Here is a 56,530-nt window from a genome sequence, read left to right on the forward strand (position 1 = left end):
AGTTTGCCGTTCGGCGGGCCGTGTTCTCTCGCCACTCCCGGCCGATCGATCGCATCAGGGCCGGATACACCCCCAGGTACCGGAAGGGTTTGATGGCCAGCATGTACAGGGAACCGAAGCGGCCGTTGGGCTTGACCAGGACGGCCATCTGGCCGCGGTAGCCGCCGTTCCCGTCGGGAACCCAGCCGATGTGCAAGACACCGTGCATGGTGTTGTTGGCGTACTCGGCGGCCCACTCATTGTGTGTCTGGAAGAGGGATGTGAAGGGCGCCGCGCTGAGGTCGGGCCCCCGCGCTCCCTCGCGCAGGTCGTCCGGCAGCCGGTCACGCAGCGACGCCACTCGGCCGCCGACGCCCGAGTCCGGCTTGTCCCAGCCGAGCAGCGCGCCGAGCTTCCAGCGCACCGCGAAAAGGAATCGGCCCACGAGGTTACCGCCGTCCGGACCGCCCTTGCCGTTCGCCATCTGCTGGACCAGGTGGTGCAGGTCGTCCGGGCCGCCCGGTGTCGGCAGCGTCCACAGATCCTCAAGGCGGAAGTCGCCGGCGATCTCATGAATCCGCCAGGGGCGGGACGTGTGGTCGGTTGAGGGAAGGCGCAGATCACTCATGGCTGGCTCCTGTCTATACGGTGCCGTATAGATCGAGCATAGACCCATCTATACGCCTCCGTATACTGGCTGGGAGTTGTGAAGGGAGACACGGCATGGGCGCGATCCGTACGCCACGGGACAAGTGGATCGAGGAGGGACTGCGGGCGCTCGCCGCCGGCGGTCCCGAGGCTGTCCGGGTCGAGGTCCTCGCCCAGATGCTCGGCGTCAGCAAGGGCGGCTTCTACGGCTACTTCCGCAACCGCGCCGCATTGCTGGAGGAGATGCTCGACACCTGGGAGCGCGGCGTCACCGAGGATGTCATCCAACGGATCGAACGCGACGGAGGCGACGCCCGCGACCGCCTCGGGCGTCTCTTCGACTTCGTGGGCTCCGGCGAGTCGCCGGTGACCAGTGCCGGGGTCGAACTCGCGATCCGCGACTGGGCCCGGCGCGACGACGACGTCGCACGGTGCCTCCGCCGGGCCGACAACCGGCGCATGGACTATCTGCGCGCGCTCTACGGAGCCTTCTGCAGCGACGAGGGCGACGTCGAGGCCCGCTGCCTCATCACCTTCTCGCTGCGCATCGGCGATCACCTCATCGCGGCAGACAACGGACCGCGCAGCCGCACAGAAGTCCTCGCCGCAGTCAGGAACCGGTTGCTGGGCTGATCAGCCGTTGCGGTCGCGCAGGATGCCCCGCCGTCGACGACCCTCGCATCGGCGGCGGGAGCCATGCACCTGCTGAGCAACGGCTCACCCTTCTCGGTGGCCCCGGAAAGCCCGATGCGGGCCTCGCCCTTCTCCGGGACGAAGAAGCTCACGCCCACACGCGTGGGCGGGTCCAGGACGGTGAGCCAAGGGTGGCCGGGACTGGTGCGGACGAGGCGGCCGGTGACTGTGGCGGTGGGGCCACCCGACGAGCAGGCGGCGGCCTCCGTCTCAGGCGGCGCGGACGGGGCAGGCACGGCGACGGCGACAGGCGCGGCGACGGCGCCCACGACGGCCAGGAGGGCGGTGGCGCGCAGGATCCTGTTCAGCATGTGAGGACTCCCACTCATGGGCGTTCGGACACCCCTGATCCTCGCCAACGCCGGTGCCGCTCGACATCGTTCGCAGGCAGGGTCCGCCCCCGCCGCGCGGCGGAGACGGAGATCCATGACCTGAATCCGGTCGGGGCCACTTCGCTCGAAAACGGCGCGCATGCAACGCGACCACGCCCTTGAGGCCAGCGGTGAAGCGCGGGTCGCTCATCACCTTCGCCAAATACACCGCGGTGAGGTTGGTGGCGACCTTGCGGGCGTGGAAGAACGCTTCGGCGTCGCCGAACAGCTCCTCGCGGGCGGTGCGTGTGGCCGGGGCCGGCCACGGCAGCCGTCGCCACCACTGCGGCGACGCTGCTCACCGCTCGCGCCCAGGCCGCTCCCGACGGCGTCACCGGCGCCAACACCGGTACCTATTCCGGGGCGAGCTGTACGTCGACGACCTGCGGGACACACGCGGCGGCCGGAGCGGCACCCCGCCGGGAGGTCGAAGTCGCCGTAGCGGAGGCCGCGTGCGCCCGCAGAACGTAACTGCGCGGCACCTTGACCCGGTTCGACCGCGAGCACGGCGCCCCCATCCGAGAGCGCTACGCCGAGGAAATCGCTGTCGGCAACCGGAGGAAGCTGGCGGCCCTAAAACGGGCAGACCGCCTCGAAGACCGAGGCTGACGCTGAACCCCGTGACACCCATGGGCAATTGGACGGGGACCGTGCGGCCGGAACCCCCTGACCTGACCGCCCGGCACTGCCCGGCATGAACCAGGCCGGGCAGCGCCGAGCCGGCCAAGACGCCGCAGAGGCGGCCGAAGCGCGGGCTTCATCCACGACGGGCCGCATGAACAGAGGCGATGGCCGACGTAGGGGGAGTAGGAGGCGCTTCGCCGGGATCCAGGAATTCAGTGCGGTGGCGGGACCGGGTCCAGAGCGTTGCCGACGGTGCAGCCGCCCTCTCCGGGCATCCGCTGGATCTGGGACGGCACCCACACCGAGGTGTCGCCGGGGCTCACCCGGGCAAGAAGGCAGTCCTGCGCATCGTAGCCGTTGCCCTTGACCCACAGGAGTACGCCGACCCGGCCGCCGTCCGCCTTGACCTCGGTACGGATCGCCGGATCCAGGTCCAGGGCGGCGAGCGTCCGGCGCACCTCGGCCTCGTCCGCCCGGCCGCCCTTGGGCACTCGGGGAAGTTTCGCGTGGAGCTCCTCGTACGGCAGCCGGGGCGGCTCGGGTGGCGGGGCGAAGGCCAGCGCAGGCCCATCCGGGCAGTCCACGTCGCGGGGATCCTCGCGCCACTCCGACTTGGGCGAAACCCGCACCGCGAAACAGCGCTGTACGGCGACCTCCTCCGGGGCGAGCCAGCCGTCGGACGCCGAGCCGGACGTGCGCAGGACCAGGTCGACGCCGTCCCCCTCGTGTGTCGAGGTACCGGTCACCCGCAGCACCTCCACCCCGTCGAGGTCGGAAGCGGAGCGCCCGACCTCCTCCGCGGTGCGCGGCCGCTGGCCGTAGAGCCGCTCACCCGCCTTCCTGGCCACCTCCCGTGCGGCGTCCGTCGCCTCGTCCTCGGGGGACTGCACCACCCCGCAGCCGACGGTGAACAGCAACAGCGGGGCAAGCAGCAGTATTCGGCGCATGCACCCACCCTTCCGGCGCCACGCACGGCGGGAAACCGCTCGCGTACTCAGGGCGCCGTAGGTGATCGTACTCAGCCGGTACGGCGCTCAGACATTGGCGCATCCTGGATCGGCAACGATCAGCAGAACCTGGACGCCCACCTCTCCCGCTCCCTGGCGCCCTGCTCACACTGCCAGATGGAATGGCACGGGCATAAGCACACTCTCGGGACCATCGATGGTGCGGGCCTGTGTCACACCAGAGACTTACGTGGAAGGAGTCAGCAGTGACGGTCAGCCCTCGTGGAGACAGTTGAAATGGTGTCAGCAATATTCGGCTTCGTGGGAGTCCTCCTCGGTTCCCTGACTACGTCCGTCTTGACGATCTACAAGGATCGACTCGTGGCCAGGCACGAGACCATGATCCGAGACCAGCAATACGAGCGAGATCGACAAGCTACCAAGGATGATTTCCAACGGGAGAGCATCCAGGCCCTGCAGTCAGCTGTCTCAGACGTGATCAGGGCCGCCTACGAGGAGTTGGACCGTGTCCTTGCTGAGCTCCGCGAATCAGGGTCGTGGCCCGCACGTCAATGGGAGACTCCGACGGCGAAAGGATGGTCAGAAGCTGTGCTGCAACTTCAACTCATGGCCGCCCGCGTCCTTGACGAGGGGGTGCGTGAACTGGCTTATGAGATCCAGCGCGTTGCAGGTGAGGCTATTTGGGCGGCAGATCTTTCGACCGCAAAGCAGCACAGCCGACGCCTTGAGCCCTTGCATGTTCGGTTCAACGACACCGCTAACAGGATCTTCGCTTCGCTCTTCTGACCCGGGTATTAAGGGAAGTCCGCGCGAGGGGATGCCCCCCGGACTCGGCCCAGTTTCGGTCTTGGTGGGAGTTGAGAGGGCCTCCTGCTGTCGCTAGGGCTGTGTTCGGCAGGTGGCCCAAATGTTGTGGAGGAGGGCGGGGTAATTCTCGCCATAGGTGACCACTGCTGCGAACACGGCGTCGAGGGCCGCCTGGAGGGGGTTGCTTTCGGCGGCGGCCGGCAGCGCGGGTAGGGCCATGTGCGGCTGGGACATGGCGAGGGACTCGACCGGCGTGCCGATGGCGACCGCGAGACCGGGCGAGGTGACCCCGGCGGAGGGCTGTGGCGCTGGTGACTCCACTATGGCGACGCCACGGCCCACGGCCTTGGGCATGGTCGTGTGGGAACCGTCGCAGGCGGGTGGCTGGAACGGGGGCCGCTTGGGCGGGACGGCCCGCCCCACGGTTTTGTCGGGGACGCGCGGGTCGGATGCCAAGGCTTGCCACATGCGGTCCCAGTCGTCGAAGGGCGGCGGCAGCGGACGCCCTTCGGACAACGCGGCGAGTGCTGCGGCGATCCAGTCGAGGTCGGCGAGACCGGCCGCTTCGCACGCGTGGCGGGCTGCCAGCACGGCAACCGCGCGCTGGGTGTCGGGGCCGGCGGCATCGAGGGCGTGGACAAGAGCTGGATCGAAGGGAAGGAGCCCGCGCACATTGCCACCGACGTTGCGCAGGGCCTCACTCGGCAGTTGCCCGCCCCACTCCCATCGGTCGTAGGCGAGTTGACGCTCGATCTCTTGCTGCTCCTGCGCGAGTCGGGTCTGGCGCTCGGCTTCGGCGCGTTCGGCGGGGGAGGGAGGGGGTGGCTGCCGGCGGGCGTAGTCGTGCCAGTAGGCGGCGATCGTCGAAGTCTGCTTCACGATACGGTCCGGTGCCGACGCGGCGGGCCAGAACTGCAGGAGATAGCAGTCCTGTTGGGGCTCTTCGTCGAGCCGGGTGTCGAGCTCGTTCGCCGCGTCCATACCTTTGGCGCAGTACCGCACGCGGTAATCGATCTCTTCGAGGCCGAGCTCCCAGGAATCCTCGCCGGCCCACTGCACGAGCGAGCTGCTGTCCGAGACGGGGCGGAAAGACGCCTCCACGACGTCCTCCCAGTCCGGATCCACCGGCGGGGCCTGATCGTGGACTTCGACGGTGAAGCCGACGTTGCCCGTGTGCAGTCCGGTCATGAGGAACAGGGCACCGGGGACCGCGGCTCCGCACAGCCCGGCCTGCTGCCCGGCGAACGAGTCTGCGAGATCCACGCCGAAGTCGTCGGAATCACTCTCGACGTAGATCTGGCCGTAGTGAACATGTACTTCGCCATCGACAGGCCTGCGCACCCATACCCCCATTGCCTCTCCCGCCCCAGGAAGCGGGCCATGCACAGGAGACTACGACGCGGCACTGACAACGAGTTCCACTCGGTGTCCTGCGGCCCAACGATCGCCCCGTGACGAGCAACGACGCATGGCGGCAACATTGCAGCCTCCAGCGCCTGCTCAACTGTGCTGCATCTCCTAGCTGTTACCCGCAACATCCTCGCCGACCGCGGTCGGTCTGGGCCCGGCCGCGCCCGAGGCGGACACGCAGCCCAGGACGGAAAAGACCCGCCCTCGCCATGTCGCCGGAGCAGCGCCGCGGGTCTTCAACAGCACCAGATGGAGGCAGGCCCTGCTGGAGCGTCGCGCGGGAGGGGATGACCGTCGCACTGCTCACCACGATCGAGCAGATCGCCGCGATCCGCTCTCGCAGGGCACTGGCCGACGCTCTGATCGCCGAGATGGCCCCCTGACTACTCCGGGTTGCACTGGGCGAGGACCGTACCCGGGTAGCTGATGTCGGGCCGCCAGTCCTCGATGTTCCAGGTGTTGCCCGCGAAGGCGGAGAACTGGTGGTGGCAGAGGAACTGGTCGAACAGGCCACCGTGGTTGCGGTGGATGCCGAGAGGCTGCTGGAACTTCGCCAGCAACTCGTCCCAGCCGGCCCGGGCGATGAAGTAGTCGGAGACCTGCGCCCGCATCCAGTTGGTGGGCGTGATCTGCAGCGTCCACTTGGAGACAGCGTGCACCCAGACCCATTTGGCGTCCAGGATCAGATCCATGCCCATCCATGGGTCGGCGACCACGGGGTAGGCGGCACCCTGGTGCCGCACGGTCTGGATCAGCCTGTCGCCCTCGACGCGGTAGTCGGTGGGCACCGCCCGGCCGTCGGCGTCCCTGGCCCACGCCGCCTCGATCCCGCCCACCGGCGTGCCGCGGGCATCCAGTACGGCGATGCTGCCGTCCTCGCCCTGGACGAGCCGCCCGCCGTCCGGCACGTCCACCGGGAAAGCGAACTCCTCAGGCGCCCTGGCGCTCTTGAGTACCGTCTGCACCCGCGCACTGCGTTCCATCGGCTGCACGGCGAGGTCGGTGTGCGGCAGCGCGTCGGGGTAGGCGACGGTGCCGTCATCGGCGACCTCAGCGGGGCGCTGCACCGCCCCCTGGGGCATGCCGAGTGCGGGCGGCGCGTCGGCTGCCCCCGGCCGCGTGAGCGCGAGGGTGTCCTGGCTGCTGTCGGGCAGGTCGATGTTCAGGTCGTCGCCGCGCGCCGCCAGTCCCTGGCCCGCCTCCGTACGGGTCTTGAGGATGTCCTGGCCGACGTCGGGGGCGACCCGCTCGATCCGCTCGGCGATACGCTCCACCCCTTCCGCGTCGCCGTCGGCCTGGGCCGGGACCGCCAACCCCCAGCTCAGCAACACCACCGCGCTCGCAGTTGTGCCCAGGGCGCTCTTCACCACTGCCATGCGGATTCTCCCGTCGCTCTCGTCGACCACGGCACTCGCGATCACCATGGGAACAAGCGGACCTGCGGCGGACCATGGGGTGTTGCGCCACTTCGTTTGCGACCGCTTCGGGCGGGGCCGGTGTGCGCCGGGCGACCACCGCGTCACCGCGGCATGGAGGCACCAGCGCACAGCCGCGCGCCCCGCGGAGGCCGACACTGCGACCCACGGACACGCGTGGCGGAAAGCCACCGACCGCCCGACTGGAAAGCGACTACTCGACGACGCCGGTGTCCGGGCAGGGCGTCTGCGTGACGCTCGCCCAACTGCTCCTCGGTGTCCCGGACTGTGCCGCTCCTCTTCGGTCTCTGCCTTGATGTGAGGCAGGGGCCGGGCTCGCCTCTGCATACGACAGCACGATGCCTATCCGCAGCTGATCAGATACACGATGTGCCGACAGCCGCGTGCGGGCAGGCTCCGAGCGCGACTGCGGGAGACCTCGGCAAGGTCGATACCCCGCATCGGCTCGGGAGCGAACCCGGCGTGGTCGTCCAGGAGCTCGGAGCCGAGTGACCTCGCCGAGGCCGTGCGACAGCCGGACTTGCCCAGACGTCCAGCATCAGCGCCGGCGATGATGGGGCCGGCATCCAGCTTGTCGCGCTCCCAGCAGGGCGGAGGTGCAGAGGAACCCTCTCGGTTGCCGCTGCCGGAACCTGGCCGGCGCAGGCTCCTTGCGCTTCGGTACTGGACCGGACCATCAGGCACCCCTGCCGCCAGCCGATCGAGCAACTGAGCCTTGGCCAGTGTTCATCGCCGTGTCGCCGGGTCGCCGTGCGCCCGGATGATCACGCGGTGTGCAGGCGCAGGCCGTAGCGGTTCAGGATCTCGTTGACCGGCTGGTACCACGTCTGGCCGCCGCTGGAGCAGTTGCCCCACCCGCCGGAGGTGACTCCTTGCGCCTGGTCGCCGGAGATGAAGGAGCCGCCGGAGTCGCCGGGTTCGGCGCACACACTGGTCTTGGTGAGTTGGCGGACAGCGCCTTGGCTGTAGTTCACCGTCTCGTTCTTCGCGAGGACTGTCCCGCAGTGCCAGCGCGTGGTGGAACCGGAGCGGCAGATCGACGCACCGACGGGAGCCTCGTTCGAGCCGCGCACCAGTTGGTCGGGCACGGTACCCCAGCCGAGCACCACGGGTACAGTCCACCAGCCGTTGCCCACACTCACCCAGGCGTAGTCGTTGTCCGGGAACGACGAGCCCTGGAAGGTGCCGACGGCGGTGTGATCCCAGCCCCTGACCGCGGCGCCGCTCTGCCCACAGTGGCCGGCCGTGACGAAGCCGCCATGAACCGAGAAGCCGATGGAACAGCGGACGTTGCCCGTGTAGTAGGGGTCGCCGCCGACGGTTCCAGCGGCGAACGTCCGGGGAGCCGCGCTCACTTCACGGATCTGGATGGGGCCGGCTCTGAGCGCCTTGTCCACGAAGGACCTGACATCGTTATCGGAACGCTGCGATGCGACAACGTCCACCATCACGCGGTTGGCCTTGTGGTCCACTCGCCACGCGGTGACACCCTTGGGCGCTTCGGCCCTGTCGAGGTGCTCCTTCGCGGCGTCCAGCCGGGCTGCGGAGTACACGGCTCGGCGGACGTCGGCGCCCGCGGCGCGTAGTTCCCCGGCCAGGGACGGATCGGTCGTGGCGACCGTCAGCTTGCCGGTGTCCGCGTCGAACCAGCTGCCCGCATAGGAGCTGCCGGCCAGGCTCTTGACGCGGGGGTCCACGGTGATCGCCTGCCGCTCCGCCGTCAGGCGACGCTCGGCCTCGGACTTCGTCAGGTGCAGGTCGCGCTGCATCGCCTGCACAAGCCCCGGTGACATCTCCGGTACATCGGGTGTGGCCTGGGCGGTGGGCGCGAGGGATGCGACGGCGGCTCCGAGGGCGAGCAGCAGTGCAGCAGCGCGTGATCGCGTGTGACGCATAGGGTGCTTCCTTCCGTTCGCTGTGGGGGTACGCCGGCTTGTGGCAGCGGGCGCGCGGACGGTGAGAGCGCTCTCAACGCTAGCCGGGAGGTTACGCCGACATCTCCAACTGGTCCATACCTAGGTGCAGTTGAGATCGGAGACGTAAGGAGGCAGGAGAGAGAATCAGCCACGGGGGTTCACCCGCCCCCTGATCGCCACGTACCGGCACACAAACCTGACGCCGCGTCAACTCATGCAGCCGTTCGGGGTGTTGAATTCCGCTGCGGTGCGGCAGGGCGAGCGATACCCGAAGAAGCGCAACTGATTGCGAACCTTCTGACGATCCTCGTCCATCAGACGGCGATGTCGAGCGCGGTGTCAGGCCCTGCTGCGGCACGAGTGGACCGGTGCCGTCCAGTAACGGTCGCAGAAGGTCCCGGGCCGTGTGGTGGTCCGCCTGCTGCTGGCTGCCGGCTTCTTCGAGGAGGTCAGGAGGGGCGGGTTGCCAGGTGGTCGAGGCCCTGGACGAGTTTCGCGAGCGTGGGTCCGTGTTCGTAGCCGAGCGGCGCGAATTCTGGGGGCAGGACGTAGCCGTCGGGCAAGCGTGCGTAGGTCTGTTCCATGAGCTGTCGGTAGGCGGGGGTGAGCAGGCCGGGCCGGTCGCCGGTCAGCGGCGGGTGCGTGCGGGATTCGGTGGCGAGGGCTGCGTGTGTTCCCTCACTCGCCCGCTGACAGTCGTGCACCGCGTGCGGCACACCCGCCATGTCGACGCGGCTGGTGCCGCTTCCGGGATTCGGCCCGAGCGGCTACCGGCCGCCGCTCTCCGCCTCGAAAGCCCAAGACTCCTGTTCGCTGGCGCGGAGGGCGTCCGGCCGTGGCCTTCGGACAGGGGACCGATCAGCAAGGTCCCGACCGTGGCACGCAGACCGCGTCCAGCGTCGGACCGGGACGAGTGAGGGCGGTGCGCAGCCGGGAGACCTCCTCGTCGATGTCCCGGTCGTCGCATTCGACGAGACCGTCGGTGTACAGGGCGATCACTGTGCCTTCGGGCAGTTCCAGCTCGGCGGAAGAGCGGGAGCGTCCCGAGTCCTAGGGGAGGCCCCGGCGGCAACTCAGGCAGGGTGACGGTGCCGTGCGGCCACACGACGACCGGCGGGAGGTGATCTGCGCGAGCCAGCGTGCACCGGCGGCTTACCGGGTCGTGGACGGCGTACAGGCACCTGGCTCCCATGGCTGCGGCAGCCTCCGTCTCCTCCTCGTCCCGGCTGTCCCGTTCCACACCGCTGATGACCAGGTCGTCCAGATGGGCAAGGAGTTCGTCCGGCGGTAGGTCGAGGTCGGCCAGTGTGCGTACGGCTGTACGCAGCCGTCCCATGCCGGCGGCCGCGTGGATGCCATGACCGACTACGTCACCGACGGCCAGGGCGACCCGGGCGCCGGACAACGGGATGATGTCGAACCAGCCACCACCCGCACCGAGTGAGGCGCCCGCCGGAACGTAGCGGACCGCCAGTCCACTGCGGTTCCTCCGGTCAGCCCGTGGGGCAGCAGGCTGCGCTGGAACGCGAGGGAGACCGTGCGCTGTGCCGGCTCCATCGCGTGGCACCGTCCGGCTGCGCCCGGCAGTGGCCGCCGCTCACATCGACCACTGCCGGGGCTCGTGTACCGCGTCGTTCCCGTCCCCATGGTCCGGCGCGGTGTCCGGGGATGTGCGGCGCTCCGCTGCCGCCGACATCCCCGGGGTCTTTACGGACCAGAGAGCGTCAGACGCGGGCCGGCTCGCGCTCGGCGTCCGGGTCCTGAGCCTCGGCGTTGAGGTGGTTGGCAGGGCCTCGCCCTCCACATCGACGTTGGGCAGCGCCTTGTCGAGCCACTTCGGCAGCCACCAGGCACGCTTGCCGAGCAGCGCGAGGACGGCCGGGACGATCGTCATGCGGACGATGAAGGCATCGACGAAGACGGCGAACGCGAGGCCGAAGCCGATCATCCTGACCATGGCCTCGTTGGAGCCGATGAAGCCGGCGAAGACGCTGATCATGATGACCGCGGCGGCGGTGACAACCCGGGCCCCGTGCCGGAAGCCGGTGACGATCGCCTGACTGGGGCTCGCGCCGTGGACGCACACCTCGCGCATACGGGTGACCAGGAAGACCTTGTAGTCCATGGCCAGGCCGAAGACGACACCCACCATGAAAATCGGCATCATGCTCATGATCGGGCCGGTCTGCTCGACGCCGATCAGGTCGGCGGCCCAGCCCCATTGGAAGACCGCGACGACGGCGCCGGCGCACCGGGGAGTGCACCATGTCACGGGCACGTCGATCAGCAGGGCGCCGGGGAGTTCCTGAAGGTACGGGTGATCATGGCTGAGGCCGAAGGCTGCGCCTCAGCCCGGCGTGAGCAACGTCCAGGGAGGCGCAGTCGGTCAGCAGCGGGCTGAGCGCGGTCTCCTTGGAGCTGCGGCAGCGGTCGAAGGTACGCAGGGACAGGCCGACCGCGTCAGCTGTGAGGACGACCAGGCCTCTCCTACGAAGGCCCAGCAGGCGCTGTCGGAGCGGTGCAGCGTGATTCACCGGATCGCGGCTGACCACTCGCCGTTCCTGTCGAAGCCGGTGGAACACGCGGCTCCCGCTGCCCGGTGCGAGCCAGCAGAGTGTGGCGTTTTGTGGGCAGTGGGTTCTATGCCTCTTGTTGATCACCCTGTTGCAGGTCAGGACTTGTGCCGTGAAGATCGGCAGGAGCCTTGATCAGTGCGCCGTCACGTTGGCCGTGATCAGTCGGAGCAGTTCCTTGGCTGCGGTGTCCTGCTCGGCCGTCAGGCCCATCGCCTTGCCGATCGCGACAGGGACCGTGCGGGCCTTGTCCTGCAGCTTGACGCCGGTTTCGGTGAGGCGGACAGCCACTGAACGTTCGTCCTCGGGGCGTCGCTCGCGTCGCAGCAGGCCCCCTGCTTCGAGGCGCTTGAGGAGCGGTGACAGTGTGCTGGACTCCAAGTGGAGGGCTGCCCCCAGGTCGCTCACGGAGATCGAGTCCTGCTCCCAGAGGACCAGCATCACCAGGTACTGCGGGTAGGTCAGATCGAGCGTATCCAGCAGCGGCCGGTAGCGGGTCGTGACCGCCCGGGAGGCGGCGTACAGGGCGAAGCAGAGCTGGTCGTCCAGGAGGAGTGACCCCTCGGTCGGTTCTGCGGCGGTTTGCCTCACGACGCGGCTCCTGGTGTCTTTGCTGATCATCAATGTCCTCCACCTTATCGTTCGAGTCTCTCTCGATTCTATCGAGCCCAAAACGATCGACCACTAAATAGTTGTGCACGATCTAATCGCGAGCTACTCTTCTTGTCGTGCCACCGTTCCTGACCGGGACTGCCGTCAGGAGTGTGTCCGCGGCACTCGAACCAGGAGGACGCTATGACTGACCCCGCCGCTGCCCGTCCCGTGCTCGAACCCGCCGCCCAGGCCTTCGCCGAGGCCACCGCCAACCCGCCGTACCTGTTCGACCTCGGGCCCGTCGAGGGCCGCAAGACCGTTGACGACGTCCAGTCCGGTGACATCGCCAAGCCGGACGTCGACGAGGAGTGGGTCACCGTTCCCGGCGGCCCCACCGGCCAGGTTCGCGCCCGTATCGTCCGCCCCGCCGGAGCCACCGGCGTTCTCCCCGTGGTCATCTACATCCATGGCGCGGGCTGGGTGTTCGGCAACGCCCACACGCACGACCGCCTTGTGCGCGAACTCGCCGTAGGAACGGGCGCGGCCGTGGTCTTCCCCGAGTACGACCTCTCGCCCGAGGCCCGCTACCCGGTCGCCATCGAGCAGAACTACGCCGTCGCCCGCTGGATCGTCACCGACGGTGCCGCCAAGGGCCTCGACGCCTCTCGTATCGCCGTGGCCGGCGACTCGGTCGGCGGCAACATGAGCGCCGCGCTCACCCTCATGGCCAAGGAACGAGGAGACGTGCCGCTGGTGCAGCAGGTGCTGTTCTACCCGGTCACCGACGCGGCCTTCGACACACCCTCCTACCACCAGTTCGCCGAGGGGTACTTCCTGCGCCGAGACGCCATGCAGTGGTTCTGGGACCAGTACGCGTCCGACGAGAAGCAGCGCGCCGAGATCACCGCGAGCCCTCTGCGCGCCTCGGTCGAGCAGCTGCGCGATCTGCCCCCGGCCCTCGTCATCACCGCCGAGGCCGACGTCCTGCGTGACGAGGGCGAGGCCTACGCCAACCAGCTCCGCCAGGCGGGTGTGCCCGTCACCGCGGTCCGCTACCAGGGGATCATCCACGACTTCGTGATGCTCAACGCCCTGCGCGAAACCCATGCGGCCGAGGCCGCCATCAACCAGGCCGTCGCAACCCTGCGCACGGCCCTTCACTCAGGCTGAACTCTCCTGCGTCAGGCTCCGTTCCAGGAATGAAGCGGAGCCTGACGGGCGCCGTGCTGCCGACCCGCGGGCCAGGTCTGCGACCGCACGTCGCGGCCCCTGGTACCCGACCGGGAGCACCGCGCCGAATCCGCACCCGTAGAACCGCCGCGACCCGTTGCCTGCGGCGCAACGTCGAAAGCATCGGTGTGACAGTGACCAATACGCCGCCGAGGCACGTCATCACGCGAACCGTGTCATTGAGGACTCCATGCGGCGGTGGGACGAGCGCGAGGATCTGCAGGAGCCGGGCGACGCCACGGCCGGCGAACACCCCGGCCATCTCCATCAGGTGCTGCAGCAGCGGGCTGCGGCGCTGGCAGCGCGCCGTCAGCCCCTCGATCCAACCATCCTGGGGAGGCCGTGGTGGCTTGTGCCGGCCGAGCGGACGCGTGACGTGATTCGCCAAAGGCCTTCTCTCCCTTGAGCGGCACCCTGAAGAAGGCTCACTGCCTGGGGGCACCCCACCATGTCCCGTGGTGGCGCCAGACGCGGTTCCATTCTTCGTCGGTTGCGTTATCGGGCACTGCCATGAGCATCGACTTCACTTCGGCATACACATGTTTGGCCTGGGCCGCGGTCAGGTGCCGGCAGTTCCACAGCAGCCGCGCCATCTCGGCCGTCAGAGGATCGTCCGGCCACGAAGGCTGGGGGAGCGCGATCTGGGTGATGGCGGCGAGGTCTGCGGGTGGGATGCCGAGGGTGGTGGCGAAGCCCGCAACCCGCTGGGGGGTCAGCGGTACGCGTCCTCGGCCGATGCCGTGGATCGTGGAGGCGGCCAGGTACACGCGTCCATCCGTGAGCACGGCCAGGGCTTTGGCTGCAGCGCTCACGGAGTACAGGTTCCGGTTGACGCACAGCAGGTTGACGAGCAACGCACCAGCGCTCCAATGGTGCTGGCTGTAGGGACGCGGCAGGTCTCCCGGGTGGTCGCGCGGTTCTCGAGGCAGCTGATCGACCAGCCGGTGGACACGGGTTCTGTCGTCCGGCGGCAGTGCCATCGTGATCCGGACGAGGCCTGCGATGTCGGATCCGGCTGCCGGATGACCGGGCCTGAGGGCGGCCGGCGCTGGAACGTTGGCGATTGCGTAGAGGTCGGCGGCGTGGAAGCCGAGTGCGGGGGCGAGGGCGTCGAGTTGCGACGTCAGCGGCGGCGCGCCTTCTGACAGGGAGCGGAGGTCGTCCTCGGGGATGCCGGACTCCGAGGCCAGCCATGCGACATCCACCCGACGGTGATTCAGCAGTCGAGTCAAGAGCACTCCAAAGCCAGGATGATGCTCCACGGCAAGCCCTCCTACCTTCTGGGATATTGACCAGTTGGGGTGACAGCCAAGCGACGCCCCAGTAGACGGGTTTCGGCAAAGAAGAACTGTCTCCACCAGAGGCTTCGTGTGCTTGTCTATCCGTCCGTGCGGGATGGGTCCAGCTCCTGCCCTGCGGCTCCTCGCTGGGGGTTTTGCGGGAACACTGCCGGTCGCCGGGGTATCCGGTAGCAGCGCTTGGAGCTGGCCGGCTCGATCTGTGGATGGGAGGAGCCCACGCATTGGCGCCCCGGGCACGTCGTCGTTTCTCGTAGGGGGCAGATGTCGGTCGGCTGGCGATCTTCAACTGGTGTGGGGAGTGTGGTGGCTGAGAGTGTGCCAGCGACGCTCGAAGGCATCCAGGTGGGCTGTGAGGTCGTGGGTGGTGAGGCGCTGGTTGTACTGGCCGGTTACGCCGCGCTGGGCTTGTCGCGGTTTCCCTGGAACCGCACACCTCCCAGGTATGAGCAGCCCGAATGGGCGTCTGTTCCCCGGGGCTGGGGTGGCCGCCGCGGAGTAACGCCCGCTAGGACCGCGTCGCCCTCCCGCACTTCTCCCCAGCGGACGCGCCCTGAGCGACCGGCGCGCTGCGGTCGTACGGGTCGATCTCCGTGCCGGACTCGTCCGCTCGGCGGTCTGTGCCGAAGGGAGGCGTGAAGTAGCCCGTGGGGGCGCCGCAGCCGCCGTTGGTGACGTCGTACTTGTACGAGACGACCGAGAAGGTGCCCGGCGCGGTGATCACCTTGTCAGGGTTGTCCCAGCTCAGGACCAGTTCACGCCGGACGATCGTGCGCACGATCTCGTCGTCGCCGGCGTCCGCGCGGATGACTGGGTAGACGAAGGTGACGTCGGCGGTCACCTGGAGCGCGCCGCGCTCGCCCTCACGGTAGGTGAGCCGACCCCGGGTCTTCACGACGTCGCCGACCAGATGGGTGTCGGAGGGCTGGAAGCGGCTGAAGAGGAGGAGGGGGTCGTTCTGCTCGGTCGGGGTGCGAAAAGCGGTCTTCAGAAGGTCTTGGACGTCCTTCTGGTGCGGGTTGATCAGTGCGATCGCTGCCGCCGGGTGCTCGCCACGCAGCACCCGGCGGTCCAGGCCGGACGCGACAAGGAAGTCTCGGCTGCGGGCCAGGGCCTGCTCGACCTCGCCCGCGCTCATCCAGCCGACCGCCTCGGCCTTCGGCACGGTGATCCCCGCGGCTCCGCTCGCCCATCTCGCCGCCGGCGATCCGCGGAACGGCTCCTCCACGGTGGGGCGTTGGGCCTCCTCCGCCGGGGGTGCCTGGGTCGGCCGGGCGGTCTCGGCGGCCAGCGGCGGGGAGTCATCGTCGGCGAACAAGTCCACTATCCGCCCCGGCGCGAGCGCCACCACCAGCAGCACCAGCGAGGCCAGCAGCCCGACCACGTACCAGCCCGTGCGCCGCCTGGGCCGCGCGGGCGTGTAGCTGCGCCAACCCTCCACGCCCCGGCCGGGTTCCGCGCGCAGCCGCTTGGTTACCTCGCGGGCCCGCGCCGACGGCTCCTTGGGCGCCTCGGCGGCACCTGCCGCCGACTCGCGCAGAAACCGCTCCCACTCCTCATCGGACCTGGACGAGCCGTCCGGCTCCGTACCCGCGCCCATCCCCAACCCCTTGGCAATCAGCAGACCGCGGCCCAACTCCCCTGGGACGCGTCCGCATCATGACACAGAGCACTGACAGCGACCCCAGTTGGGCGGCGGTGTGACCCGCGGCCATCGCAAGATCTTCAGTCTTCACCCACCTGATGATCAACGATGGCCGTACCGGTCAATCAGCCGGTATTGAGCACCGAAGAGGCCGTAGCCTTGGACCTGTGCATATGCGCTTCCGAGGCATGCCGGGGCGATCGTCCGCTGCACGTCCGACGCGCCGCCTCGCACGTTGTGCTGTCGCGAGGACGGCCTGGACGAGGGCGGTGATGCGGGTGGTGCTGCACCGCAGCTTGCGCAGGAGACGCCAGGTTTTCAGGGCGGCCACGGCCTGTTCGCCGGGCGCCCGGACCTTCGCATGGGACCGGTTGGCGGCCTGCTGGCCTGTTGACAGCTTGTCCCAACGGCCGCGGTAGGGAACCCGCACGGTGCCGCCGGCACCCTGGTAACCCTTGTCGGCCCAGCAGCGGATGCCGGCCTCGGTCAACGCCTGGATGATGCCGTGGGTACGGGCAGCGCGGAGTCGTGCACCGCGCCGGGCAGCGCGGGTGAGGCCCACAGCAGCCTCCCGAAGGGATCGGCGATGACCTGGACGTTCATCCCGTCCCTTTTGTGCTTGCCGGAGTAGTGCGGCCGGTCGGCTGCGATGCGGTCGATGGGCAGCAGCGTCCCGTCCAGGATCAGATACGCCTTCCGTGCCGCTGCGCGGGCAGCGATGGCGAGGTCGGGTGCCAAGGCCGCCAGGATCTCGACGGCCTCGGCCACGTACCGGTAGACCGTGGTGGTTCCGATGCCGAAACCGGCCGCGAGCTGCGCGTACGTGTGGCCGCACCGCAGGTGGGCCAGCACGAGCACGGCCTGCCGGTCGGCCGGAAGCACACGAAGCTCCGGGCAGACAGGCTGCTCTTGGTCGACAACCCTCTACCAGGGGCTTCACCTTGTCCGCACACGGCGCCCACACCAACGACCGGCCTGCTGAGCCAAGTTGCAACCGGCTCAGCGGCAGAGTGGCCGGTTGCACCCGCCAGCCTTGCGCGTCGGGCTTTGCTGGGATCATGCAACGTTCATCAGCGCCTGCCCGGGCTTCGCCGGTCGGCGCGAGCGGGTCACTGTCCTTGGCGATGCCACACTGACCGGACTGCGGCGCCTGATCCAGACGGTCATGCCAACGCGAGCTGTGCAGGCCGCACCCAGTGTCGCCGTTCGCTGCTCGGTCGGTTCGCAGCCCGAGCTGGTCGTGCTCAGGCGGCCGTTTCACCGGCCTCGAGGACGGCCTCGACGTCGACCATGACATCGACCATGGGACTGACGACCACTCCGCCGCGGTCGACCACGTCGTTCCAACTCACCCCGAAGTCATGTCGATTGATACGCGTCGTGGCCACGAAGCCGGCGCGCAGCCTGGGCCCGAGGTCCCGCCCCTCCTCCCACCAAGGGGTATTCCACTGTCCCAAATATGTGACGTCGAAGGTCACGGGGCGCGTCACGCCACGTACCGTGAGATCTCCGGTGACCTCGAACTCGGTTCCGCTCACCTGGTGAATGCGCGACCCGACAAACGTCCACGTCGGGTGGTGCTCGACGTCGAAGAAATCGGCACTGCGGAGGTGGGCGTCGCGCTGGGGCTGACCGGTGTACACCTGGGTTGCGTCGACCGTCGCCTCGACGCGGGCCTTCTCCGGCTCGTCGGGATCGACCTCCAGCACGCCGTGCACGTTCTTGAGCTGCCCGCGCACGTAGCTGACCATCATGTGCCTGGCGCGGAACTCCGCCGCGGTATGACCGGGCTCGAAGAACCATTTGGTCCTGGCCATGTGCGCCCCTGACGGAATTACCCCTTCAACCAAGGTAGGTCCGATGGCCGGTCACGGAGCGCGTACGGCAGTGGTGGGGCCGACGTGCTCGTGGTGCGTCACCGGTCTTCGTTCACGCCCTCGGCGATGAGGGAGACGCCGATGCCCAGCATCCAAACGTCCTTGGCCAGCGCGATTCCCTGCTCCGTCGGGCGCAGGCTGCCTTCCCGCCGCATCCCCGGCGTCCGCAGGTAGAGCCCGAGGGTGCCAACAGAGAATGCGGTCAACGCAACCCCGGCGACAGCGGCAGGGATGACCGGCAGGAGCAATGAGGTGGCAACGGCGAGCTCCCCGGCGGAGAGCAGCCGAACGAACCTCTGGGCGTCGAGCTTGCCCAGGAACGGGTAGGTAGTGGCGGCGAACTGCTGCAGCCTTTCAGCGGTGGCCTCGTCCGTTCCGCGTTTCGACAGTGCGGAGTTGAGGAAGAACGTGCCGACCGTGAGCCTGAGCGGCAGTTGCCGTGCTGTGGAACGCCATGCTGAACCTGATGCCATGCCGAACCTCCCAAGATTCACCTCACATACCACCCTGCCATCCGCCAGAAACATGTCAAACGGGGACCAAACACATCTTGTCGGTCCCGGAGCCTTGATCAGGTCAGTGCAGGCGAAGCTGCCAGTCCGCCGGGACCTTGCCACGCGGCCCCGGGGTCGGCTGCGAGGCCGGGTGCGAGGCGGGCGGTGCCAGGGGCGGACCCTCGTCGTCCTGCTCGGTCTCGATGTTCCAGAACCAGGACTCGCCGGGCTCGAAGCTCGTCAGGAAGGGGTGCCCGGCCTCCCGGGCATGCTTCGTGCCGTGCTGCGAAGGCGAGGAGTCACAGCACCCGATGTGCCCGCACGCCGCGCAGCGCCGCGGGTGAAACCCACCACCCCGGTCCATCGCCTGCCAGGCACGCTACGCACCCGTCCCCACTCGGCTGTGCAGTGGGATCAATACCGGGGATCTGCTCGTGAGCCATGCGCTGCGCCTCCCTGGCGAGGCTTCGCTCAGATGCCGTTTCGGACGGCGTTTCGGCACTTGGAGCCGAAGTCGAGAGGGTCGAACGTCTTGCTCCAACGTAATCGGCGCAGATCAGGCTCGCAGGCCGTGGAAGCAGCTCGCCCGGGCCGCCAGCGCCGCCCTGCCAGCCCACGAACCCCCCATATAAGCTGTCATGCCTTTTGGCCGGCGGGCTTCTCGAACTCGGTGGTCACCCGTGCCCCTCGGAAGAGCACTGGGAGCCACAGGAGACATGCCAGCAGGGGGACCGCGGCGTAGGTGGCCATGCCCACACTGGAGCCCAGCCCGTCCATGAGCGCGCCGACGACGAGATAGCCGATGCCGATGAGCGCCGACTCCACGAATGCGATCATCGACAGCAGGCTCGCCCGATGGCGCGACGGCACGGCCTCGTTGAACACGTTGTCCACGATCACGGCGGCGATCTCGGGAATCCCGACCAGGACCAGGAACGCGGCGATGGTGACCCAGACAAGGCCGAGGCCGCTCAGGCCGAGCGCCACGGCGAGCGTCATGAGAGACACCGGGACGATGCCCCGATACCCGATGCGCCGGTTCGCGCGGTCCGACAGCAGCGGAGTGAGCCCGCCGGCGAAGAATCCCGCCGATATGACCACGCTGACCAATGCAGTGCCGGCTCCCTGATCGGAGAGGGTCTTCTGCGTGAAAATGATGTACGGCGTCAAAGTCGCATGCATCAATCCGGACACCACGACAAGCGTCACGAGCGCCGGCGTGGCAACCCGAAGCATCGCCCGCCATGCTGTGGCATCGCCGTGCGCCTCCTCGGCTCCGTCCTGCTCGTCCACCGCGTCCGCGCCGCGGATCTCGGGCACCCGTGACATCAGCACCACCACGGCCAGGACGAGGCACGCCGCCGAACCGACGTAGACCACTCCCCAGGAAATCTGCTGCAGTTGGCCGCCTAGGACGATGGCAGCTCCCGAGGTGACCGTCCCGAACATGGTGAACCGGGACTTGATCTTGACGTAGCCGGCCGTTGCACCACGACGCACGAGCAGGTCGTACAGCAGGGCGGTGTCCGAACCGGACACACATGCCATGCCCACGCCCTGCCCGATGAACAACGCCAGGAACACCCAGTAGTTGGAGAACGCCACCTGACCGAGCAGACATCCAGCTATCAGCACCTGGCCGATCACGATGCTGGCACGCCTGCCGATTCGGTCGGCGATGACTCCCGTCGGCAACTCCGCAAGTCCGCTGACCAGGTAGAGCAGTGTCTGAAGGAGGGCCACTTGCCCGGCGGAGAAACCTCGCTGATAAAGGAAAAGGACGAATACGCCACGCTGGAACAGCGAGTTGGCGAGCACGGCGTATACGTAGAACGGGCGCGTGACACTTCGTGCTGCATCGTCGACTACAGACGACCCGCCAAGGACCTCCGTGGTGCCGGTCATGCTGCGGGCTCCCTGGTGACTCCGGTGATCATTGGTGTTCGGCCTCCGCCGCGAACCGGAACCTCCAGTCCATACTTCGCGCAGGATATGAGGCCGACGTCCAAGAGGGCATCTGATATAGGTAGTTGGCGTTCTGGGATGCCTTTGTGACCGGCGACGTTGGTGGTCGTTGCGTGAGGTGTGAGTGCTCGTCGTCCGTATCGCAGTGACGTGTCCGACGCCCGCTGGGCCTTGATCGAACCGGTCTTCACCGCCTGGCGGGCCGGACGATCGGCCCCGGCACGGCGGCCCGGGCACCACCCAGCAGGCCCACGACCTGCTACGCGACCAGACCCGCCGAGCCCACGGCCGCAGCGCTCAGGCCACCGCGGCCGTGGTGAACGCGCAGAGCGTGAAGACCTCGGCAAACGTCGCCGAGACCAGCCAGGGCATCGACGCCGGCAAGAAAATCAAAGGCCGCAAACGGCACCTGACCACCGACACGCTCGGTCTGGTGCCGGCGGCGGCAACGACGTCCGCTCCACCTACACCTGCACTGGGGGGACCAGGAGTTCGAGTCGCTGGGCTGGATGAGCCCACGGCCGTGCGGTACACCATCCCCTCCGGCGTGACGATCCTGGACCTGAAATACCGGGAGAGCGGCTACGACACTGACTTCCCCGGGTCCTTCACCAGCAACGACGCCTTCCTCAACACCCTTTCGACACCAGGTCCCACGCCCTCGGCAAGCAGGCCATCGCGCAGCTGACGTCCTGGCAGAAGTCCAACGGCGTGCTGTACTGCCGGAGGTCTGGCCCTCAGTTCAATTGCACCGAGCGGGTTGAGTTGCCCATGATCATGCGGTCGATCGTGCTGGTGGCGCTGCTGGGGTCGCTCGCGGCGCCGACGGCGGCCAGCAGGGGCACGTAGTGGTCGGCCGTCGGGTGGGCGACCGAGGCGCCGGGCGCCTTGCGCAGGTAGTCGGTGAGGGCATCGACATCGCCCCGCCCGAGTGCGTCGACGGCCCACTCATCGAAGGCTTTGGTGTATGCGGCGAGGTCAGGGCGGCGGAAGACCGCGAAGCTGTGGGTCATGAAGCCCGAGCCGATGACCAGGATGCCTTCGTCGCGCAGGGATCGCAGACGTGCCCCGAACTCGAGCAATGCAGCGGGGTCAAGACTGGGCATCGACAACTGGACGACCGGAACATCGGCCGCGGGATACATGGCCATGAGGGGGATGAACGCGCCGTGGTCGAGACCTCTGTCAGGGTGCTCGTGCACCGTGGTCGCCGGACTGAGCGTGGCCGCGAGCCGACGCGCGAGGTCGGTCGCGTCCGGGGTCGCGTAAGGCAGGGTCTTGTAGCGGGGGTGGAAGCCGCTGAAGTCGTAGTGGAGCGGGGTGCCCGCCGCCGCGCCCGAGATCGCGGCCGGTGCGTCCTCCCAGTGCGCCGAGATGATCACGATGGCTCTCGGTTTGGGCAGGGACTGCGCCCACGTGAACAGGTCGTCGAGCCACTGCGGGTCGTCGAGGGTGAAGGGCGCGCCGTGGCTGATGAACAGGCTCGGCAACGCCCCATCGGCAGGGACCCAGGGCTGCTGTGCCTGGGCTCGGGGGAGGACCCGGTCGAGGTGATCGTCGTAGGCCCCGGCCGGGATGCGGGGGGTGTCCAGGATGGTCATGGCCTGTCGCTCCTTACCGAGCGGATGCGGGCGCGGCTCGGGCGCCCTGATCGTCGGCGGTGTCGGGACGGTGAGTCGTTGCCGACGGCGGTGCTCAACCGAAGATCGGGCTCTCGGTGGTGTAGAGGAAACGGGTCTGGGAGCGGTCGAGGAACTTCTCCTCGTCCGCGGCGATGGTCGTGGTGTAGGTGTCGGAGGTGAACCAGCGGGCGGCGTCGGCGATGTTGTCGACCCACACCTCGGCGACACCGTCATAGACGGCGGTGCTTATGCCGGGGATCTCGTCGCCGGTGGGCAGGAGCTGGACGTAGCGCCGGACCGGGACCTCTCCGGCGGGCAGGCTCGAGAGCAGCGGGGTGTGCTTCTGCGTCCAGTAGTCCACGAACTCCTCGTGGGTGAGGTCTGCCCGCCGGGTCAGGAAGATGCTGAGCTTGATCACAGAGGACTCCTTGAGGCCGCGATTGACTTGCCTGGGCAACTCATAACGTAGATGCGTTGACTTGCCTGGGCAACGGATGTGTGTTGCCCAGGCAAGTAAGATGGATCACATGGACGAACCGTCACCGTGGCTCGACACCGAGCAGCAGGAACTTTGGCAGGACCTTCTCAGCGTCGTGATCGCGCTGCCTTTGGCCCTGGACCGCCAGTTGCAGCGCGACGCGGGCATCTCGAACTTCGAGTACAGCGTGCTCGCCCGGTTGTCGATGGCGCATCAGGTCACCATGCGGCTCAGCGAGCTGGCCCGGGACTGCGGCAGCACTCTTCCGCGGATGTCGAAGCTGATGGACCGTTTTGAGGTGCGAGAGTGGATCGTTCGTCGAATCGACCCGAGCGACGGTCGCTACACCCTGGCCACGCTGACCGACAGTGGTCGGCAGAAGGTGGTCGACAGCGCGCCGGGGCATGTCGCGCAGGTGCGCCGACTCGTGTTCGACCCTCTGACCACTGCGCAGCGCCGCCAACTCGGCGCGGCGCTTTCCAGCGTCGCCGAGACCGTGCGGCGGGAGGCCGCCGGTGGTCCCACCGGGTGAGTGCGCTCACCGCCCGCTCGGCGCGCCGGTCACCACGGCGGTACGAGCTGACCGCGTGGCCGTGCGGGTCGATCTCGGCGAGGGCATCGGCCACGTCCGCGGGCGCGATCGGCTGTACGAGTAGCGGTGGATCGTGGCGACGCCGTCCTGCTCGGTTCAGCTCGTCACCGTCGCGGCGAAGTCGTGGAACTGGGCCGCCGGAACGCGTCGTCAGCGATCCTGTGTCGCTGACGACGCCACCGTGGCATGGCCGGTCGTGCCACGCCCCCCTGGGCAACCTCGCCCAACGGCGGTGATCCGCCGGACGCCAGTCGTCCCGCCGTACTTGACTTGCGTGGAATCCTCGCGGCACGAGCGGAGTCACCCGGCGCAATGCACGCTCTGCCGACCTCGACCTCGACCTCGACCTCGACCTCGACCTCGCCCTCGACCTCGCCCTCGACGGCGACGTCGGCAGCGAACGGCATCACGGTGTCGCACCCCAGCCAGCGACCTCACTCCGGGAAGTTCAGCCCCACCGTGTAGGTACCGCCACCGCCAACCGCGGTCACGGCGAGGCGGTACCACGTGTAGCCCGCAACGTTGTGGGCGAGTTGCTTGTCCGCCCCGGCCTGTGGAGCGGAGCCCACGGTCTTCCAGCCCTCCGTTCCGAAGTGCTGCTGCACGTGCAGGGACAGCGTGGTGCCGTCAGGGCCGTCGAGGCAGGCGGTGGCCGTTCCGTCGTACAAGGGGAGGAAGTAGTTCCCGTTGGGCTCGATCTGCGTTTCCCCCTCCTTGATGTTCCAGCGCGTGACGTGCTCGTAGCCGGTCGTGCAGTCGATGGCGGTCTTCGCCGAGTCGGTGGCGCTCGCGGCCGGGACCGCCGTCATGCTGAGGGGCGCGGCGACAGCAGCGGCCGCGATGATGGTCCGACGGAGCTTCGTCATGCGAGAACACCCTTTCTCATCCGGGAACTTCGGGGTTCGTGGCGCCGGACGTCGGACGTCCGGGCGCTGGGCCGGGGATGGCAGGCCAGGTGTGCAGCATCAAGTCCCGCTGAGCGGGACTGCGGTGAGCCGAGCGCCGCCTTGTCTTCGGCGCGATCAGTCGAGTTGAAAGGTCGTTCCGATGCCCATCCCCGTGATCCATTCGGGGACCGGCTCGTAGCTCGTCCACACCAGGGGCGTACGTGCGGCGGCGAGGCCGATCAGCCAGGTGCGGATCTCGTGCCCGCCACTGCCCGCCCGGTCCTCGAGGCCCTCGTCGCCCAGGACGGTGACGGGTGTGAGGTCGGTGGACATGAGCTGTTCGAGGAACCAGGCGTCCCACGCGGCGTTGACGCGCGCGTGGGGGTCACCGCCCATGGCACGGACCCGGGGTTCGCGCGCGGCAGCGAAGGCGTGGACGTCCTGGCGCCCATGGATCAGTGCCTCGCGTCGGTCCGCCGCGATCGAAGGGTCGCGGGGGTCGTTGGACGGCAGCCAGTGGGAGAGCCCGCCACTGGCGATCAGGAGCACCCGTCCCGCGAACGTGGAGTCGCGGATCGCGGTGCCCAGCGCTGCGCCGAGGAGGGCGCAGCGCTTCAGGCCCGGCAGCGGTGGGGCGGCGGTGTTGACGACCAGGGGCACCATCGGGATGCCGGCCTCGCCGGACACCATCTCGTAGCTCTGTACGAGGCCGTGGTCGACGGTGAGCGCGTAGGACAGTGACAGGTCGAAGCCCGCCTCCGTCAGCCCGTCCCTGATCGACCAGGCCAGCCGCGAGGCGACGGGCAGCGAGCCCGCTCTGCTGCCGAAGTCGCCGAATCCGACGGCTTCCTCGACACCGAGTACGAAGGGAGGCATCACGTCGTAGAAGTTCGCGTGGAAGTGATCGGGGCCGATGACGACGACGGCGTCGGGGGCCAGGCGGGCGACAGTCTCGGTCACCCGGGCGGCTGCGGCGAGGAACGCACCGCCGGGCTGCGACGGCCCGCTCGGGGGGAGCAGGGTGGCGAACGGCGAGTGGGACATTCCGACGAGGCCGATGATCTCGCTCATGCCGGTGCCTTCCCCAGGAGCAGGAAGTCACGGTGCGCCCGCAGGTATGCGTCCGGCTTCTCCCACTGCGGCCAGTGGCCCGCGTCCGCGATCACGTGCAGCCGGGCGTCGGGCAGCCAGTCCAGGAGCAGCTCGGCCTCGTCGAGCCCGCCCGTCGGGTCGTGCTCGGTCCACAACAACAGGGTGGGCGCGGCGATGGCGGAGACCCAGGCCGGGTCCCAGGCGAAGTCCTTGCGCACCTCGGGGTCTTGGAGGACGAGGATGTTGTCGACCGCTCGTAAGAACCCGGGGCGGCTGTAGACCGCGCGCCGCAGGTTCACCAGTTCGTCGGTCACCATCTCCTTGTGGTGGAACAGGAACTCCACCCGCTGGCGGACCGTCGCGTCGTCGGGGTTGTGGACGGCGGCCAGGGTGCTCTCCCGCATCCGGGCCATCACCTCGGGCTTGCCGGTGATGTTTCCGGGTGTGTTCAGCACCAGGCGGCTCACCCGCTCCGGATGGTGCGCCGCCGTCCAGGCGACCACCCATCCGCCGAGCGACTCGCCCGACAGGTGCGCCGCGCCGATGCCGAGGGCGTCCATCAGACCGAGCAGATGGCCGGAGAGGACATCGATCGTGTACGGCGTGTCGGGCAGGTCGGACCAGCCGTGCCCCACCATGTCGTACGCGGTGACACGGAAGTCCTCGGCGAGCCCCGCGATGTCGCGGGCGTAGGCCTCCAGGTGTCCGCCGGTGCCGTGCAGCAGGATGAGGTCGGGTCCGGACCCGGCTTGAAGGATCCGGGTGCGGACGCCGTTGACGTCCACGTGGCGCACCTCGTGGTCGACGTCGGCGAGTTCGCCCCAGATGCTGATGTGCGCGGGCAGTTCGTTCATGACGTGTCTCCCCCGAAGCGGTTGCGGGCCTCCTCGACGGTCGCGAGACCGGCGCTCTGCCGTCGGCCGACGCCCAGCAGGCCGAGCAGGCGGGAGTTCTCGATGGTCAGGAACTCGACCGGATGCCGTGTGGAGTCGTTGTAGTGGCGATGCCACGTCCACGGCGGCGTGTAGATGAAGTCGCCGGTCGACCAGGGAGCCGTCTCGTCCTCGATCTCGCTGTGGCCTTCGCCGGAGATGACGAAGTGCACCGTCTCGTGGTGGTGCCGTTGCATGTCCGAACTCAGTCCCGGCGGGATCGTCTGCCGGAAGATCTCGAACGTGGTGGTGGGCAGTTTGCCGGCGATGGACAAGGTGGTCGGGTTGTGGACCTGGTCGGCCGGCAGTTGCTCCAGTTCGGCGGCCTTCACGACGACCGGGCTCGCGGCGCTCGGCCGCACCCGGTCGGTTATCGCGCCGAGGAAGTCGGCCATGCTGAAGTGAGATCCGGACTCGGCCATCAGATCGTCTCCGTCCTTCCGCCGTCGACCGTCAGTACGGTCCCGTTGACGTAACTCGCGGCCGGGGAGGCCAGGAAGGCCACGGCCGCCCCGATCTCCTCGGGCTGTGCGGTGCGGGCCGCGGGGATGGCCGCCGTGTCCTCGGCGTCGAGTGCCGCGAAAGCGCTGCCTGTTGACCGGGCGCGGTTCTCGAGGATCTCGCGGCGTCGTTCGGTGGCGGTGGCCCCTGGCGCGACGCAGTTGACCGTCACGCCCTTGGCCGCGAACTCCCGCGCGAGCAGCTTGGCGGCCGCCGTCACGGCCGACCTGAGCACGACGGATGTGGCGAGGTCGGGCTGCGGCTGCCGTACCGCCGTGGACGTCACGAACACCACGCGGCCGAAACCCCGCGCGGCCATGTGCGGCAGGGCGATCTGGGCGAGCCGCAGCGGCCCGCGCAGCAACAGGTCGAACGCCTCCTGCCACTGCTGGTCCGTGACCTCCAGGACCCGGCCGGGCGGCGGGCCGCCCGCGTTGAGGACCAGGACGTCGAGCGAGCCGAAGCGGTCCTCGGTCTCACGGACCGCCCTCTCCGCCGCGCCGGGGTCGGACATGTCGCTCACCAGGGGGTGTACGGCTGCCCCCGTGCGCAGGCGCAGCCCCGAGGCGGCGGAGTCGAGCGCATCGGCGCGGCGCCCGGTGATGACGACGCGGTGCCCGGCGCGCGCCAGTTCCTCGGCGGCCGCCCGGCCGATGCCGGCAGCGCCACCTCCGACGAGCGCGGTTCGCACAGCATGCGCGGGAGGCGTGGACGCGAAGTGCGCGGGAGAGGTACGAGCGGTGATGGCCGGCCTCCTCGATCCGTCCTCTGGGCTGCGGGCCGCAGCGGCCTTAGAGGTCCTAACAGAAGCTGTTGATCATGTGACCTTCGGCTTGGATGGTCGTTGGTCTGGTCGTGGGAAAGCGACAGTCGCGGCCTTGGATCGTGTCGGATGAACTGTGGTCGCTCATCGAGCCGTTGCTGCCCGAGCCGGGGCCGAAGCTGGTGGAGGGCCGGCCGCGGGTACCGGACCGGCAGGCCTTGTGCGGGATCCTGTTCGTGCTGCACACCGGCATCCAATGGGAGTACCTCCCACAGGAGTTGGGCTTCGGCTCGGGCATGACGTGCTGGCGGCGGCTGGCCGCCTGGAACGAGGCCGGCGTGTGGGACGAACTGCACCTGATACTGCTGAAGAAGCTGCGGGTAGCGAAGAAGCTGGACTGGTCGCGGGCGGTGATCGACTCCTCCCACGTGCGGGCCGCTCGGCGCGGCCCAAAAGCGGCCCCAGCCCGGTCGACCGCGCACGGCCGGGCAGCAAGCACCACGTCCTCACCGACGCCCAGGGCATCCCGCTCGCGGTGTCCCTGACCGGCGGAAACCGCAACGACGTCACGCAGTTGCTGCCCCTGCTGGACAAGGTCCCGGCCGTGGCCGGCGTCGTCGGCCGGCCCCGACGCAGACCCGATGCGCTCCTCGCCGACCGCGGCTACGACCACGACAAGTACCGCCGATTGCTCTGGGCCCGCGGCATCCGTCCGGTCATCGCCGAACGAGGACAGGAACACGGCAGCGGCCTGGGCATGTTCCGCTATGTGGTCGAGCGCACGATCGCCTGGCTGCACGGTTTCCGCCGCCTGCGGATCCGCTGGGAACGACGCGACGACATCCACGAAGCCTTCCTCGGCCTCGCCACCTGCCTCATCACCCACCGCCACGTCCAACGCCTTTGTTAGGACCTCTTAGCCTGACTCGGGTGGACATCCGGAGCCAACAATGAGTCCCACTGAGCGGGACGATCCTTCAGGGGGCATGGGCGGGCTCGACCGCGCGGCGGCCATTCTCGGTGCCTTCGACGCCAAGCACCGCGAGCTGACCCTCGCTTCGCTGGTCGCGCGGTGCGGCCTGCCCCGCTCGACGACCCACCGCATCGCCGACCGTATGCTCAAGCTCGGCTGGCTGGACAAGCCGCACGGGCGCTACCGCATCGGCAACCGCCTCTTCGAAATCTCCAGCCTGGCCCCGATCAAGCACGAACTACGTGAAGCCGTACTGCCGTTCCTCCAGGACCTGCACCACGCGACCAAGGCCACCGTGCAACTCGGCGTGCTGGAGGGCACCCAGATCCTGGTGGTGGAGCGGATCACCGGGCACCGGCCGATGCCCATGCTGTCCCAGGCGGGCGGCATCATCCCCGCGTACTGCTCGGGTTTGGGGCGTGCGATCCTCGCCTACGCCGAACCTGCGACCGTCGACGCGGTGCTGAGTTCGGAGCTGCCGCGCAGGACGCCTCGTACCCTGACCAGGCCGTTGGCCATCAGGCGGGAGCTGGCTTCGATCCCGACACGGGGCTGGGCGGTCGACCGCGAGGAGGGCGTGATCGGCGTGAGCTGCGTGGGCGCTCCGGTCTTCGGCCCGCTCGGCGACGTGGTGGCCGCCGTGTCCGCGACCGGACCCAACCACCTGATCCGCGCGGACCGCATCGGGCCGGCCGTACGGCTGGCCGCCGCCGCGGCGTCCCGCGCCTACTCCACCCGTCGCTGACCCGGCACCGAAGTCCAAGTCCCAGTGAGCGGGACGCGTCGTTGCGGAACTCCCGGGCCGCCCCCACGCTGTGGTGTCAGACACACCGCGAAGTGGCGGTGCGGTGGCCTCAAGGAGACGACGGTGACTCTAGGTGGTGGCTACATGTTGCCTTCGCGCGGCGGACGCGCGATCGCGGCGATCGGGCTCGGGATCACGGTCAAGACCGACGGTAAGTCGACCCATGACGCCTACTCGATGTTCGAGTACGCCGTACCCCCGCGTACCGACGGCCCACCCCCGCACGTCCACACCCGCGAAGACGAGTCCTTCATCTGTCTCGCCGGACGGCTCGATGTCCACCTCGGCGGCGAGGACTTCGTCCTGGAGCACGGCGACTATCTGTTCCTGCCGCGCGATGTGACACATGCCTTCCGCAATCCGTACGACGAGGAGTCGAGGGTCGTCTCCGTGGTCTCGCCCGCCGGTCTGGAGGACTACTACCAGGCGCTCGCGGACATGCCTCCCGGGCCCAAGGACATCCGGGTGATGACACGCATCATGGCCGACTTCGGCATCGAGTTGCGCCTTCCGCCCGAGGCCCGGTGAGCCATGAGGATCGCGGTCATTGGTGCCGGGGTGGCGGGTCTGGCCACGGCGAAAGTGCTCCTGCAGGCCGGACACCACGTCCAGGTCTTCGACAAGTCTCCCGACGTCGGCGGTGTCTGGAGCCGGACGCGCCGCTATCCCGGCCTGACGACGCAGAGCCCGAAGGCGCAGTACGCGCTCTCGGACCTGCCCATGCCCAAGGACTACCCCGAGTGGCCGACGGGCGCCCAGGTCCAGGCGTATCTCGCCGAGTACGCCGCCGCGTTCGGCATAGAACGGGTCCTGCGGCTGAGCACCGAGGTCACGCACGCCCGCCCCGGTACCGACGGCACCTGGACCATCGAGACCCGCGACAGCACGGGCACCGAGATCCAGTGGGACTTCGACCGTCTCGTCGTCGCGAACGGCGTCTTCTGCGAACCGGCCGTCCCGTCCTACCCGGGGACCGAGGAGTTCACGGCGGCCGGAGGCCGGCTCTGCGCCGGAACCGAGTTCCACGACGCCGAGGACGCCCGCGACAAGCACGTCCTCGTCGTGGGCTACGGCAAGTCGGCGTGCGACATCACCGTTCCGATCAGCGAGGTCGCCGCGAGTACCGACGTCATCGCGCGTCAGCTGCTGTGGAAGATGCCGCGCAAGGTCGGCGGGGTCCTCAACTTCAAGATGCTGCTGATGACCCGCCTCGGTGAGGCGCTGTTCCGCTACATCCGGCTGCGCGGATTCGAGAAGTTCCTGCACGGGCCGGGCAACGGCCTGCGCCGCCGGATGATCAACTCCATCGGTTCGGTGTCGGTGCGGCAGTTCGGGCTCAGGCGCCTGGGCCTGGTGCCGCCCGGCCAGATGGAGGACATCGTCCGCGGTGCCATCGGGCTTGCGACCGAGGGGTTCTTCGAGGGTGTCGCCGCGGGCAGCATCGTAGTCCGCCATGACCGGACCATCGTCCGGCTCCTCGCGGCGAGCGGCAGGCCGTTCGCCGAGCTGAGCGACGGTACGACCCTTCCGGCCGACATAGTCGTGTGCGCCACGGGCTTCACGCAGGGAGTGCCCTTCCTGCCCGAGGAGGTGCGGGAGCAACTTCTCGACGAGCGCGGAAACTTCATGCTCTATCGCCAGATCCTGCCGGTCGGGGTCCCCGCGCTGTACTTCAACGGATACAACTCCTCGTTCTTCAGCCCGCTGAACGCCGAGATGGCCGCGGTCTGGATCGCGGCGGACCTGGCGGGCGCGCTGCCGCTGCCGGACACCCCGACCATGCGCCAAGCAGTCGTCGACCAGCTGGCGTTCATGGACATCGCCATGAACAAGCACCACTGCCACGGCACGAAGATCATCCCGTTCTCGCTGCACAACGTCGACGAGGTACTCGGCGATCTCGGAATCGACATCAAGCGGCGCACCCGGGCCGCGCACTGGCTCAATCCGGTCGACCCCGCGGCCTACCGGCACATCGCTCCGGCCGCGCTCGCACGCAATAAGTCCTATGACCCACAGGCCGGTTCCGGACCCGCTCCGGCCGGCGACACCGCGCGTGCTGTGTGACTCCGGACGAAGTTACTGACCATCCCTGCGGCAGCGCCGACCGCAGGCCCCGGAACCTGCCGGACTCGGGGCCGCTCCATGGCTCCGGCAGCGGTCGCCGGGGAGCCGCGGCGGACTCGTCGTGGGAACTGCGGATCACCCCCGGCAGCTCCCACCACGAGTCCGCCTGGAACCTGGGCGGGCCGGATTGCCGGTCTACGCCACGATCCGGACCCGCGCTGACGGGTGAACCCTCCTCCTACGAGCCCACCGAGTACCGCCTGCAGTCGGACGGCGCCGGCCCTGTGCGCCCTTCAGTAGGCGCGGGTTGCTTACCGAGTCGGGGCCCAGCGAGGATCAGGTCGTGGTCGGGGCTGGTGCGGCCGTTGGTCAGCACCCATACGATCCCGATCGAGGAGCTCGAAGCCCGCTGATGCGGCAGTCTGTGGCGGCTGCGTGTGTTGCTGTCATGCCGTCAGGTTCGGTGAGCGCATCTTTTCGGGGGCTGTCGGTTACTGCTCGCCCAGAGTGGTGGCGCGTTGGTCGACTTCGGTGTCCGAGCGCCGTGCGCCGATGAATCGTGTGGGCCGGAAAGGCCGCAGGAGGTCCTGCTCCTGATCGGTGGTGATCTCGCTCGCGGCCAGTCGTCCCAGAATCGGTGCCAGGGTGACGCCGCTGTGCGAGACCAGGCAGTAGACGCGGGACTGCTTGGAGGTGTAGCCGGCGACGCTGTGGCCATCCGCGGGCAATGACCGCAAGCCGACGCGCAAGTCGATCTGTGGTGCGTGACTCGGCTCGGGCAGCAGTGCCAAGAAGCGCCGGGCGAGGGTGCGTGCAAGGTCCCCGTCCACTGATGGAGGGTTTGCCGGGTCGACGTCCGCGTTCAGATCGAGAGCCTGCAGGACGGTCTGACCGCCGGCCGCGGGGCGGAGGTTGAGGCCCGGGCTGTGGATCACACAGCGAAGGCCGACTTCCGGAGTTCTGGCGTACCCGAGCAGGCCGACGGCCTGCGATCCGCGACTGGTAGCCGTCACCATGGGAATGCTGATACCGGCCCCTGCAGCCAGCCGCTGCGTCCAGCGGCCCGCCGCCAGCACGACGCGATCGCCCTTGACGGTTTCTCCTCCGGCCAGCGTGACGGACACTCCGTCAGCTCGGTCATCAATGGCCACGACCTCGCCGAATGCCAGTCTGGCTCCGTGCCGTTCGGCGTCGGCCAGCAGGTTCCTCATGAAGAGGTCGGGCAGCACGTATCCCTCGCTGGGGAAGTGAGCGATGCACCTGATGGTCTGCGGGATCCGGAGGTCGCCTGCGATTCGCCTGGCTTCGGCAGGCGTGACCCAGTGGGAGGGGTAGCCGAGGGAGTGCAGTCGTTCCACGTTCCCGGCGAGCCATTGCTCGCTTTCGGAGTCCGCCCACTGCATTGCTCCGCTGGGGAAGTAGGACGGCGCGCCGGGCAGTTGCTCGGCGAGCCTGGTGTGCTCCTCCATCCCCGCGAGGTTGAGCCTGTGGTAGTCCGGGTCCAGCTTCCTGCTGGAGTTGGTCCAGGCGAAGGTGGTTGCGCTGGTACCGGTGCCGGCTCCCTGCTGATCCACCAGGAGAACTTCCTCGCCGACCACGGCAAGCTGCCTTGCGACGCTTACCCCCAGCACACCGGTACCGATAATGATGACCTTCATCGTCTGCGCACTCCCTTCCGGCAAAGACACGCTGATCACATCGCGCTCGCGTCGACGTCGAGGACGCCGTCTTGACGGACCGCCGTTGCCATCGCGGTCAGCATGGAATCGAACGCGGCAACAGGACAAGCACACCGTCCTGCACACCGGCGTCTGGTGGAAGTGGAAGCACCTGCCGCAGGAGCTCAGCTTCGGGTCGGGCATGCCAGTTGGCGGCGGCCGCGTGGAAGGCGGCGGAGGGTGTGGGGCCAGCTGCATGTGCTGCTGCTGAGTTTCCCGGGGAACCAGCCGAGGAACGTGCGGCCAGGCGACGGCAGCCGCGAAAAGGACATCCGTGGCACAGAGGCGGCGCAGCAGACTAAAGCGCGATCGACCTCACCCCGCCGGCGCGCTGATCTCCCTTTTGAGGATCTTGCCGCTGGGGCCGGTCGGCAGTGTGTCCACGAGCCACACCTCGCGCGGGTACTTGTACGCCGCCACCCGCTCCTTGACGAACTGCCGGAGCTCGTCGGGTGTGGCCTGTGCGTTTGGGCGCAGCACTACCGCGGCCGCGATCTCCTCGCCCAGATGTGCGTCGGTCACGCCCACCACCGCGGCCAGCGCGACGGCCGGGTGCTCGTGGAGCACCTCCTCGATCTCGCGCGGGTAGACGTTGTAGCCACCGCGGATGATCATGTCCTTCTTGCGGTCCACGATGTACAGATAGCCGTCCGCGTCCTGACGCGCGAGGTCGCCGCTGCGCAGCCAGCCGTCCGGGATGGCGGCCGCCGTCTCCTCCGGGCGGTTCCAGTACCCCTGCATCACGTTCGGCCCGCGCACGGCCAGTTCGCCGATCTCGCCGGGGGCCACGTCCTGGCCCTTGTCGTCGAGGAGCCGCACCTCCACGTCCTTGATCGGGGTGCCGATGGACCCGGCCTTGCGCGGCCGGTCGGGGTGGTTGAAGGTGACCACCGGACTGGTCTCGGACATGCCGAAGCCCTCCAGCACCACACAGCCGAAGCGACGCTCGAAGCCGTGCAGGATCTCCACCGGCAGCGAGGCTCCGCCGGAGACGCACATCCGCAGCGTGGATACGTCGGCCTGTGACGGGTGCTGGAGCAGGGCCGCGTACATGGTCGGTACGCCCTCGAAGATCGTCGCCCCGTCGCGGGCGATGGCGTCCAGCACGGTCTGCGGGTCGAAGCGGGGGATCAGGGTGAGCGAGGCACCGGCGCGGACGGTCACGCTCATCGTGCAGATCTGGCCGAAGATGTGGAACAGCGGCAGACAGCCCACGACCACGTCCTCCGCCGTCATCTGCTGCACATGGACCGCGTTGACGTCGGTGTTGTGCCGCAGCCCGGCGTGGGTGAGCGTGGCGCCCTTGGGGCGGCCGGTGGTGCCGGAGGTGTACAGCAGCACAGCCACGCCCTCGTCGTCCGGCTCACTCACCTCCGGCAGCGGCTCGTGACCGGCCAGCAGGCCGGCGAAGGCGGAGGGCTCGACGGCCATGTGCCGCACTCCGGCGGCGGCCGCGCCCTGCGCGCCCTCGCCCGGCGCCTGGTGCCACTCGAAGAGCATCCTGGCGCCCGAGTCGCGCAGGTGGTACTCGGTCTCACGGGTCTTCAGCAGTGGGTTCATCGGTACGACGACCGCTCCGGCGCGCAGCACGCCGTAGTACAGGACGACGAACTCGGGAACGTTGGGCAGCATCAGAGCGATCCGGTCGCCCGGTCGTACGCCCCCGGACCGCAGCAGCGCGGCTGCGCGGGCGCTGCGCTCGTCGAGCTCCGCGTAGCTGGTGACCTGGCCCCCCAGTCGCAGTGCGGGGCGTTCCGGCTGCCGCCGTGCCGTCTCCACCAGGAACTGAGCCAGATTGGCCATGACCGCCTCCACGAACGTCGCCGTCGAAATCCGCTGTTCACGCTGACGACATCGTGCAGATGTCCGTGGCGACGGCCTATGTGCGGTACGACAGCGTCTGCCCTCCCGAATTGTTCCCGAGAACAAAACAGGCGCGTTACGCTGCGGGAATGAACCTCCAAGGAGTGGTCTCGGCACTTCAGGCGAGGCTGCCGGAACTGGGCGAACAGATGGCGCAGCGCATCCGCTCGGACGTCGACGCCTACAAGGACGAGTCGCTGATCCCCTTCGACTCGCTGCGCAGCTCGTGCACCGCCAACGCGGACCTGCTCCTGAACCAGCTCGGCCGCGCGGGCGCACAGGACCCGAGCCCGGCCCGGGAGACCGGCCGCCTCCGCGCCGAGCAGGGCGTACCGCTGGCGGACACCCTGCACGCGTACCGGATCGGCTTCGAGCTCCTGTGGACGGACATCCTCGCCGAGGCACGCACCCATCCCGACGTCACCGACGCCCAGTTGGTCTCCCAGTCCGCGGAGATCTGGGCCCTGTTCGGCCGCTACGCAGAGGCGGTGGCGGCGGCCTACCGGGAGACCACCGCCGAACTGACCTCGCGGCGTCAGGCACGCCGCTCGGCATTGGTGGAGGCGCTGTTCACCGGCGTCATCGCCGACCGCACGCTGTGGGAGGCCGCCCGCGAGCTGGGCCTGCCCGACCGCGGGCCGTACGTGGTCGCCGTGGCGGCCGCCGACGCTCCCGGCGAGGAGCCACTGGCGGGGACGGAAGCGGCACTGCGTCAGGCCCAGGTCCACTTCGCCTGGCGGCTGCTGCCCGACCAGCAGATCGGCCTGGCCGCCCTTCCCACGCTGACGGCGGAGAGCACCTGCCTGCGCATCCTGCGCCGCGCGGGCGCCCGCGTAGGCATCAGCCCCTGCTTTCACTCGCTGCAGGACACCCCGCAGGCTCTGCGCTTCGCCCGTCTGGCTCTGGCCGGCCTCCAGGGCACCGGACCCGGCCTCGCACGGTTCGACGACAACCCGCTGGCCATGGTCGTCGCCGCCGCCCCGGCCGAGGCGGCGCACCTCGTGGAAGTCGTCCTCCAGCCCCTGCTCGACCTCCCGGCCGCGGAGCGTTCCCGTCTCCTTCAGACCCTTGAGCACTGGTACGCCGCCGCCGGCTCCGCCACGGACGCGGCACGCAGTCTCTTCGTCCACCCCAACACCGTCCGCTACCGGCTGCGCCGCGTCGAGGAGCTGACGGCCCGCTCCCTGTCCGATCCACGAACGGCGGCGGACATCGGCGCGGCGCTTCTGGCGGTCCGCCGGGCGGGCGCGTCATTCAGTTGACGTCATTCAGTGAGCCTTCTCAGCGTGCCCCCCGATCAGATGGCGGCTCCGACGCCCCTGGCATCAAGCACGCGCCGAGGAGGCACTCAGCTGAAAGCGTCGGTCATGCAGTCCAGCCGGCAGTCGGCGGCCTCATAACGCTGGCGGAGGGCGGCAGCTGCCTCTTCGCGGTCCACGAAGAGCCCGTAGTGCCGGCACGCCGCCCTGGTCACGTCTGCGACCGTGACGATGGCCGGTTCGCCGCGTGCGGCCCGGCGGCGCGCTTCGGCGATGGCCAGGTCCGCAGAACGCAGCAGGTTTCTGGAACGGTCCCGGATCACGGCAGCCTGGGCCCGTTTCACCGAGAGGGGGCGCAGGACACGTCCCCGCCAGATGACGCCGGCGGCGACAAGTACGAGACCGAGAGCTACGGACAGGAGTCCGCCGGGGGCGTGAGGCATCTATCCAGTCTTCACCACTCGCGTGGTGATCGTCATGTCCGCGCCGGGGCCGATTTTCGGAGCGACTTGGTGTCACTTGAGCCTTTCAGCGCGGCCACCGGTCGGGGGAACGCCGCCAGGATGCGCAACGCACGAGGTTCCGTCGGTAGGTGTTCGAAGTCTCAACTCAGAAGCCCAGGAGGTCCGTTGGTTCCCCACCGAGCGGCAGCTCGCCGTGACGAGCAGCATTCAAAGTCTGCTGCTGGGGCTGTCTGGCGGGATGCGAGCAACGATCGCGCGGCAGGGGCGGTGCGCTTGAGCGGGGTCGTCCAGCGGCCGGCCGAGCCCTGTGGGCGACCTGCCTCAGCGGCATGGGGTGTGGTGGGCAGCGTAGGGGTGGTGCCCGTGTTGTGCTGTATGACCCCGTTCCCGGTTCGAGCGGCAAGACGCCCGTGGGACGGCACGATGAACGCGACAAAGTGCGGTGGGACAGCGACAAGATGCGCCGGGAAGGGGCAGCCGCCCCCGAGCTGAGCTTGCCGATTTCGGTCCGGTGACCTGGTTCTCGGACCGGATCAGTCGTCGCAGGCTGGTCCGTGCCCTGGCCAGGTGAGCTGCGCTGCGAACGCGGGCGAGGACGGGCCCGCTCCGCGGCGAGGTTGGGAGCGAAGCGCTCGAGCAGGCGGTGGCATGCGGACCCGGGGCCGGCACGTGCGCGGATGATGAGTCCAGGCCGATGACGCTGTCACGCGCTGTCGCGTGTGCCTGGATCCAGCGGGACTTGCCTGCGGCCGGCGGCCCGGTGACGGCGTACAACGCTGTCCGCTCCTCAACTGAGTGCGAGCAGGATGACCCACATGACCCCGGACAGGGTCGGCAGACCGTAGACCACGAGCGGCATGTGGCTTGGGCCTCGGCCCCGGCTGAGGACGCGGATCGCCAGGTAGTCGGGGACGCGGCGTCCCAGCTGGCGGACCATGTTCCGTGCGTATGTGTAGTGGCGGTACATCGCGTAGAGCCAGGCCAGCGTCAAGACGATGCCAAATGCAGCAAGGACGCGGGTTGCGGTGAGCGCGCGGTCTGCGCCATGGCTGCTGCCTGTGCTCGCTGACAGCATCGTGGCGTAGCCGACCACTTGGAGCGACTGGGCGAGGAGGAAGAGATTCCCTCGTTGCAGCAGGGAGTTCTCCAGATGGAGAACGTGCTGCCACAGTCGCTCGTCGTAGGAATGGGGATCGCCGCTTGGGACGGGTGCTGGGTCCGTCATGGCCGTTGCTTTCCCCCGCGCGCTGCGGAACTACCGCGTCCGCCACCTTCGTGATGCTCTCTGCGGCCGCCGTGCGGCAGTGCGGTTGCCCTGGGCGCTGTTGCATCGCCGGTGTGCGGCGGGCGCGTTGGCGGTGGCGGGTACCTCGGTCAGCTTCACGAGCGGGGAGCCGTACCAGTCGGGACTCCTCTTGGGGGTGGCGGTCCGCTTCAGCGGCGGAGATGACGGAGTTGTGGTTCCGTATGGCGTCTGCCCGGGCATTCTGGCTCCCGAGGGGGCGGGGGATGCCGGGACCGTTGCGTTGCTGACGCCGTCCGCCGGGCCCGCGCCCGAATTGGTCCTTGCGCTCTTCGGGGTGGTCGCCCAACTATCCCAGCTCAGCTCTTCATTGGTGTCGGGTACTGCCGAACGGATCGAGGGCCTGGGCCGGTTCGAGCGCACCGAGCGCCTGGCCGCAGCCCACGCGGTCATCGTGGTGGCCCCTACGGTGACGTGCTGGCGCAAGCACAGCCAACGGGCTGCATACTCCCAACAAGTGTCGTTTGTCGATGAGTTCGAATGTCATCCGAGGGCCGTGAGGCTTGGGGTGCATGACGCGTGTTGTTCCTCCCGGTACGGTAGCCCGCTCGCCAGCCGGGACCCCGGGGTGGATGCGGCACGCCTCCGGAAAATTCACGTAGTCCGAGGGAACGTTTCGCGCGGACGGCTCCTCAACAGGACGACATAGTCCAACCTCGCCGCGTAGGAGACCAAATGCCGTGCTGGCCCGGCAATGCCCCGACCCGCGCTGCCGCGCTCGTCGCCTCGGTGCTCACCGCTGACGCTCTGCTCCACCTCTACTGGACGACGGGAGCCACATGGCCCGCCGCCGACGACAGAAGCCTGTCCCACGCGGTTCTTGGTACGGATGTACCGTTCACACCACCGATCCTGCTCCCTCTGGCCGCCCTGCTCCTCACCGCCGCCGCCTTCGTCCTCGCCCACTCTCGCAGGCCCCGCCACCTGCTGCTCCGCGTCGGCACACTGGCCGTGGCCGCGGGTCTGTCACTGCGCGCTCTGGCAGGGAGCTACTGGCTGTTCGCCCAGGAGACCGGCACCGCCTTCTACTGGCTCAACCTCACGCTCTACACCCCACTGTGCGTCGTCCTGGCCGTCGCCGCCCTGCGCGTGGCGCGGTGGAAGGATGCGGCCCGTGCCTGATGAACACCCCGATGACCGGACGGTCCGGCTTGTGCGAGCCGCCCAGCGTGGCGACACCCTCGCCATGGCCGAACTCCTGGACATCCTCGCGCCGTACGTGGGCCGCGTCTGCGCCCCCATAGCCCTGGGCCAGGGCGCGGACGCCGCGCAAGAGGCCCTCGTGGCAGTCTTCAAGTCGCTGCGCACCCTGAAGGACCCAGCGGCACTGCGCGGCTGGGTCCGGGCCATCGCCGTGCGGGAGGCGATCCGTGTCGCGCACCGCGCCGCCCGCACCGTACCGGCCGATCTCAGCGCGCTCCCCGCCCGTGGCGACCCCCAACTCTCCGCCGATATCAGGGACGTACTGGACCGGCTCTCCCCCGAACACCGCGCGGTGCTGGTGCTGCGCGACGTTGAAGGCCTGGACGAGCGCACCGCCGCGGCCCTGCTCGGTGTGCGTACGGGCACCGTCAAGTCGCGGCTGCACCGGGCCCGCAACACCTTCCGGAAGGCGTGGACGTCATGAACGAGCCCTGGCCCATGACCGATCTCGACCCCGTACGCCGCCTGCACGCTTTGGCCGGCGGCATTCGCGGCGCCTACGTGACCGAGGCACATATCGACGCCCCGTTCGAGCGGGTCTGGGACCTGCTGGGCGACCTGGACGGCGCCTTCGGGCAGGTCGTGCCCGATATGGAGCGGCTGCGCGTGGTCCGCCGGCAGGGCGAGCGCGTGGAGGCACTGGCGCGCAGCAAATACGGGATGCGCGCACGTCTGCGTGGGGTGCAGCGGCCCGGCTGGTGCTGGTTGCAGAGCCGGTTCCTGCTGGTCGGGGTGGCGGCGGCGCCGGACGGCCCAGGCACTCGGGTGGCGTTCACCGGAGGCGTGCGCCTGCCGGCCCGCGCCGCGCTGATCCCCCTGGGCGTACGTCGTGAGGGCGGCCGTAGCGTCGAGCGCCTGACGGCGCTGCTGTGACCGGCAAGGCATCAGCCCCTCGTGTGCCCGGAGCCGGTCCACGACTCGAAGCCGACGTGCCGACCGGACGTCGCGGCCAACTCGGCCCTGTCTGATCCACTCCAGCCAAGGGTGCGGGGGCATTGTTCACCGAGAACGGACGGCAGATGGGCAAACTCCCTGACCTGGTCCGCACCCGTGTCGACGTCGTCACCGGCTCGCAGGGCGACGCCGAGGTCGTCGACCGGGCTTTCGCCGACGCAGAAGCTGTCTTCTGGGTGGCCCCGGTGGACCGGGGGGCGTCGAGCCTGGACGTTGCGTACTCCGGGTTCACCTCGCCGCCGCGAAGGCGTTCGCGGAGCACGGAGTCGGACATGTCGTCGGCGTCTCGGCGCTCGGCCGCGGCACTCACGTCGCCAGCCGCGCCGGGCTGGTGACGGCGTCGCCACCCGGGACATCGCCGCGGCTGCCGCAACTCTGCTGCTTGACCGCTCGTGGACGGGGGCGGGCGAGGTCCCGGCACTGGGCCCCGAGGACCTTTCGGCGAACGACATGGCCTACACCATGTCCGACGTGCTCGGCCGCCCGGTCCGCTACGAGCGGCAGGCGTTCGACGCATTCCGCGCCGCACTCGCCGGGCAGGGCGTAGGGAAGGCATTCGTGACGGGCTACGTCGACATGATGCGCTCCAAGGACGAAGGCCTCGACGAGCATGTGCCGCACTCCTCGGACCGCGAGTCCGACGGCCTTCCGTGAGTGGTGCGAGGAGGTCGGTCTGCGGTCCAGGTGCACTTGAAGGCGTGGTAGCGGGCCTTCGACGGCGCGGTCCCCAGCAGGTAACCCGGCCATCCGCCAAGCTGGTGTGTCGGTTGGCCTCGGCAGGGCGGGACAGGAGTGGGGGAAGTCGATAGGGATCCTGCTCGCTCTGCCTCAAGGGATCGGGCACTTCCGTGCTGCCCACAGCACGAGCCCGACGCCCGCGTGACAACGCCTGGCCGAACCGCGCCCAGGGTCGCGCCGACTCTCGTGCTCTTGCGTGCGGCGGTTTCCGTCCGAAGCTTCCTGCACCGCCGAGGAGCGTGCGCCGGCCCGCCGGCTTCTGCCGTCGCCGGAAGGGGATTCCGCCGGTCATCGAACTGATCGGCGGGTACCCCTGGGCATGATCGGGCACGCCCGGCAATGACTTGCGGCGCAACGAGACCATGTGCCGATACGGCCCCCCACGCCCCCGCTATTGACCGTGCTCGGTCAGAACCTTACTCTCCGGGCAGTGTAAGGAAACTTTCCTAACAGTTGGCGGGAAGTGCCCGCGCTCTCTCCGCCTCGGCCGTACCGCCGCAGCGTCACCGCTCCCCGTCCGGCAGCCCCGTACGCCCTGATCAGCCACATCAGCCCACCCTCACAGCGAGGAGACCCCTGGTGTCACCCACTCACTCCCACGCCCACCGCGCCGGAACGTCCCGTCGTGGCCTGCTCGGCGCGGCGGTAGGCGGTCTTGCCGCAGCCGCCCTCCCTGCCTCATCGGGGCTGCCGTCCGGCACCGCGACGGCCGCAACACTCGCCGACTCCTGGGCGTTGCGCTGGGCGCCCTCCCCGGCGAGCGTCGGTCTTGGCGCGTTCGAGACCATGGAGGACGACCGGGCCGACTCCCACACGGCGGGCCAACCGCATGTCTACCCGGTGGGCGACACCTTCCGGTTCAACATGCACATGGTCGACCGGGACACGTCCACGGACCGGCAACGCCAGGAAGTGACCGGCATGCGTACGTCCGGCAGTTCGTACCTGCGGTGGCTGCCCGGCGAGACGTGGCGCACGACGTACCAGATGTACATCCCGAGCTCGTTGAAGGCGACCACGTCCTTCACGCACATCATGCAGACCAAGCAGCCCGGTTCCGGCACCTCACCGATCACGGTGATGTCGCTGCGCCGGGTGAACGGGGTGCAGACCATCGAACTGAAACTGTTCGAGTCGGACATCCTCGTCGGCCGCACCGACCTCGTCCCGTTGCACGACTCCTGGGTCGACGTCGACTTCCAGATGAAGATCGGCGACGGCACCGCAGGCAGTGTGCGGTGGATTCTCCGCAAGGACGGCGTCACGCTCGTCGACGGGACCAAGACCGGGATCGACACCTTCCTTCTCGACCGCGTGCGGCCCAAGTGGGGCATCTACCGCTCGCTCGGCGACACTTCCGGTTCGCTTCAGGACTGCTACCTGCTGCTGCGGAACATGCGCGGCTACCAGCTGGTCGACGGCCCCGCCGCCGACTACCAGGCCGAGGATGCCCTCATCTCGCAGGGCGTCGTCGAATCCAACCACGCCGGCTTCTCCGCAACCGGCTTCGTGAACTACGACAACGTCACCGGCTCGTTCGTCGAATGGACCGTCCCGGCGAGCACCGCGGGCCCTGCCACCCTTGCCCTGCGCTACGCCAACGGCACGACCCTCAACCGACCGATGGACATCGTCGTCAACGGCACGGTCGTCTCCGCCGGGCACGCCTTCAACCCCACCGGCGCCTGGTCCTCCTGGGCGACGGCCACGCTCACCGCGCCACTGACCGCCGGCACCAACAGGATCCGTGCCACCGCCACCACGGCCAGCGGCGGACCCAACGTCGACAAGATCACGGTCAGTTGATCCCCCACCGGAAGGACGTCATGCGCAGGTCCCTGTCAACTCTGCTCGCCGGCGCGCTGCTTGCCGGTCTCGCCGTCGGCCTCGCCCCTGCCCCCGCGGTCGCCGCCACCGCGCCCCCCACCACCTCAAGCGTCGAGATCTCCGCCTCTCCGGAATGGCAGCCGAACACCTCGTACACCGTGGGCACACGAGTGTCCTACGGCGGCAAGGACTACGAGTGCCTACAGAGCCACACGTCCCTGACCGGCTGGGAGCCCCCCAACACCCCCGCCCTGTGGAAGCTGCTCGGTGACAGCAGCGGCGGCACCGACACGACCGTTCCCTCGACCCCGACCAGCCTGCGCACCACCGGCACCACCTCCTCCAGCGTGTCGCTGGCCTGGAACGCCTCCACCGACAATGTGGGCGTAACCGGCTACGTGGTGTACCGCGACGGCACCCAGGTCGCCACGACGACCGGCACCTCGTCCACCGTCGGCAGCCTGTCGGCGAGCACGGCGTACACCTTCAGCGTCCGCGCCCGCGACGCGGCGGGCAACGTGTCGCCGGCTTCCAACGCCGTTACCGCCACCACGCAGAGCACCGGAGGCGGCACGCCGCCGGGCACCACACCCGCCGCGATCAACGGACGGCTCACGGTGTGCGGTGTGAAGCTGTGCAACCAGTACGGCAAGCCGATCCAACTGCGCGGCATGAGCAGCCACGGTCTCCAGTGGTACAGCCACTGCCTGACCAATGGCTCCCTGGACGCACTCGCCACCGACTGGAACTCCGACGTGCTGCGCATCTCCCTCTATGTCCAGGAGGGCGGCTACGAGACCAACCCGAGGATGTTCACCGACCGGGTGCACCAGCTCATCGAGATGGCCACGGCGCGCGGCATGTACGCCCTCGTCGACTGGCACCAGCTCACGCCCGGCGACCCCAACTACAACCTGGACCGCGCCAAGACGTTCTTCACCGAGATCGCGCAGCGCCACCGTGGCAAGACCAACCTGCTGTACGACATCGCCAACGAGCCCAACGGCGTCAGCTGGTCGCGGATCAAGTCCTACGCCGAGCAGCTCATCCCCGTCATCCGCGCCCAGGACCCCGCCACCCCGATCCTCGTCGGCACCCACGCCTGGGGCTCCCTCGGCATCTCGGACGGCCGCGACGAGACCGACATCATCAACAACCCGGTCCAGGCGACCAACATCATGTACACGTTCCACTTCTACGCGGCCTCACACGACCAGGAGTACCTGGACGCGCTCAACCGGGCATCCGACCGGATCCCGATCTTCGTCACAGAGTTCGGCACCCAGGAAGCCACCGGTGACGGCCCGAACAACTTCACCCGCACCCAGCAGTACCTCGACCTGATGGCCACCAAGAAGATCAGCTGGGTCAACTGGAACTTCTCCGACGACGAGCGCACCGGCGCCGTCTTCAAGGTCGGCACCTGCAACAACAACGGCCCCTGGACCGGCACCACTTCACTCAAGCCGGCCGGCGTCTGGATCCGCGACCGCATCAGGACGCCGGACTCCTTCCCCACGAGCTGAGCAGGGCAGGACGCTCACTGGCAGAGCCGGAGGCCGACAACGGACCTCCGGCTCCGCCCACCGCTCGTGGCGTAACCTCGGTTGTCCACCCACCGTCGACCGCCCCGAGAGGTACGCCTGTCATGACCGGCCCCCACTCCGTGGACCGTGCCCTGGCCCTGCTGGACGCGGTGGCGGATGCCGCGGGGCCGGTGAGCGCGAAGGCGCTGGCGCGACAGGTGGGCTGCTCGCTGTCGACGGTGTACCACCTGCTGGGGCCGCTGACGGAACGCGGTCACCTGGTGCGAGGACCGCGCGGATACGCGCTCGGCCCCCGCGTACCCGCCCTGCACCGCTCCTTCCAGCGCCAGCTGGGCGTGCACAGCGCGGTCGGCACCCTGCTGTCGCAGGTGCGGCGGGCCGCCGGTGCGGAGACGTACTTCACCGCGTACAGCGACGGACGTATCACCGTCGTCGACACCACGGCGCCGCCCGCGGACGCCGGGCATCCCTTCCCACCCGGCCCCGAGACCCGGGCCCACGCCACCGCACACGGCAAGGTGCTGCTGGCGCAGCTGCCGCGGGCGGCACGCCGCCGCTATCTGACCGACCACGGGATGGCCCGGTTCACGGCGCGCACGATCACGGACGCGGAGCGCTTCGAGGCGGAGCTGACGGGCGTACGCCACCGCGGCGTGGCCGTCTCCGTCGGCGAGGCCGACCCGGACTACACCTGCGTTGCGGTGCCGTTGCCCGGCACCCCCGGCCGGGCACTGTCCGTCTCCCTGCCGCGCGCCGGGTTCCTGCGCCGCCGCGACGAGGTGACGGGTGTCCTCACCCTCGCCGCGACCGCGTTTCCGACGGTGCCGGAATGACGCCCGCCCCGTCTGGCCGGGGTCGGCCGTACGTCCCAGGGTGGAGGCATGATCTTCATCGCCGTACGATTCACCGTCCGGCCTGATTCCGCTGACACATGGCTGTCGCTGGTCGGGCCCTTCACCGAAGCCACCCGCGCCGAGCCGGGCAACCTCTTCTTCGACTGGTCGCGCAGTGTCGACGACCCGAACAGGTTCACTCTGCTGGAGGCTTTCACGGACGAGGCCGCGGGTGCCGCCCACGTCGGGTCCGAGCACTTCAGGGCCGGGTTGGCCGCGATGGCCGGTGCCGTCGCCGAGACCCCCGAGATCATCAACGTGAACGTGCCCGACCAACACGGATGGGGCCTGATGACCGAGTTGTCGCCACAGGGCTGAGGCCCCGGCCCCGGGTTTGGCCCCCGCGTGCCGGGAGTCTGCCCCACTGCCGGGTCAGTCGCCCTGCGGCCGGCGGACCTCGCCTGTGCCGAGTGTGATCACGGCCCGGGGCCGCATCGGCTCGTTGCCGCGCCGGGAAAGCAGTACCACCTCCGCGACCGCCGCGGACAGCGTGCCGAGCCGGACGGCGCACTCGGCGGCCAGGCGCTTCGGGGTCTGGGTGCGGCCGAGGGACAGATGCGGGGTGAAGCGGCCCTCGCGCCCGTGGCAGAGCGGGAACGGCAGCGCCAGCTTCCGGTGGAGCCGGGCCCACGGTGCCGGGTCTGCCGCGGCCGGGTCGAGCCACACTGTCGCGTAGTGCCGGTGCCGGAAGTACCGCACACCGGCCAGGCGCGCCGTGAAGGCGGTGCACTCCGCTGCCGCGGCGCAGAGCAGCGGCTCGGCCCGGGCGAACTCCTCCTCCGGCACGAAGCCGAACAGCAGATTCACATGCGGCGGCCATCGGCGTACCTGCGGATCGTGTTCCCAGCGAATGTCCTGAATCACCGGCCACAGCTCCCGCGGCGGCAGCCACGCGACGGCCGTCCGGGCCGTCGGCGCCACGCTGAGCGCCTCCACCGGCTCGGCCCGACCGAAAGGCGGGATCTCATCCACAGGGCCATGGTCCCAAAAGGGCTGGCCGTCGACCGCGGATGAGTGTGTTCTGGTGTGCATGAGTGAGCGTCTCGGTCGCGGAACTCGTGAACCTCGAGGGGGCACGGGTGTTCGTCTGTCGAGTGCGTGACCTTGGTGGGTGGCGGTGGTTGGGTGTGATGGAAGGATCTTCGGTTCACGGGCGGGGGGTGACGGGGTGGGCGGGGTGCGGGAAGTGGCACCGCCGTTCGTGGTGCCCGGCCCGGCGGGGATTGCGGTCCGTGAGAAGCCCGGCTCCGGCAGCAGTTACTGCCGGTTGAAGACGGACTAGAAGGACGGGCACAGCGTCACTGAACCTCTTTCATCCTGCGTATTCGCAGGTGAGGAGGGTGTGGACTGTTGCGACCACTCTGCCGATGCGGGTTCGCGGTGGCTGGCGTAGGGGGTGCGGATGGTGGCGCCGGCGCCTTGGTAGGCGTGATCATCCAGGATGAGGATCTGGCGGGCGAGACAGGCCTGGGCGATGCCGTGGACGCGGGCTGCGGTCAGGTCATGGGTGCGTCCCGGCGTTGCCCGCGAAAACCACAGGGGTGTGCCGTCCGGACGCGTGATGACCTGGACGAGCATGCTGTGCTTCTGGTGTTTTGCGAGGAGTACGGCTCATGGGCCGCGATCCGGTCGGTGGGGATGAGCGTCCCGTCGATGATGACGTAGTCGCCCTCTCCCAGATCGGCGAGGGCTTCGTGCAGGCCCGGTGCCCACGCGGCCAGCACTTCCACGGTCTGCCGAGGCAGCGCCAGGCTGTCGCTTCCGATACTCCGAACCGGCGGTCACCTGGGCGTGGATCTCGTTCTTCCGCAGGTGGGCCAGAGCAATGCTCATGACTTGTGGATCGGCCTCGGGTTGGACGCGAAGGGCGTACCTTCCCGAGTGATCGACTTCTGGTCATCGAGTAGGCCGACGTTGCACCGTCGGTCGGGAAGGCACGCCCGTGCTCAGGTAGTGAATGCCGACAGTTCCACCGAGACCGGCTCTCTGATCGACGACATTGTCCGCGAGGGCGCGAGGCGGATGCTGGCAGCCGCCCTGGAGGCCGAAGTCAACGCCTGCATAGATGAGTTGGCCGAACAGCGTGACGAGGCGGGTCGGCGGCTGGCTGTCCGCAACGGCTACCACCGCGAACGCGCGGTGACCACCGCCGCCCGGCCCGGTCGAGGTCAAGGCGCCGCGGGCCAACGACCGACGGGTCGACGAGGCGACCGGCGAACGCAAGCGATTCTCCTCGAAGATCCTGCCGCCGTGGTGCCGCAAGTCGCCGAAGGTCTCCGAGGTGCTGCCGCTGCTCTACCTGCACGGCCTGTCGTCCGGGGACTTCGTGCCGGCGCTGGAGCAGTTCCTGGGCAGCTCGGCCGGACTGTCGTCGGCCACCGTGACGAGGCTGACCAAGCAGTGGCAGGACGACCATGTCGCCTTCCAGGAGCGCGACCTGTCGCAGACCGACTACGTGTACGTGTGGGCGGACGGCGTGCACCCCAAGGTCCGCCTGAGCCCGGCCCGCTCCTGTGTCCTGGTGCTGATGGGCGTACGCACCGACGGCTCCAAGGAGCTGATCGCGCTGGCGGAGGGGCTACGAGAGTCGACCGAGTCATGGGCCGACCTGCTGCGCGACTGCCGTCGGCGCGGCATGCGCGATCCGGCGCTGGTGGTCGGGGACGGCGCGATGGGCCTGTGGAAGGCCCTCGCGGAGGTGTTTCCCGATGCCCGGCATCAAAGGTGCTGGGTGCACAAAACCCGGAATGTCGCGAACGCCCTGCCGAAGTCCGCACAGCCGGGCGCAAAGAAGGCCCTGCAGGAGATCTACAAGGCCGAGGACCGCACCCACGCCGAGAAGGCCGTCAAGGCGTTCGAGAAGGCGTACGGCGCGAAATGGCCGAAGGCCGTGAAGAAGATCACCGACGAGGCCGACGAACTGCTGGCGTTCTACGACCTCCCCGCCGAGCACTGGATCCACCTGCGGACCACAAATCCCATCGAGTCGACGTTCTCCACGGTGAAACTCCGGACCAAGGTCACCAGGGGGCGCGGGCAGCCCGGCCGCCGCCCTGGCGATGGTGTTCAAGCTTGTCGAGTCCGCCCAGGCGCGCTGGCGTGCGGTCACCGCACCCCACCTCGTCGCCCTCGTCCGGGCCGGCGCCCGCTTCGAGAACGGTCACCTCGTCGAACGCCCCGAAAACCCGCCGCAGCGTGACACCTCAACCGACCTACAACTCCTGACAGTTGCTCATGGAACCAGCGCCGGTGGCGCTACGCTGCTGTGTCGTGCAGGAGACGCGTCTCGACACTGCTCGGATCCGGGCGGCTCGCCGGGTAATCGACCCGGTCTTTCTCGACACTCCGCTGTACCGCTGCGAGGCGCTGGAGTCCGGCCTCGGGTGCACGGTGAGCATCAAGCTCGAAACGGCGAACCCGGTCCGCAGCTTCAAGGCCCGCGGCACCGAGGTCGTCGCGAGCCTGCTGGCCGACAATGCCTCGCGAGCCGTGGTGTGCGCGAGTGCGGGCAACCTTGGCCAAGCCCTCGCGTGGTCCGGTCGCGGCCGGGGGCTCGACGTCACCGTCGTGGCATCCCGCTTTGCGACTCGGGCCAAGCTTGATCGCATCCGCGCGTTGGACGCCGGGTTGGAGCTGGTGGACGGCGACCACGAGATGGCTCGCGAGCGGGCGGCGGCCATCGCACGGTACGACGGCATCCGGCTGGTCGAAGACAGCCTGGACATCGAGACCTGCGAGGGCGCGGCGACCATCGGTCTGGAACTGGTAGACACCGCGCCGTCGTTCGACACCGTCCTGATCGCTCTTGGCGGCGGGGCGCTGGCCACCGGCGTGGGTCATGTGGTGAAGGCATTGGCACCCGAAGTCGAGGTGATCTGCGTCCAGCCGCTGGGCGCACCGGCGCTGACACACTCGTGGCGCCAACGACGTGTCGTCACCACCGACTCGACCAACACCATCGCTGACGGCGTCGCCGGCCGGCGTCCCATCCCGGCCGTCCTGGACGACCTCCTCCTGGTCGCTGACGACGCCGTCCTGGTCCAGGAGGCGTCGATCACCGCCGGTATGCGGATGCTCCTCGACCACGCCGGCCTCGTCGTCGAACCTTCCGCCGCGCTCGGCATCGCGGCGATCCTCGAAGACCGTGACCGCTTCGCCGGCCGACACGTCGTCACCATTGTGTGCGGCAGCAACGTCGACGTAGACACCTACCACCAATGGGTCGGCGCGGCTCCCACCCACAGGTCTTGACAATTGCTCGGTGGGCCAGCACCAGCAGGGCTTGCTTGAAGCACCCCAACTTCCGCCAACGTGTGCGAAGTTCCGGCCGTTGGTGTCCTGAGTGAGATCACCACACCAACGACGAGGGGCTTCGCCATGGTGATCGTGGCGCGGAGCCCGGTGCAGGTCTTCGGGGCGGGCAAGGGCTCCGGTCGGGTCCGCCCTGACCGGTGCATTGCTCAGGTGGCAGTTGAGGGAGACCGCCCCTACGGTTCGACGATGTGCCGCAGATAGGCGTGCGGGTCGGCGAGATAGCGGCGCCAGTGATCCACGACGCCGAGCTCCCGCCAGGCGACCCTCCGTATGCCGTGTTCGCCGACCTCGACGATATCCGCGCCCGGCAGCGCAGTCAGCAAGGGTGAGTGCGTGGCACAGATGACCTGGCCGCCCTCCTTGGCCAACCGGTCGATGTGCCCGATCAGTTCGAGGCACGAGGAGAAGGAGAGCGCCGCCTCCGGCTCGTCGAGAACATAGAGCCCGGCGTGTAGGAACTTACCGCGGAATGCCGCGAGAAAGCCCTCGCCATGGCTGACCGAGTCCGGCGAGAATCCCTCCCTGCCCAGGGCGTCCAGCGCGGTCTCGGCCCGCAGGAAGAAGCCTTTGCGGGCCGACCAGCTGCTGACCATACGGCGCCCGCGCGAGGCCGCGTCGAACCTCATCCGCTCGCCGAGCGCCGACTTGCCACGCGGGGAGGCGTAGCGCCAGTCGTGGGAGCCGCCATAGGAGTCCAGACCGAACCCCTCCGCCAGTGCCTCGACCAGGGTCGACTTCCCCGAGCCGTTCTCACCGACCAGAAACGTCACCGGCGCGGTGAAGCGCAACCCTTCGTTGAGCAACTGCCGGACGCAGGGCACGGACCAGGGCCAGGCGTCCTCGTCATACGAGGAGAGGTGGGCATACGCGCGTTCGACAATCACTCGACCAGTGTCGCGCAGGACTCAGACGTCGTACGTGCCCCCAGGTCGTCGGGACCAGCACCTCTTGCTCGTTGCTGCCGTGCGTCCGGTCGCTCGCGCAGCCGTTCCCATGCGTGCCGAGGCAGCTCCTCAACGTCCCCGAGCGGAACTCTGGCCTCCGAGTCGGCGAAACTCGCCACCTGTAGTGCTCAGTCACAGCTGGCCAGGTTGAGGGTGAGGACAGGGAAATGGAACCTGGAGGACCAGGCGGAGGAGCTGACCTTGGGTGTCGCGGCTCGTGTGCGCGCGGAGGGGCACTGACTTCTACCGACCCGGTCAGTCCCGGACCGAGCAGTCCAGGATCCGCCCGTCCACCGTCCCCACGACCAGCCGCTGTTGGTCCGCCCGGTATGCGGCGGACATCGGCGTGACCGGGTGGCCGTGCGCGCGCAGGGTGTGCCGGGCTCGCACCTGACCCGTCGCCGTGTCCAGGATCTCCACCTCGCCGGTGAGATACACGACGTACAACCTCCGCTCGTCGCCGTCGAGATCGGCGAGCGGCTTGTCGGTGCCGTACACCCAGCGCGCCTCGCCGTCCGGCAGCCGGCGGCTCACGACGTACGTCCCCTCGCGGGCTTCCCCGTACGTGGCGCCCCGTTCGTAGGACCGGCCCGCGTGGACGAGGGTGTCCGTCAGCTCGACGGCGGGTCCGTACCAGGGCTGGAGTGCGGACGCCGGATCCCAGCGCAAGGGGAAGAGGGCACGCGAGGTCGCGGGGCCGTGGGCGGCCGGAGGATCGATCACGTGGATCCATGGCGCGTCGTCGTCCGGGCCCGGGCCGTCCACGTACAGCAGGCGGGCGCTGTGTCTGACGCGCAGCGCGGGGGAGTTGGAGCGGCGGGGGGCGAGGTCCAGGCGTGCCGCCTCCTGGTGCGTGGGGGCGAACAGCGGCGTGGCGTGGGCGTCGCGCCCATGCGGGCGCAGGGCGAGCCAACCTTCGTCCGCGGCGCACAGTGCGGGGGCCGACGGCAGGTCCACGCAGTCCAGCGCCCTGCCGTCCGCCGTCGACATCCGCCGAACTGTGGCCGCGCGGTCAACCGTTCGGCCCGTCATCTCGTCGCGCCGGTAGCCCTGGTACGTCACCCACGCCGACTTGTCGTCAGGGGCCGCCTCGACCCGTACGCTTCCCTCCCCGTCCGCGGGAAGGGACCACGCAGGCGCGCCCGACGGATCCCAGCACTCGAGGTCCGTGTGGGGCCCGGTGGCAAGCACCCGGCCGTCCGCCAGCACCGCCAGGTCCCGCACTTCCGCCCGCCGTTGCCACCGGCCGTCCGTCAGCCGCGCGAGGGTGTCGTTCACATGGGGGTCGTACAGGAGCCCGCTCTCGACCATCGGATGGCGTGTGTCGTCGGGGTCGACGAGACCGGCCGGTGCGGACAGCCAGTCGTCCACCGCGACGGCCAGCTCGAAGCCCTTGCCGAAGCCGCCGTCCTTGTCCTCGGGTGAGAGCAGCATTGCGAGCCTGCCGTCCTCAAGCCAGCGCAGGTGGCGCACTTGGCGGCTCTTGCTCAGCAGGTTCGTCACGCGCCCGGTCTCCAGGTGCAGCAGGAGCAGCTGTCCCTGGAAGTCCCACGTGCCGTCGTAGCGGCCGGTGCCGATCGCGACGAGCGGCAACTCGGGATGGGGCTCGATGGCGCACACGGGGTAGGGGGAGGCGACGACGTGGCGCGGACGGAGGGGGCCGGCCTCGTACACGCCGAACCGGTGGCCGAGCCAGTGGCCCGTACCGCGCCACATGACGTGCCCGAGGTCGCCGGCCGCGATGACGCAGCCGTGACGCTGGTCGGTCACCGCCCACATGGGCCGGCCGATCTCGGCGAACGGCTGATCCCCGAGTATCCGACGCACAGTCAGCTCATCCGGCATGACAGTCTCCCCCCAGGTCGCGCACAGTCTGCCAGGCCCGGCCCGGGATCAGGTCCGAGTCGCGGCACACCCGGCAGTACGGCGCGACACCTGCGGGCCGGGATGCTGCCGCCGGTGCAGTGCCGACCCTTGCGGCCTGTCCAGGCAGTGCGTCTCGTGGACCAGGCCGTGAGCATGGCCTCTCCTCCCGGTCTCAGACCGCCGCGCTCTTGAACGCCGAACTTTCCTGCCGCCGACCGCGCTCCCCGCCTCGCGCGGCCGTAACCGACTGCTCACGCGCGAGTGCTCCACCGCGGCCCACCCGCTGTGCAGCGAGCCCCACTGTGGCGCGCCAAGGGCTGTCCACAGGGGGTACGGGTCGGCGACGACGGTTCGGTGAGCTGTGCAACGCCCCAGCGCTCTCTCGGCAACGCGGTTTCGCGCCGCTCGCCTGCGTTCCGCCCCTTCCAGTCGGCTGCCCGCCCCGTCAGCGCAGCAGCATGGGCGCCCTCAGGGGCGCCCGCTCATGACGCTGCGCAGCAGGTCGACGATGGGCTGCACCGGGACGGTCGGGTCGAAGGCGCGCTGGACGCCGAGCCCGATGCCGAGGCTGAGGAGGGTCAGGGCGGCGGTGTCGGCGGGCAGGGCAGGTGTGATGCCGAGTTCGTCCGCCTGCACCCGGATCAGGTCCGCGAGCGCGTCTGTGACGGTGCGCCGACGTTGGGCGAGCTGCTCGCACACCTGCTTGTCGTGGCGGTTGGCGGTGGCGAACTCGACTTCCAGCGAGGTCCACGAGCTGTCGCCGATGGTCTCGTCGGCCCAGCGGGCGAATCCCGCGATCCGGTCCTCGAAGCGGGGCGCGGTGCCCATCGCGGCGGCCAGCTGTGTCACCTGTTGTGTGGCGATGCGGTCGAGCACGGCCAGGCACAGCTCGTTCTTGGTGGCGAAGTTGGAGTACACCGCCCCCTTCGAGTAGCCCGCTGCCTCGGCGACACGCTCCATTGACGTGGCTGTGAAGCCGTCGCCCAGGAAGAGCGTGTACGCGGTGTCGAGGACGTGTTCGCGGGTGCGGGCCTGGCTTTCGGCCCGGGTCAGTCTTGCCACCCCCGGAGGATACCGCTAGCTTTCGGATTCCCTTGGAATCCAAATACCAGGAGAATCCATGACGGGGTCTCAACGACGCGGGCTGGTCGTCGGATGTGGCGGCACCCTCGGCTTCGCATGGGCGGTTGCGGCGCTGGCCGCGGTCGAGGAGCAGCTCGGCTGGGATACCCGCACGGCAGAGGTGCTGGTGGGGACGTCGGCGGGGGCGGAGATCGTGTCCGCGCTCGGGTCCGGCCGCTCGGTCTGCGACCTGCTCGCGGCACTGCAGGGCCGGTCCGACGCGGACCCGCTGCTCCTGCGGCACGTGCGCGCGCACCCGGGCGCCCTGCCACCGGTTCCGTGGCCAGGACTGCCGGGCGCCGGGCTGATGGCGGCGGCAGCCCGCGGTCGTGTCCCGCTCGGGTCGGGGCTGCTCGGCCTCCTGCCGCGCGGCCGGGGGGATGCGGCGTGGCTGCGGGGCTACGGCGCCGCGCTGGCCAACGGTCATACGTGGCTCGCCTCGTCACGCACGTGGCTGGTGGCGACGGAGACGCGCTCGGGTAGACGGGCCGCGTTCGGTTCGCCCGACGCCCCGGTCGCCGACATCGGCAGCGCGATGGCCGCGTCGTGGGCGATCCCGGGCTGGTTTCCTCCCGTACGCATCGACGGGCGCGCCTACCTCGACGGCGGGATGGTGTCGCCGACATCGGCCGACCTCGTGGCCCCGCTCGGCCTGGACGAGGTGGTGATCGTCGCCCCGATGACGACGTCCGGGGGCGCCCCCGCCACCGGGCTGAGCCGCCTCGAACGCGTCGTCAGGCGCTGGATGACCCGGACCCTCGACGCGGAAGAACACCTGCTTCGGGCAGCGGGGACCCGCGTCGTCCGGATCGAGCCCGGCGCCGAGGAACTGGCCGTCATGGGCTTCAACCTGATGGACATCGCCCGCCGCCCGGCCACCCTCGAGGTCTCCCTGCGTACCGCGCCCGACCGTGTCACGCGAGCCATCGAACGGAGCACCACGGCATGAGCGCCCATTTCGAGGTCATCGTCATCGGTGCCGGCATCTCCGGGGTCGGCGCGGGGGTCCGGTTGCGCGAGGCCCGGATCCGGGACTTTCTGATCATCGAGGCCGCCGACGACTTCGGCGGCACCTGGCGGGCCAACACCTATCCGGGCTGCCAGTGCGATGTGCCGTCCCGGCTCTACAGCTACTCGTTCGCGCCGAACCCGGACTGGACGAGGGTGTACGCGCATCAGCCGGAGATCCTCGCCTACGTGAAAGGGGTCGCCGACCGGCACCGGCTGCGCGAGCACACCCGGTTCGGTGTGCGCATGACCGAGGCGCACTGGCAGCCCGACGTGGCACGGTGGCGGATCAGCACCAGTGCCGGCGAGTTCACCGCACGGTTCCTGATCGCCGGCGCCGGGCCGTGGAACGAGCCTCTCCTCCCCGATATCCCGGGCCTTGCGGAGTTTCCCGGCGAGGTGTTCCACTCCGCGCGCTGGAACCACGACTACGACCTGCGCGGCAAGCGGGTCGCGGTGCTCGGCACCGGGGCATCCGCCGTGCAGTTCGTCCCGGCCGTCGCCCCCCAGGTCGACCGGCTCCACCTGTTCCAGCGCACTGCCCAGTGGGTGCTGCCCAAGCCGGACCATCGCATACCGAAGGCCGAGCGGTGGGTGATGCGGCACGTGCCCGGAGCCCGGACCACGCTGGCCGCGGTGGAGTACCGGGCCATGGAGATGCTGGGCCGCGGGTTCCGCAGGCCCTCGCTGCTGCGCGGCGTACAGGCCCTGGCACGCGCACACCTGCGCGCCACCGTCCGGAACCGTGAACTGCGCCGCAAGCTGACCCCCCATTACACCATCGGCTGCAAGCGCATCCTGTTCTCCAACCACTACTACCCGGCCCTGACCCGCCCGAATGTGGACGTGCACGCCTGCGCCGTCCGCACGATCGACGGCAGCACCGTGCTCGGCGCCGACGGCAGCAGCGCCGAGGTGGACGCGATCATTCTCGGGACGGGCTTTCACATCCTCGACATGCCCCTGTCGAGGATCATCCACGACGGGGCCGGACGTTCCCTCGCCGACCACTGGCAGGGCTCACCCGAGGCGTACCTCGGCACCGTCACCGCCGGGTTCCCCAACGCGTTTCTGCTTCTCGGTCCCGGCCTGGGTACCGGACACAGCTCCGCGTTCACCATCCTCGAAGCCCAGCTCGATCTCGCCTTCGGCGCGATCCGCTCAACACGCGCCCAGGGGTGGGCTTCGGTCGAGGTACGCCGCGACGTGCAGACCGCCTACAACACCGAACTGCAGGCCGCCCTCGCGGGCACCGTCTACAACACCGGCGGATGCCGGAGCTACTACCTGGACTCCAACGGCCGCAACAGCTTCAGCTGGCCCTGGTCCACCGACCGGCTCCGCACACAGGTGGCACGCTTCGACCCCCGCGACTACACCGTCATCCACCGTTCCTGACTTGTTCCATTGATCCCAGACGCGCGGTTCGCGGCCGTAGCGTCGAGGGTGCCGGACAGCACGGGCTCGACCTGTTCCTTCCCGCCCCCGGGCTGGCTCTTCTTTAGCGTGCCGCCGCCGTCCGGTACCCGCGCGGTGTGGCTCGACAGAGGCATGAACATCTGGTGACGCTGATCGGGGCACCGACGGGGTTGCCGCTCAAGGTAGTAGGCGGCCAGGTGGTCGGCGTTGGTGTCCACGCCGATGAGGCCGTGGGACGCGGGCCGCCTACAGCGGGATCGTCCGCACGGCAGGGCGCTGCCAGGACGCGGTGAGATACCAGCGGCCGCGGCCGGCATCGCCGGAGATACGGTGGGCGACGGCCCGGTTCGCCACCACGCGGTCGGCCCACCTCGCCCTCTTCACCGGCGCGTTCCCGCACGACGGAACATCGGTCACCGACTCCGTTCGGGATGCCCTCGCCCGCTCCGACGGCCCTCTCCAGAAACTGTGCGACGCTGCCGCCTACACGCTCCCCGGCGACAGCCACCACGAGGGCGCGGCCATCCTCCTCGCACGAGCGGGCACCGTCCCCGCAGGACAGTTCGCTGACCTACTTGGCTCACGATCCGACAGCCCCCGCGGTAGCCCACGCGTCCACCCGCGGCCGCCTCACGAAGTGGGACCTCGACGACGAAACGGTCTTCGCGGCCGAGCTGATAAGTCCGCGACAGCAGCTCTGCCGCACCTAGGTGCTGCTGGTGTGCAGATGCCTCGGAGACTGTGAAGCAGAACCTGAGATCCCACAGCTGGTTGGAGGGTCTTGCGATCGGCCTCCTGTGGCGGCGCTGTGACCTGCGCCTTCCGCGCTGTCTCAGGCCGCTTCATCG

The 56,530-nt window shown here is 69.2% G+C and carries 51 protein-coding genes and 9 pseudogenes (1 of these 60 running past the window's edge); 26 read left to right on the plus strand and 34 right to left on the minus strand.

The window, feature by feature from the left end; genetic code table 11:
- Positions 1-607, minus strand: the 5' portion of a protein-coding gene (locus OHT76_RS42050; RefSeq protein WP_328876151.1) for a DUF2867 domain-containing protein. It extends 2 nt beyond the left edge of the window; only the first 607 of its 609 coding nucleotides appear in the window; it begins with the start codon at positions 605-607; its stop codon straddles the left edge of the window (only 1 of its three bases is visible, at position 1).
- Between the two features lie 95 nt (positions 608-702).
- On the opposite strand from OHT76_RS42050, the gene OHT76_RS42055 reads away from it, so the two are divergent.
- On the plus strand, positions 703-1,260 hold the full coding sequence (locus OHT76_RS42055; RefSeq protein WP_328876152.1) for a TetR/AcrR family transcriptional regulator: 558 nt from the start codon (positions 703-705) through the stop codon (positions 1,258-1,260).
- Here OHT76_RS42055 and OHT76_RS42060 read toward each other — a convergent pair.
- Positions 1,182-1,631, minus strand: a complete 450-nt coding sequence (locus tag OHT76_RS42060; RefSeq protein WP_328876153.1) for a hypothetical protein — start codon at positions 1,629-1,631, stop codon at positions 1,182-1,184. The two genes, OHT76_RS42055 and OHT76_RS42060, sit on opposite strands and share 79 nt — an antisense overlap.
- A gap of 306 nt (positions 1,632-1,937) precedes the next feature.
- Here OHT76_RS42060 and OHT76_RS42065 point away from each other — a divergent pair, with 306 nt between their 5' ends.
- Positions 1,938-2,162, plus strand: coding sequence for a hypothetical protein (locus OHT76_RS42065; RefSeq protein WP_328876154.1), 225 nt, complete (start codon positions 1,938-1,940; stop codon positions 2,160-2,162).
- A 365-nt stretch (positions 2,163-2,527) separates the two neighbouring features.
- Here the strand turns inward: OHT76_RS42065 and OHT76_RS42070 are convergent, their stop codons facing one another.
- Positions 2,528-3,262 carry a translation initiation factor IF-2 gene (locus tag OHT76_RS42070; RefSeq protein ID WP_328876155.1) on the minus strand — a complete coding sequence of 245 codons (735 nt, stop codon included), beginning with the start codon at positions 3,260-3,262 and terminating at the stop codon, positions 2,528-2,530.
- A 282-nt stretch (positions 3,263-3,544) separates the two neighbouring features.
- Here OHT76_RS42070 and OHT76_RS42075 point away from each other — a divergent pair, with 282 nt between their 5' ends.
- Positions 3,545-4,069 (plus strand): hypothetical protein, encoded by a 525-nt coding sequence (locus tag OHT76_RS42075; RefSeq protein WP_328876156.1) that lies wholly within the window; start codon positions 3,545-3,547, stop codon positions 4,067-4,069.
- A 93-nt stretch (positions 4,070-4,162) separates the two neighbouring features.
- Here the strand turns inward: OHT76_RS42075 and OHT76_RS42080 are convergent, their stop codons facing one another.
- The 7 genes and pseudogenes from OHT76_RS42080 to OHT76_RS42110 all read right to left on the minus strand — a co-directional run bounded on the left by OHT76_RS42080 (position 4,163) and on the right by OHT76_RS42110 (position 12,016).
- A complete protein-coding gene (locus tag OHT76_RS42080) occupies positions 4,163-5,353 on the minus strand; it encodes a hypothetical protein (protein WP_443049894.1) in 1,191 nt (396 codons plus the stop codon).
- Positions 5,354-5,883: 530 nt separating this feature from the next.
- Positions 5,884-6,924, minus strand: a complete 1,041-nt coding sequence (locus OHT76_RS42085) for a DUF2599 domain-containing protein (protein ID WP_328876158.1) — start codon at positions 6,922-6,924, stop codon at positions 5,884-5,886.
- A gap of 776 nt (positions 6,925-7,700) precedes the next feature.
- Positions 7,701-8,831, minus strand: coding sequence for a S1 family peptidase (locus tag OHT76_RS42090; protein WP_328876159.1), 1,131 nt, complete (start codon positions 8,829-8,831; stop codon positions 7,701-7,703).
- Positions 8,832-9,301: 470 nt separating this feature from the next.
- Positions 9,302-9,577, minus strand: a complete 276-nt coding sequence (locus tag OHT76_RS42095) for a hypothetical protein (protein ID WP_328876160.1) — start codon at positions 9,575-9,577, stop codon at positions 9,302-9,304.
- A 157-nt stretch (positions 9,578-9,734) separates the two neighbouring features.
- Positions 9,735-10,397, minus strand: a pseudogene (locus tag OHT76_RS42100) (PP2C family protein-serine/threonine phosphatase); the annotation flags it as partial.
- A 240-nt stretch (positions 10,398-10,637) separates the two neighbouring features.
- A pseudogene (locus OHT76_RS42105) lies at positions 10,638-11,097 on the minus strand (MMPL family transporter); the annotation flags it as partial.
- A 463-nt stretch (positions 11,098-11,560) separates the two neighbouring features.
- The gene (locus OHT76_RS42110) at positions 11,561-12,016 is read right to left on the minus strand and encodes a MarR family winged helix-turn-helix transcriptional regulator (protein ID WP_328876161.1); all 456 of its coding nucleotides are present in this window, start codon (positions 12,014-12,016) and stop codon (positions 11,561-11,563) included.
- 204 nt (positions 12,017-12,220) lie between these two features.
- Between OHT76_RS42110 and OHT76_RS42115 the strand changes: the two genes are divergently transcribed.
- Complete coding sequence (locus OHT76_RS42115; protein ID WP_328876162.1) at positions 12,221-13,189, plus strand: alpha/beta hydrolase; 969 nt, start codon at positions 12,221-12,223, stop codon at positions 13,187-13,189.
- A gap of 485 nt (positions 13,190-13,674) precedes the next feature.
- Here the strand turns inward: OHT76_RS42115 and OHT76_RS42120 are convergent, their stop codons facing one another.
- The 7 genes and pseudogenes from OHT76_RS42120 to OHT76_RS42150 form a co-directional block, all read right to left on the minus strand.
- On the minus strand, positions 13,675-14,481 hold the full coding sequence (locus tag OHT76_RS42120) for a hypothetical protein (protein WP_328876163.1): 807 nt from the start codon (positions 14,479-14,481) through the stop codon (positions 13,675-13,677).
- A gap of 574 nt (positions 14,482-15,055) precedes the next feature.
- Positions 15,056-16,147, minus strand: coding sequence for a hypothetical protein (locus OHT76_RS42125; protein WP_328876164.1), 1,092 nt, complete (start codon positions 16,145-16,147; stop codon positions 15,056-15,058).
- A gap of 292 nt (positions 16,148-16,439) precedes the next feature.
- Positions 16,440-17,077, minus strand: a pseudogene (locus OHT76_RS42130) (transposase family protein); the annotation flags it as partial.
- A gap of 359 nt (positions 17,078-17,436) precedes the next feature.
- A complete protein-coding gene (locus OHT76_RS42135) occupies positions 17,437-18,009 on the minus strand; it encodes a YceI family protein (RefSeq protein WP_328876165.1) in 573 nt (190 codons plus the stop codon).
- Positions 18,010-18,107: 98 nt separating this feature from the next.
- Entirely contained in the window at positions 18,108-18,542 is a 435-nt protein-coding gene (locus OHT76_RS42140) for a hypothetical protein (protein ID WP_328876166.1), read from the minus strand.
- Between the two features lie 103 nt (positions 18,543-18,645).
- Positions 18,646-19,006 (minus strand): annotated as a pseudogene (locus OHT76_RS42145) (UBP-type zinc finger domain-containing protein).
- A 193-nt stretch (positions 19,007-19,199) separates the two neighbouring features.
- Positions 19,200-20,468 carry an MFS transporter gene (locus tag OHT76_RS42150; RefSeq protein ID WP_328876167.1) on the minus strand — a complete coding sequence of 423 codons (1,269 nt, stop codon included), beginning with the start codon at positions 20,466-20,468 and terminating at the stop codon, positions 19,200-19,202.
- A 376-nt stretch (positions 20,469-20,844) separates the two neighbouring features.
- On the opposite strand from OHT76_RS42150, the gene OHT76_RS42155 reads away from it, so the two are divergent.
- Positions 20,845-21,216, plus strand: a complete 372-nt coding sequence (locus OHT76_RS42155; protein WP_328876168.1) for a hypothetical protein — start codon at positions 20,845-20,847, stop codon at positions 21,214-21,216.
- Positions 21,217-21,265: 49 nt separating this feature from the next.
- Here OHT76_RS42155 and OHT76_RS42160 read toward each other — a convergent pair whose 3' ends face one another.
- Positions 21,266-22,018, minus strand: coding sequence for a DODA-type extradiol aromatic ring-opening family dioxygenase (locus tag OHT76_RS42160; RefSeq protein ID WP_443049951.1), 753 nt, complete (start codon positions 22,016-22,018; stop codon positions 21,266-21,268).
- A 205-nt stretch (positions 22,019-22,223) separates the two neighbouring features.
- Entirely contained in the window at positions 22,224-22,568 is a 345-nt protein-coding gene (locus OHT76_RS42165) for an EthD domain-containing protein (RefSeq protein ID WP_328876170.1), read from the minus strand.
- Positions 22,569-22,677: 109 nt separating this feature from the next.
- Here OHT76_RS42165 and OHT76_RS42170 point away from each other — a divergent pair, with 109 nt between their 5' ends.
- Complete coding sequence (locus OHT76_RS42170; protein ID WP_328876171.1) at positions 22,678-23,160, plus strand: MarR family winged helix-turn-helix transcriptional regulator; 483 nt, start codon at positions 22,678-22,680, stop codon at positions 23,158-23,160.
- The gene (locus tag OHT76_RS42175) at positions 23,144-23,284 is read left to right on the plus strand and encodes a hypothetical protein (RefSeq protein ID WP_328876172.1); all 141 of its coding nucleotides are present in this window, start codon (positions 23,144-23,146) and stop codon (positions 23,282-23,284) included. The genes OHT76_RS42170 and OHT76_RS42175 overlap by 17 nt, the downstream gene beginning before the upstream one ends.
- A 370-nt stretch (positions 23,285-23,654) precedes the next feature.
- Here OHT76_RS42175 and OHT76_RS42180 read toward each other — a convergent pair whose 3' ends face one another.
- The 5 genes from OHT76_RS42180 to OHT76_RS42200 all read right to left on the minus strand — a co-directional run bounded on the left by OHT76_RS42180 (position 23,655) and on the right by OHT76_RS42200 (position 27,323).
- Positions 23,655-24,086, minus strand: coding sequence for a hypothetical protein (locus OHT76_RS42180; protein WP_328876173.1), 432 nt, complete (start codon positions 24,084-24,086; stop codon positions 23,655-23,657).
- 156 nt (positions 24,087-24,242) lie between these two features.
- Positions 24,243-25,178, minus strand: a complete 936-nt coding sequence (locus OHT76_RS42185) for a 2,3-dihydroxyphenylpropionate 1,2-dioxygenase (RefSeq protein WP_328876174.1) — start codon at positions 25,176-25,178, stop codon at positions 24,243-24,245.
- Positions 25,175-26,053 carry an alpha/beta fold hydrolase gene (locus OHT76_RS42190; protein WP_328876175.1) on the minus strand — a complete coding sequence of 293 codons (879 nt, stop codon included), beginning with the start codon at positions 26,051-26,053 and terminating at the stop codon, positions 25,175-25,177. Before OHT76_RS42190 ends, OHT76_RS42185 begins: the two co-directional genes overlap by 4 nt.
- Entirely contained in the window at positions 26,050-26,553 is a 504-nt protein-coding gene (locus tag OHT76_RS42195; RefSeq protein ID WP_328876176.1) for a cupin domain-containing protein, read from the minus strand. Before OHT76_RS42195 ends, OHT76_RS42190 begins: the two co-directional genes overlap by 4 nt.
- Positions 26,553-27,323, minus strand: coding sequence for an SDR family oxidoreductase (locus OHT76_RS42200; protein ID WP_328876177.1), 771 nt, complete (start codon positions 27,321-27,323; stop codon positions 26,553-26,555). The genes OHT76_RS42195 and OHT76_RS42200 overlap by 1 nt, the downstream gene beginning before the upstream one ends.
- Positions 27,324-27,469: 146 nt before the next feature.
- Here OHT76_RS42200 and OHT76_RS42205 point away from each other — a divergent pair.
- The 4 genes from OHT76_RS42205 to OHT76_RS42220 all read left to right on the plus strand — a co-directional run bounded on the left by OHT76_RS42205 (position 27,470) and on the right by OHT76_RS42220 (position 31,240).
- Positions 27,470-28,305, plus strand: a protein-coding gene (locus tag OHT76_RS42205) for an IS5 family transposase (protein ID WP_328868630.1) whose coding sequence is annotated in 2 segments (ribosomal slippage) — positions 27,470-27,845 and positions 27,845-28,305 — 837 coding nt in all. Because the reading frame shifts where the segments join, the coding sequence is not laid out codon by codon here.
- Between the two features lie 40 nt (positions 28,306-28,345).
- Positions 28,346-29,113, plus strand: coding sequence for an IclR family transcriptional regulator (locus OHT76_RS42210; protein WP_328876178.1), 768 nt, complete (start codon positions 28,346-28,348; stop codon positions 29,111-29,113).
- A gap of 123 nt (positions 29,114-29,236) precedes the next feature.
- Entirely contained in the window at positions 29,237-29,701 is a 465-nt protein-coding gene (locus tag OHT76_RS42215; protein ID WP_328876179.1) for a cupin domain-containing protein, read from the plus strand.
- A gap of 3 nt (positions 29,702-29,704) precedes the next feature.
- The gene (locus OHT76_RS42220; protein ID WP_328876180.1) at positions 29,705-31,240 is read left to right on the plus strand and encodes a flavin-containing monooxygenase; all 1,536 of its coding nucleotides are present in this window, start codon (positions 29,705-29,707) and stop codon (positions 31,238-31,240) included.
- 491 nt (positions 31,241-31,731) lie between these two features.
- Here the strand turns inward: OHT76_RS42220 and OHT76_RS42225 are convergent, their stop codons facing one another.
- Together OHT76_RS42225 and OHT76_RS42230 are read right to left on the minus strand one after the other, a co-directional pair.
- Positions 31,732-32,898 carry an NAD(P)/FAD-dependent oxidoreductase gene (locus OHT76_RS42225; protein WP_328876181.1) on the minus strand — a complete coding sequence of 389 codons (1,167 nt, stop codon included), beginning with the start codon at positions 32,896-32,898 and terminating at the stop codon, positions 31,732-31,734.
- A 375-nt stretch (positions 32,899-33,273) separates the two neighbouring features.
- The gene (locus OHT76_RS42230) at positions 33,274-34,761 is read right to left on the minus strand and encodes a long-chain-fatty-acid--CoA ligase (protein ID WP_328876182.1); all 1,488 of its coding nucleotides are present in this window, start codon (positions 34,759-34,761) and stop codon (positions 33,274-33,276) included.
- 149 nt (positions 34,762-34,910) lie between these two features.
- On the opposite strand from OHT76_RS42230, the gene OHT76_RS42235 reads away from it, so the two are divergent.
- Positions 34,911-36,083 (plus strand): PucR family transcriptional regulator, encoded by a 1,173-nt coding sequence (locus OHT76_RS42235; protein ID WP_443049895.1) that lies wholly within the window; start codon positions 34,911-34,913, stop codon positions 36,081-36,083.
- An 86-nt stretch (positions 36,084-36,169) separates the two neighbouring features.
- On the opposite strand, the gene OHT76_RS42240 is transcribed toward OHT76_RS42235, so the two are convergent.
- Both OHT76_RS42240 and OHT76_RS42245 read right to left on the minus strand, forming a co-directional pair.
- Positions 36,170-36,523: a hypothetical protein gene (locus tag OHT76_RS42240; RefSeq protein WP_328876183.1), complete on the minus strand. Its 354-nt coding sequence runs from the start codon at positions 36,521-36,523 to the stop codon at positions 36,170-36,172.
- A gap of 808 nt (positions 36,524-37,331) precedes the next feature.
- Complete coding sequence (locus tag OHT76_RS42245; protein ID WP_328876184.1) at positions 37,332-37,769, minus strand: hypothetical protein; 438 nt, start codon at positions 37,767-37,769, stop codon at positions 37,332-37,334.
- Between OHT76_RS42245 and OHT76_RS44245 the strand changes: the two genes are divergently transcribed.
- The 10 genes and pseudogenes from OHT76_RS44245 (at position 37,768) to OHT76_RS42285 (ending at position 45,327) form a co-directional block, all read left to right on the plus strand.
- A complete protein-coding gene (locus tag OHT76_RS44245) occupies positions 37,768-38,496 on the plus strand; it encodes an NACHT N-terminal helical domain 7-containing protein (protein WP_443049896.1) in 729 nt (242 codons plus the stop codon). The two genes, OHT76_RS42245 and OHT76_RS44245, sit on opposite strands and share 2 nt — an antisense overlap.
- A gap of 26 nt (positions 38,497-38,522) precedes the next feature.
- Positions 38,523-38,969, plus strand: coding sequence for a DUF3995 domain-containing protein (locus tag OHT76_RS42250; RefSeq protein ID WP_328876185.1), 447 nt, complete (start codon positions 38,523-38,525; stop codon positions 38,967-38,969).
- Positions 38,953-39,474, plus strand: coding sequence for an RNA polymerase sigma factor (locus OHT76_RS42255; protein ID WP_328876186.1), 522 nt, complete (start codon positions 38,953-38,955; stop codon positions 39,472-39,474). The genes OHT76_RS42250 and OHT76_RS42255 overlap by 17 nt, the downstream gene beginning before the upstream one ends.
- 14 nt (positions 39,475-39,488) lie before the next feature.
- Positions 39,489-39,923: an SRPBCC family protein gene (locus OHT76_RS42260; RefSeq protein ID WP_328876187.1), complete on the plus strand. Its 435-nt coding sequence runs from the start codon at positions 39,489-39,491 to the stop codon at positions 39,921-39,923.
- A gap of 140 nt (positions 39,924-40,063) precedes the next feature.
- Positions 40,064-40,698 (plus strand): annotated as a pseudogene (locus tag OHT76_RS42265) (NAD(P)H-binding protein); the annotation flags it as partial.
- 674 nt (positions 40,699-41,372) lie between these two features.
- Positions 41,373-42,158 (plus strand): annotated as a pseudogene (locus tag OHT76_RS42270) (Tat pathway signal sequence domain protein); the annotation flags it as partial.
- Between the two features lie 410 nt (positions 42,159-42,568).
- A pseudogene (locus tag OHT76_RS44250) lies at positions 42,569-42,817 on the plus strand (carbohydrate-binding protein); the annotation flags it as partial.
- A gap of 12 nt (positions 42,818-42,829) precedes the next feature.
- Positions 42,830-44,095 (plus strand): cellulase family glycosylhydrolase, encoded by a 1,266-nt coding sequence (locus tag OHT76_RS42275; protein ID WP_443049952.1) that lies wholly within the window; start codon positions 42,830-42,832, stop codon positions 44,093-44,095.
- A 122-nt stretch (positions 44,096-44,217) separates the two neighbouring features.
- The gene (locus OHT76_RS42280) at positions 44,218-44,949 is read left to right on the plus strand and encodes an IclR family transcriptional regulator (RefSeq protein ID WP_328876189.1); all 732 of its coding nucleotides are present in this window, start codon (positions 44,218-44,220) and stop codon (positions 44,947-44,949) included.
- 48 nt (positions 44,950-44,997) lie between these two features.
- Positions 44,998-45,327: a putative quinol monooxygenase gene (locus OHT76_RS42285; RefSeq protein WP_328876190.1), complete on the plus strand. Its 330-nt coding sequence runs from the start codon at positions 44,998-45,000 to the stop codon at positions 45,325-45,327.
- A gap of 54 nt (positions 45,328-45,381) precedes the next feature.
- Here OHT76_RS42285 and OHT76_RS42290 read toward each other — a convergent pair whose 3' ends face one another.
- Together OHT76_RS42290 and OHT76_RS42295 are read right to left on the minus strand one after the other, a co-directional pair.
- Positions 45,382-45,981 (minus strand): 2'-5' RNA ligase family protein, encoded by a 600-nt coding sequence (locus tag OHT76_RS42290; RefSeq protein WP_328876191.1) that lies wholly within the window; start codon positions 45,979-45,981, stop codon positions 45,382-45,384.
- A 398-nt stretch (positions 45,982-46,379) separates the two neighbouring features.
- Positions 46,380-46,836: pseudogene (locus OHT76_RS42295) on the minus strand (transposase family protein); the annotation flags it as partial.
- Positions 46,837-46,962: 126 nt separating this feature from the next.
- Between OHT76_RS42295 and OHT76_RS42300 the strand changes: the two are divergent.
- A pseudogene (locus tag OHT76_RS42300) lies at positions 46,963-48,188 on the plus strand (IS256 family transposase); the annotation flags it as partial.
- Between the two features lie 91 nt (positions 48,189-48,279).
- Positions 48,280-49,260, plus strand: a complete 981-nt coding sequence (locus OHT76_RS42305) for a threonine ammonia-lyase (protein WP_328876192.1) — start codon at positions 48,280-48,282, stop codon at positions 49,258-49,260.
- A gap of 236 nt (positions 49,261-49,496) precedes the next feature.
- On the opposite strand, the gene OHT76_RS42310 is transcribed toward OHT76_RS42305, so the two are convergent.
- From OHT76_RS42310 to OHT76_RS42320, 3 genes are all read right to left on the minus strand, one after another.
- Entirely contained in the window at positions 49,497-50,207 is a 711-nt protein-coding gene (locus OHT76_RS42310; RefSeq protein ID WP_328876193.1) for an AAA family ATPase, read from the minus strand.
- Positions 50,208-50,522: 315 nt separating this feature from the next.
- Positions 50,523-52,112 (minus strand): hypothetical protein, encoded by a 1,590-nt coding sequence (locus OHT76_RS42315; RefSeq protein WP_328876194.1) that lies wholly within the window; start codon positions 52,110-52,112, stop codon positions 50,523-50,525.
- Between the two features lie 489 nt (positions 52,113-52,601).
- Entirely contained in the window at positions 52,602-53,195 is a 594-nt protein-coding gene (locus OHT76_RS42320) for a TetR/AcrR family transcriptional regulator (protein WP_328876195.1), read from the minus strand.
- Positions 53,196-53,253: 58 nt separating this feature from the next.
- Between OHT76_RS42320 and OHT76_RS42325 the strand changes: the two genes are divergently transcribed.
- Positions 53,254-54,204 carry a patatin-like phospholipase family protein gene (locus OHT76_RS42325; protein WP_328876196.1) on the plus strand — a complete coding sequence of 317 codons (951 nt, stop codon included), beginning with the start codon at positions 53,254-53,256 and terminating at the stop codon, positions 54,202-54,204.
- Positions 54,201-55,661 (plus strand): flavin-containing monooxygenase, encoded by a 1,461-nt coding sequence (locus OHT76_RS42330; RefSeq protein ID WP_328876197.1) that lies wholly within the window; start codon positions 54,201-54,203, stop codon positions 55,659-55,661. Before OHT76_RS42325 ends, OHT76_RS42330 begins: the two co-directional genes overlap by 4 nt.
- A gap of 267 nt (positions 55,662-55,928) precedes the next feature.
- Here OHT76_RS42330 and OHT76_RS42335 read toward each other — a convergent pair whose 3' ends face one another.
- Entirely contained in the window at positions 55,929-56,066 is a 138-nt protein-coding gene (locus OHT76_RS42335; protein ID WP_443049897.1) for a hypothetical protein, read from the minus strand.
- Positions 56,067-56,530 lie beyond the last annotated feature (464 nt).

It is taken from the genome of Streptomyces sp. NBC_00287 (assembly GCF_036173105.1).
Taxonomy (GTDB): Bacteria; Actinomycetota; Actinomycetes; order Streptomycetales; family Streptomycetaceae; genus Streptomyces.

Coding starts and splice junctions, on each gene's coding strand:
- OHT76_RS42055 (WP_328876152.1), top strand. CDS start 703: ATGGGCGCGATCCGTACGCCACGGGACAAGTGGATCGAGGAGGGACTG.
- OHT76_RS42060 (WP_328876153.1), bottom strand. CDS start 1,631: ATGCTGAACAGGATCCTGCGCGCCACCGCCCTCCTGGCCGTCGTGGGC.
- OHT76_RS42070 (WP_328876155.1), bottom strand. CDS start 3,262: ATGCGCCGAATACTGCTGCTTGCCCCGCTGTTGCTGTTCACCGTCGGC.
- OHT76_RS42085 (WP_328876158.1), bottom strand. CDS start 6,924: ATGGTGATCGCGAGTGCCGTGGTCGACGAGAGCGACGGGAGAATCCGC.
- OHT76_RS42090 (WP_328876159.1), bottom strand. CDS start 8,831: ATGCGTCACACGCGATCACGCGCTGCTGCACTGCTGCTCGCCCTCGGA.
- OHT76_RS42095 (WP_328876160.1), bottom strand. CDS start 9,577: ATGGCGGGTGTGCCGCACGCGGTGCACGACTGTCAGCGGGCGAGTGAG.
- OHT76_RS42115 (WP_328876162.1), top strand. CDS start 12,221: ATGACTGACCCCGCCGCTGCCCGTCCCGTGCTCGAACCCGCCGCCCAG.
- OHT76_RS42125 (WP_328876164.1), bottom strand. CDS start 16,147: ATGGGCGCGGGTACGGAGCCGGACGGCTCGTCCAGGTCCGATGAGGAG.
- OHT76_RS42135 (WP_328876165.1), bottom strand. CDS start 18,009: ATGGCCAGGACCAAATGGTTCTTCGAGCCCGGTCATACCGCGGCGGAG.
- OHT76_RS42140 (WP_328876166.1), bottom strand. CDS start 18,542: ATGGCATCAGGTTCAGCATGGCGTTCCACAGCACGGCAACTGCCGCTC.
- OHT76_RS42150 (WP_328876167.1), bottom strand. CDS start 20,468: ATGACCGGCACCACGGAGGTCCTTGGCGGGTCGTCTGTAGTCGACGAT.
- OHT76_RS42170 (WP_328876171.1), top strand. CDS start 22,678: ATGGACGAACCGTCACCGTGGCTCGACACCGAGCAGCAGGAACTTTGG.
- OHT76_RS42180 (WP_328876173.1), bottom strand. CDS start 24,086: ATGACGAAGCTCCGTCGGACCATCATCGCGGCCGCTGCTGTCGCCGCG.
- OHT76_RS42185 (WP_328876174.1), bottom strand. CDS start 25,178: ATGAGCGAGATCATCGGCCTCGTCGGAATGTCCCACTCGCCGTTCGCC.
- OHT76_RS42190 (WP_328876175.1), bottom strand. CDS start 26,053: ATGAACGAACTGCCCGCGCACATCAGCATCTGGGGCGAACTCGCCGAC.
- OHT76_RS42195 (WP_328876176.1), bottom strand. CDS start 26,553: ATGGCCGAGTCCGGATCTCACTTCAGCATGGCCGACTTCCTCGGCGCG.
- OHT76_RS42210 (WP_328876178.1), top strand. CDS start 28,346: ATGAGTCCCACTGAGCGGGACGATCCTTCAGGGGGCATGGGCGGGCTC.
- OHT76_RS42220 (WP_328876180.1), top strand. CDS start 29,705: ATGAGGATCGCGGTCATTGGTGCCGGGGTGGCGGGTCTGGCCACGGCG.
- OHT76_RS42225 (WP_328876181.1), bottom strand. CDS start 32,898: ATGAAGGTCATCATTATCGGTACCGGTGTGCTGGGGGTAAGCGTCGCA.
- OHT76_RS42230 (WP_328876182.1), bottom strand. CDS start 34,761: ATGGCCAATCTGGCTCAGTTCCTGGTGGAGACGGCACGGCGGCAGCCG.
- OHT76_RS42235 (WP_443049895.1), top strand. CDS start 34,911: ATGAACCTCCAAGGAGTGGTCTCGGCACTTCAGGCGAGGCTGCCGGAA.
- OHT76_RS42240 (WP_328876183.1), bottom strand. CDS start 36,523: ATGCCTCACGCCCCCGGCGGACTCCTGTCCGTAGCTCTCGGTCTCGTA.
- OHT76_RS44245 (WP_443049896.1), top strand. CDS start 37,768: ATGGCCGTTGCTTTCCCCCGCGCGCTGCGGAACTACCGCGTCCGCCAC.
- OHT76_RS42245 (WP_328876184.1), bottom strand. CDS start 37,769: ATGACGGACCCAGCACCCGTCCCAAGCGGCGATCCCCATTCCTACGAC.
- OHT76_RS42250 (WP_328876185.1), top strand. CDS start 38,523: ATGCCGTGCTGGCCCGGCAATGCCCCGACCCGCGCTGCCGCGCTCGTC.
- OHT76_RS42255 (WP_328876186.1), top strand. CDS start 38,953: ATGCGGCCCGTGCCTGATGAACACCCCGATGACCGGACGGTCCGGCTT.
- OHT76_RS42260 (WP_328876187.1), top strand. CDS start 39,489: ATGACCGATCTCGACCCCGTACGCCGCCTGCACGCTTTGGCCGGCGGC.
- OHT76_RS42280 (WP_328876189.1), top strand. CDS start 44,218: ATGACCGGCCCCCACTCCGTGGACCGTGCCCTGGCCCTGCTGGACGCG.
- OHT76_RS42285 (WP_328876190.1), top strand. CDS start 44,998: ATGATCTTCATCGCCGTACGATTCACCGTCCGGCCTGATTCCGCTGAC.
- OHT76_RS42315 (WP_328876194.1), bottom strand. CDS start 52,112: ATGCCGGATGAGCTGACTGTGCGTCGGATACTCGGGGATCAGCCGTTC.
- OHT76_RS42325 (WP_328876196.1), top strand. CDS start 53,254: ATGACGGGGTCTCAACGACGCGGGCTGGTCGTCGGATGTGGCGGCACC.
- OHT76_RS42330 (WP_328876197.1), top strand. CDS start 54,201: ATGAGCGCCCATTTCGAGGTCATCGTCATCGGTGCCGGCATCTCCGGG.